54 protein-coding genes (2 of these 54 running past the window's edge) are annotated in these 55,973 nt (G+C 60.9%); 26 read left to right on the top strand and 28 right to left on the bottom strand.

Features of this window, described 5'->3' with window-relative positions:
* From ACUTSC_RS04965 to ACUTSC_RS04950, 4 genes are all read left to right on the top strand, one after another.
* On the top strand, positions 1–208 hold the 3' portion of the coding sequence (locus ACUTSC_RS04965) for an amino acid permease (RefSeq protein ID WP_100396277.1). 1,295 nt of this gene lie to the left of the window's left edge; the window shows 208 of its 1,503 coding nt (coding positions 1,296–1,503); the start codon falls outside the window, past its left edge; it ends in the stop codon at positions 206–208.
* 101 nt (positions 209–309) lie between these two features.
* Positions 310–624, top strand: coding sequence for an ArsR/SmtB family transcription factor (locus ACUTSC_RS04960; protein ID WP_445653120.1), 315 nt, complete (start codon positions 310–312; stop codon positions 622–624).
* Complete coding sequence (locus ACUTSC_RS04955) at positions 621–950, top strand: SRPBCC family protein (RefSeq protein ID WP_100396278.1); 330 nt, start codon at positions 621–623, stop codon at positions 948–950. The genes ACUTSC_RS04960 and ACUTSC_RS04955 overlap by 4 nt, the downstream gene beginning before the upstream one ends.
* Before the next feature lie 45 nt (positions 951–995).
* Complete coding sequence (locus tag ACUTSC_RS04950) at positions 996–1,589, top strand: ATP-dependent Clp protease proteolytic subunit (RefSeq protein ID WP_060440184.1); 594 nt, start codon at positions 996–998, stop codon at positions 1,587–1,589.
* A 6-nt stretch (positions 1,590–1,595) separates the two neighbouring features.
* Here ACUTSC_RS04950 and ACUTSC_RS04945 read toward each other — a convergent pair whose 3' ends face one another.
* The 6 genes from ACUTSC_RS04945 to ACUTSC_RS04920 form a co-directional block, all read right to left on the bottom strand.
* The gene (locus tag ACUTSC_RS04945; protein ID WP_060419394.1) at positions 1,596–2,462 is read right to left on the bottom strand and encodes a hypothetical protein; all 867 of its coding nucleotides are present in this window, start codon (positions 2,460–2,462) and stop codon (positions 1,596–1,598) included.
* Positions 2,463–2,506: 44 nt separating this feature from the next.
* Positions 2,507–3,259, bottom strand: a complete 753-nt coding sequence (locus ACUTSC_RS04940) for a fimbrial biogenesis chaperone (protein ID WP_443003420.1) — start codon at positions 3,257–3,259, stop codon at positions 2,507–2,509.
* The gene (locus ACUTSC_RS04935; RefSeq protein ID WP_060419392.1) at positions 3,259–4,599 is read right to left on the bottom strand and encodes a fimbrial protein; all 1,341 of its coding nucleotides are present in this window, start codon (positions 4,597–4,599) and stop codon (positions 3,259–3,261) included. Before ACUTSC_RS04935 ends, ACUTSC_RS04940 begins: the two co-directional genes overlap by 1 nt.
* A gap of 28 nt (positions 4,600–4,627) precedes the next feature.
* A complete protein-coding gene (locus ACUTSC_RS04930; RefSeq protein WP_445653119.1) occupies positions 4,628–7,162 on the bottom strand; it encodes a fimbria/pilus outer membrane usher protein in 2,535 nt (844 codons plus the stop codon).
* 20 nt (positions 7,163–7,182) lie between these two features.
* The gene (locus ACUTSC_RS04925) at positions 7,183–7,905 is read right to left on the bottom strand and encodes a fimbrial biogenesis chaperone (protein ID WP_180548676.1); all 723 of its coding nucleotides are present in this window, start codon (positions 7,903–7,905) and stop codon (positions 7,183–7,185) included.
* Between the two features lie 89 nt (positions 7,906–7,994).
* On the bottom strand, positions 7,995–8,528 hold the full coding sequence (locus ACUTSC_RS04920; protein ID WP_015377562.1) for a fimbrial protein: 534 nt from the start codon (positions 8,526–8,528) through the stop codon (positions 7,995–7,997).
* A 618-nt stretch (positions 8,529–9,146) separates the two neighbouring features.
* Between ACUTSC_RS04920 and ACUTSC_RS04915 the strand changes: the two genes are divergently transcribed.
* On the top strand, positions 9,147–9,584 hold the full coding sequence (locus tag ACUTSC_RS04915; RefSeq protein WP_443006738.1) for a helix-turn-helix transcriptional regulator: 438 nt from the start codon (positions 9,147–9,149) through the stop codon (positions 9,582–9,584).
* Positions 9,585–9,591: 7 nt separating this feature from the next.
* Here the strand turns inward: ACUTSC_RS04915 and ACUTSC_RS04910 are convergent, their stop codons facing one another.
* The gene (locus tag ACUTSC_RS04910) at positions 9,592–10,086 is read right to left on the bottom strand and encodes a winged helix-turn-helix transcriptional regulator (RefSeq protein ID WP_197767638.1); all 495 of its coding nucleotides are present in this window, start codon (positions 10,084–10,086) and stop codon (positions 9,592–9,594) included.
* A gap of 165 nt (positions 10,087–10,251) precedes the next feature.
* Here ACUTSC_RS04910 and ACUTSC_RS04905 point away from each other — a divergent pair, with 165 nt between their 5' ends.
* Positions 10,252–10,698 carry a tautomerase family protein gene (locus ACUTSC_RS04905; protein WP_197772930.1) on the top strand — a complete coding sequence of 149 codons (447 nt, stop codon included), beginning with the start codon at positions 10,252–10,254 and terminating at the stop codon, positions 10,696–10,698.
* Between the two features lie 441 nt (positions 10,699–11,139).
* On the opposite strand, the gene ACUTSC_RS04900 is transcribed toward ACUTSC_RS04905, so the two are convergent.
* Complete coding sequence (locus ACUTSC_RS04900) at positions 11,140–11,670, bottom strand: hypothetical protein (RefSeq protein ID WP_060419384.1); 531 nt, start codon at positions 11,668–11,670, stop codon at positions 11,140–11,142.
* Between the two features lie 278 nt (positions 11,671–11,948).
* A complete protein-coding gene (gene ychF / locus ACUTSC_RS04895; protein ID WP_004941048.1) occupies positions 11,949–13,040 on the bottom strand; it encodes a redox-regulated ATPase YchF in 1,092 nt (363 codons plus the stop codon).
* A gap of 334 nt (positions 13,041–13,374) precedes the next feature.
* On the opposite strand from ychF, the gene ACUTSC_RS04890 reads away from it, so the two are divergent.
* Positions 13,375–14,904, top strand: a complete 1,530-nt coding sequence (locus ACUTSC_RS04890; RefSeq protein WP_445653118.1) for a SulP family inorganic anion transporter — start codon at positions 13,375–13,377, stop codon at positions 14,902–14,904.
* Positions 14,905–14,941: 37 nt separating this feature from the next.
* On the opposite strand, the gene pth is transcribed toward ACUTSC_RS04890, so the two are convergent.
* Entirely contained in the window at positions 14,942–15,532 is a 591-nt protein-coding gene (gene pth / locus ACUTSC_RS04885; RefSeq protein ID WP_028128042.1) for an aminoacyl-tRNA hydrolase, read from the bottom strand.
* A gap of 301 nt (positions 15,533–15,833) precedes the next feature.
* On the opposite strand from pth, the gene ychH reads away from it, so the two are divergent.
* Positions 15,834–16,112: a stress-induced protein YchH gene (ychH, locus tag ACUTSC_RS04880; protein ID WP_025302491.1), complete on the top strand. Its 279-nt coding sequence runs from the start codon at positions 15,834–15,836 to the stop codon at positions 16,110–16,112.
* A 185-nt stretch (positions 16,113–16,297) separates the two neighbouring features.
* Here ychH and prs read toward each other — a convergent pair whose 3' ends face one another.
* The 3 genes from prs to lolB all read right to left on the bottom strand — a co-directional run bounded on the left by prs (position 16,298) and on the right by lolB (position 18,906).
* Positions 16,298–17,245: a ribose-phosphate diphosphokinase gene (prs, locus tag ACUTSC_RS04875; protein WP_004941061.1), complete on the bottom strand. Its 948-nt coding sequence runs from the start codon at positions 17,243–17,245 to the stop codon at positions 16,298–16,300.
* A gap of 174 nt (positions 17,246–17,419) precedes the next feature.
* A complete protein-coding gene (gene ispE / locus ACUTSC_RS04870; RefSeq protein ID WP_033638162.1) occupies positions 17,420–18,286 on the bottom strand; it encodes a 4-(cytidine 5'-diphospho)-2-C-methyl-D-erythritol kinase in 867 nt (288 codons plus the stop codon).
* Positions 18,283–18,906 (bottom strand): lipoprotein insertase outer membrane protein LolB, encoded by a 624-nt coding sequence (gene lolB / locus ACUTSC_RS04865; protein ID WP_025302493.1) that lies wholly within the window; start codon positions 18,904–18,906, stop codon positions 18,283–18,285. The genes ispE and lolB overlap by 4 nt, the downstream gene beginning before the upstream one ends.
* A 468-nt stretch (positions 18,907–19,374) precedes the next feature.
* Between lolB and hemA the strand changes: the two genes are divergently transcribed.
* The 6 genes from hemA to kdsA are packed head-to-tail and all read left to right on the top strand — an operon-like array spanning position 19,375 to position 24,749.
* Positions 19,375–20,637 carry a glutamyl-tRNA reductase gene (gene hemA / locus ACUTSC_RS04860; protein WP_197767643.1) on the top strand — a complete coding sequence of 421 codons (1,263 nt, stop codon included), beginning with the start codon at positions 19,375–19,377 and terminating at the stop codon, positions 20,635–20,637.
* A gap of 31 nt (positions 20,638–20,668) precedes the next feature.
* A complete protein-coding gene (gene prfA / locus ACUTSC_RS04855) occupies positions 20,669–21,754 on the top strand; it encodes a peptide chain release factor 1 (RefSeq protein WP_063989587.1) in 1,086 nt (361 codons plus the stop codon).
* Positions 21,754–22,587 carry a peptide chain release factor N(5)-glutamine methyltransferase gene (prmC, locus tag ACUTSC_RS04850; RefSeq protein WP_197767644.1) on the top strand — a complete coding sequence of 278 codons (834 nt, stop codon included), beginning with the start codon at positions 21,754–21,756 and terminating at the stop codon, positions 22,585–22,587. Before prfA ends, prmC begins: the two co-directional genes overlap by 1 nt.
* Before the next feature lie 41 nt (positions 22,588–22,628).
* Positions 22,629–23,030, top strand: coding sequence for a SirB2 family protein (locus ACUTSC_RS04845; protein WP_170913124.1), 402 nt, complete (start codon positions 22,629–22,631; stop codon positions 23,028–23,030).
* Positions 23,027–23,836 carry an invasion regulator SirB1 gene (sirB1, locus tag ACUTSC_RS04840; RefSeq protein ID WP_060424985.1) on the top strand — a complete coding sequence of 270 codons (810 nt, stop codon included), beginning with the start codon at positions 23,027–23,029 and terminating at the stop codon, positions 23,834–23,836. The genes ACUTSC_RS04845 and sirB1 overlap by 4 nt, the downstream gene beginning before the upstream one ends.
* Positions 23,837–23,894: 58 nt before the next feature.
* Complete coding sequence (gene kdsA / locus ACUTSC_RS04835; protein WP_038872048.1) at positions 23,895–24,749, top strand: 3-deoxy-8-phosphooctulonate synthase; 855 nt, start codon at positions 23,895–23,897, stop codon at positions 24,747–24,749.
* 46 nt (positions 24,750–24,795) lie between these two features.
* Here the strand turns inward: kdsA and dauA are convergent, their stop codons facing one another.
* Both dauA and ACUTSC_RS04825 read right to left on the bottom strand, forming a co-directional pair.
* A complete protein-coding gene (gene dauA / locus ACUTSC_RS04830; protein ID WP_197767645.1) occupies positions 24,796–26,484 on the bottom strand; it encodes a C4-dicarboxylic acid transporter DauA in 1,689 nt (562 codons plus the stop codon).
* A gap of 232 nt (positions 26,485–26,716) precedes the next feature.
* Positions 26,717–27,202, bottom strand: coding sequence for a heme-degrading domain-containing protein (locus ACUTSC_RS04825; protein WP_197767646.1), 486 nt, complete (start codon positions 27,200–27,202; stop codon positions 26,717–26,719).
* 200 nt (positions 27,203–27,402) lie between these two features.
* On the opposite strand from ACUTSC_RS04825, the gene ACUTSC_RS04820 reads away from it, so the two are divergent.
* Entirely contained in the window at positions 27,403–28,503 is a 1,101-nt protein-coding gene (locus ACUTSC_RS04820; protein ID WP_197767647.1) for a diguanylate cyclase, read from the top strand.
* A 34-nt stretch (positions 28,504–28,537) separates the two neighbouring features.
* Here the strand turns inward: ACUTSC_RS04820 and mfd are convergent, their stop codons facing one another.
* Together mfd and ACUTSC_RS04810 are read right to left on the bottom strand one after the other, a co-directional pair.
* Positions 28,538–32,011 (bottom strand): transcription-repair coupling factor, encoded by a 3,474-nt coding sequence (gene mfd / locus ACUTSC_RS04815; RefSeq protein ID WP_197767648.1) that lies wholly within the window; start codon positions 32,009–32,011, stop codon positions 28,538–28,540.
* A 152-nt stretch (positions 32,012–32,163) separates the two neighbouring features.
* On the bottom strand, positions 32,164–33,147 hold the full coding sequence (locus tag ACUTSC_RS04810) for a threo-3-hydroxy-L-aspartate ammonia-lyase (protein WP_089185858.1): 984 nt from the start codon (positions 33,145–33,147) through the stop codon (positions 32,164–32,166).
* 93 nt (positions 33,148–33,240) lie between these two features.
* Here ACUTSC_RS04810 and ACUTSC_RS04805 point away from each other — a divergent pair, with 93 nt between their 5' ends.
* The 6 genes from ACUTSC_RS04805 (at position 33,241) to cobB (ending at position 39,077) form a co-directional block, all read left to right on the top strand.
* Entirely contained in the window at positions 33,241–33,882 is a 642-nt protein-coding gene (locus tag ACUTSC_RS04805; protein ID WP_038877816.1) for a helix-turn-helix transcriptional regulator, read from the top strand.
* A gap of 105 nt (positions 33,883–33,987) precedes the next feature.
* Complete coding sequence (gene lolC / locus ACUTSC_RS04800) at positions 33,988–35,190, top strand: lipoprotein-releasing ABC transporter permease subunit LolC (RefSeq protein ID WP_197767649.1); 1,203 nt, start codon at positions 33,988–33,990, stop codon at positions 35,188–35,190.
* Complete coding sequence (gene lolD / locus ACUTSC_RS04795; protein WP_004941120.1) at positions 35,183–35,887, top strand: lipoprotein-releasing ABC transporter ATP-binding protein LolD; 705 nt, start codon at positions 35,183–35,185, stop codon at positions 35,885–35,887. The genes lolC and lolD overlap by 8 nt, the downstream gene beginning before the upstream one ends.
* Complete coding sequence (lolE, locus tag ACUTSC_RS04790) at positions 35,887–37,134, top strand: lipoprotein-releasing ABC transporter permease subunit LolE (protein WP_025302503.1); 1,248 nt, start codon at positions 35,887–35,889, stop codon at positions 37,132–37,134. Before lolD ends, lolE begins: the two co-directional genes overlap by 1 nt.
* Positions 37,135–37,187: 53 nt before the next feature.
* Positions 37,188–38,114 (top strand): N-acetylglucosamine kinase, encoded by a 927-nt coding sequence (gene nagK, locus ACUTSC_RS04785; RefSeq protein WP_197767650.1) that lies wholly within the window; start codon positions 37,188–37,190, stop codon positions 38,112–38,114.
* 126 nt (positions 38,115–38,240) lie between these two features.
* Complete coding sequence (gene cobB / locus ACUTSC_RS04780) at positions 38,241–39,077, top strand: Sir2 family NAD+-dependent deacetylase (protein WP_445653117.1); 837 nt, start codon at positions 38,241–38,243, stop codon at positions 39,075–39,077.
* Between the two features lie 48 nt (positions 39,078–39,125).
* Here the strand turns inward: cobB and potD are convergent, their stop codons facing one another.
* Positions 39,126–40,169 (bottom strand): spermidine/putrescine ABC transporter substrate-binding protein PotD, encoded by a 1,044-nt coding sequence (gene potD / locus ACUTSC_RS04775; protein WP_197767651.1) that lies wholly within the window; start codon positions 40,167–40,169, stop codon positions 39,126–39,128.
* A 237-nt stretch (positions 40,170–40,406) separates the two neighbouring features.
* On the opposite strand from potD, the gene ACUTSC_RS04770 reads away from it, so the two are divergent.
* The gene (locus ACUTSC_RS04770; RefSeq protein WP_197767652.1) at positions 40,407–41,117 is read left to right on the top strand and encodes an SIS domain-containing protein; all 711 of its coding nucleotides are present in this window, start codon (positions 40,407–40,409) and stop codon (positions 41,115–41,117) included.
* Positions 41,118–41,134: 17 nt separating this feature from the next.
* On the opposite strand, the gene ACUTSC_RS04765 is transcribed toward ACUTSC_RS04770, so the two are convergent.
* From ACUTSC_RS04765 to ACUTSC_RS04740, 6 genes are all read right to left on the bottom strand, one after another.
* Positions 41,135–42,520: a family 4 glycosyl hydrolase gene (locus tag ACUTSC_RS04765; protein WP_445653116.1), complete on the bottom strand. Its 1,386-nt coding sequence runs from the start codon at positions 42,518–42,520 to the stop codon at positions 41,135–41,137.
* A 24-nt stretch (positions 42,521–42,544) separates the two neighbouring features.
* On the bottom strand, positions 42,545–44,104 hold the full coding sequence (locus tag ACUTSC_RS04760; protein WP_142109741.1) for a PTS transporter subunit EIIC: 1,560 nt from the start codon (positions 44,102–44,104) through the stop codon (positions 42,545–42,547).
* Positions 44,105–44,322: 218 nt separating this feature from the next.
* Entirely contained in the window at positions 44,323–45,105 is a 783-nt protein-coding gene (potC, locus tag ACUTSC_RS04755) for a spermidine/putrescine ABC transporter permease PotC (RefSeq protein ID WP_047727722.1), read from the bottom strand.
* Positions 45,102–45,962: a spermidine/putrescine ABC transporter permease PotB gene (gene potB, locus ACUTSC_RS04750; RefSeq protein ID WP_197767654.1), complete on the bottom strand. Its 861-nt coding sequence runs from the start codon at positions 45,960–45,962 to the stop codon at positions 45,102–45,104. The genes potC and potB overlap by 4 nt, the downstream gene beginning before the upstream one ends.
* Positions 45,946–47,061 carry a spermidine/putrescine ABC transporter ATP-binding protein PotA gene (gene potA, locus ACUTSC_RS04745; RefSeq protein WP_049202554.1) on the bottom strand — a complete coding sequence of 372 codons (1,116 nt, stop codon included), beginning with the start codon at positions 47,059–47,061 and terminating at the stop codon, positions 45,946–45,948. The genes potB and potA overlap by 17 nt, the downstream gene beginning before the upstream one ends.
* Before the next feature lie 25 nt (positions 47,062–47,086).
* A complete protein-coding gene (locus ACUTSC_RS04740) occupies positions 47,087–47,359 on the bottom strand; it encodes a hypothetical protein (protein WP_126179550.1) in 273 nt (90 codons plus the stop codon).
* A gap of 57 nt (positions 47,360–47,416) precedes the next feature.
* On the opposite strand from ACUTSC_RS04740, the gene pepT reads away from it, so the two are divergent.
* The gene (pepT, locus tag ACUTSC_RS04735) at positions 47,417–48,646 is read left to right on the top strand and encodes a peptidase T (RefSeq protein WP_197767655.1); all 1,230 of its coding nucleotides are present in this window, start codon (positions 47,417–47,419) and stop codon (positions 48,644–48,646) included.
* A gap of 90 nt (positions 48,647–48,736) precedes the next feature.
* Entirely contained in the window at positions 48,737–49,825 is a 1,089-nt protein-coding gene (locus tag ACUTSC_RS04730; RefSeq protein ID WP_445653115.1) for a malate/lactate/ureidoglycolate dehydrogenase, read from the top strand.
* Between the two features lie 41 nt (positions 49,826–49,866).
* On the opposite strand, the gene ACUTSC_RS04725 is transcribed toward ACUTSC_RS04730, so the two are convergent.
* The 3 genes from ACUTSC_RS04725 to phoP all read right to left on the bottom strand — a co-directional run bounded on the left by ACUTSC_RS04725 (position 49,867) and on the right by phoP (position 53,207).
* Complete coding sequence (locus ACUTSC_RS04725; RefSeq protein ID WP_004941161.1) at positions 49,867–50,988, bottom strand: ribosomal protein uL16 3-hydroxylase; 1,122 nt, start codon at positions 50,986–50,988, stop codon at positions 49,867–49,869.
* 84 nt (positions 50,989–51,072) lie between these two features.
* Positions 51,073–52,530, bottom strand: coding sequence for a two-component system sensor histidine kinase PhoQ (phoQ, locus tag ACUTSC_RS04720; protein ID WP_197767827.1), 1,458 nt, complete (start codon positions 52,528–52,530; stop codon positions 51,073–51,075).
* A 5-nt stretch (positions 52,531–52,535) separates the two neighbouring features.
* Positions 52,536–53,207 (bottom strand): two-component system response regulator PhoP, encoded by a 672-nt coding sequence (gene phoP / locus ACUTSC_RS04715; protein WP_025302513.1) that lies wholly within the window; start codon positions 53,205–53,207, stop codon positions 52,536–52,538.
* Between the two features lie 378 nt (positions 53,208–53,585).
* Between phoP and ACUTSC_RS04710 the strand changes: the two genes are divergently transcribed.
* Entirely contained in the window at positions 53,586–54,605 is a 1,020-nt protein-coding gene (locus tag ACUTSC_RS04710; RefSeq protein WP_197767656.1) for an ADP-ribosylglycohydrolase family protein, read from the top strand.
* Between the two features lie 21 nt (positions 54,606–54,626).
* On the opposite strand, the gene ACUTSC_RS04705 is transcribed toward ACUTSC_RS04710, so the two are convergent.
* Entirely contained in the window at positions 54,627–55,391 is a 765-nt protein-coding gene (locus tag ACUTSC_RS04705) for a UTRA domain-containing protein (RefSeq protein ID WP_197767657.1), read from the bottom strand.
* A 137-nt stretch (positions 55,392–55,528) separates the two neighbouring features.
* On the opposite strand from ACUTSC_RS04705, the gene pdxR reads away from it, so the two are divergent.
* Positions 55,529–55,973: the 5' end (the start) of a MocR-like pyridoxine biosynthesis transcription factor PdxR gene (gene pdxR / locus ACUTSC_RS04700; RefSeq protein WP_197767658.1), read on the top strand. 1,070 nt of this gene lie beyond the right edge of the window; the window shows 445 of its 1,515 coding nt (coding positions 1–445); the start codon lies at positions 55,529–55,531; the stop codon falls past the right edge of the window.

The following is a 55,973-nucleotide window of genomic DNA, read 5'->3' as shown; positions in this document are numbered from 1 at the left end:
CATGACCATCGTGTTCTATAACGTCGGCGGGTTGGTGGTGTTCTTGGGATACGCCTGGTGGAAGTACAACCGCTACTCGAAGACCCTGAACGCCGAGGCGCGCTACCACGAAGACATGCCGCTGGCGCGCCTCGCGCTGGAAGCGCAGGAAGGGGCGCCGGCCGGGCAACCCGCGCTGACCACGCCCGCTTGCAATAAGCCGCTGTAATCTCTCCTCTATCGGCTCCGCGCTCCGGCGCGGAGTCTCGCTTGTGTAAAAAATCCACGTCTGCGTTTGCATAATACATAAGTGAATACTAATGTGTTTATATGAACGAAAATGACATCTTCAAGGCGTTGGCCGATCCGACCCGCCGCACCATCTTCGACAAACTCGCCGCCGGCAGCATGAACGCCAGCGCGCTGCGCGAAGGGCTGCCCATCAGCCAGTCGGCAATGTCGCAACACCTGGCGGTGCTGCGCAATGCCGGGCTGGTGCGCGAGGCGAAGCAGGGGCGCTGCGTCAATTATCAGGTCGACCCGGACGGGCTGACGCAGATCGCCCTGTGGTTGGCGAAGTACCGCGCCTGGTGGCCGGCGCGCATCGACGCGCTGCAAACCTTACTGAAGGACATGGATCAATGAACAAACGGGCTGAGCCGCCGCCGCACGATCGGCTGGTGTTGGAATATTCGCTCGATGCGCCGCCGGAAAAAGTGTGGCGGGCGCTCAGCATTCCCGAGCTGCGCGAGCAGTGGCTGCCGACGGGCGACCTGGCGCAGGCTGAGCCGCTGGCCACCACGCCGGGCGAGGCGGTGAGCTATCGCCTGCGCGACGACCAACCGCCGTTCCTCGAAAGCGTGGTGACGCTGCAGATTGTGCCGGATGCCGGCGGCGGCAGCCTGCTGCGGATTATTCACCAGCTTGACGCCGCCAACGACGGCCCGACGACGGTGATGCGCGCCGCCTGACGCGTTAAACACACTTCCCTTTGTTGCCAACCCAGGAGTTCACCGATGCGTGAGAAGATGATGCTCGTCCCAATGGTGGTGGAACAGACCAGCCGGGGAGAACGTTCCTTTGATATTTATTCGCGCCTACTGCGCGATCGGATCGTGTTCCTCAACGGCGAAGTCAATGACGACGTGGCCGAAATGCTGTGCGCCCAACTGCTGTTTCTGGAGGCGGAAAACCCGGAAAAACCGATCCATCTGTACATCAACTCGCCGGGCGGGGCGATCACCAGCGGGCTGGCGATTTACGACACCATGCAGTACCTGCGTGCGCCGGTGCATACGCTGTGCATGGGCACCGCGCGTTCGATGGGATCGTTCCTGCTGATGGCCGGCGAGCCGGGGCACCGCATGGCGCTGCCCAACGCCAGCCTGCATGTGCACCAGCCACTGGGCGGCTTTCAGGGGCAGGCCTCCGACATTTTGATCCACGCCGAAGAGATGAAGCGCACCAAAGACCGGGTGATCCGGCTGTACGCCCAACATTGCGGCCTGAGTGATGAAGCGGTAGAGCAGGCGTTGGATCGCGATCGCTTTATGACCGCCGACGAAGCGGCGGCCTGGGGGTTGATCGATAAGGTATTGCGGGAGCGGTAAAACGGCTCAGCGGGGCTCGGCGGCCTGCGGCGTGTGCCAAACCCGTTCAAGCCCGAATTCGACCATCGCGAAATAGAGGCTGAAATAGCGCTCTGCCATGATAAAGAACGAGCTGTTGAGTTCGATCACCACGTTATTGGTGGTGGTCAGCAGGCCCGATTTTTCCGCCGCCTGCAGGATGCGATTTACGTGCGCGCGTGAGACGGAGCACGACTTGGCGATTTTCGCCGAGGAGAGCAGCAGAAAGGGGGAGTCCTGCCGGATGCTTTCGATATGCAGCATCAGCAGCACCATGTGGCCGGCGTCCTTGCTGATAAACAGTCCGGATTGCGGCACCAGATCGATCAGGTAGATCTCCTTGAGCATCAGCTGCCCGTAGGCGGCGAAAAAGGTGGGCAGAAAGTCGGGCGCCGCCAGCAGCGCCGCGATGGGCATCTGTGGCGCCAGCGCCTGATAGGGCCGCGCCATGGAGGCGATCAGCGCCTGGGTTTCCGCCAGCGCGTGCGGCGTAGGCTTATAGCGCAGCTGGCGTTTGTCATGTTCGCAGGGTTTGACCTCCAGCCGGCGGCCGACCCGCAAAAAGAACAGAAAGGAGTCCAGGGAGTTCTCGCTGATCATGTTCTTTCCTTTAAAAAAGGCTTTGATGTCTTTCAGCCCGGCGGCGGGCTGGTGGTAGTAAATGGACAGGATGGTGGAACAAATGATGAACCGACTGTTTCTGAAGATGATTTTGTAAAACAGCGGATGCTTCTTGTAGGTCTCTTTCAACAACTCCCCGTGTTTGACGATGGCGGCGTGAAATCCCGGTGACTGCCTGATGTTGTTGGCCTGTTTCTCCAGGTGAAACTGTAGCTGGAATCTGCTTAGACTCATTTTTCCCTATTTCCTGTACTTAAAAAATGTGCTGCTTTTTATCGTTATGGGTTTGCTGTGTATGACTTGACGATCTGTTGGCCCTGGTCGTTGATGAGGGTGGCCTGAACGGTGATCTGTGAAGGGAGTGTCGGCGCCGCAACGCCGTCGAGGTGATAATCTCGCATGCTGAACGGCGCGGTCATCATGTCGCTTTCTTGCCGCACCGGGTAATCACGTTTTCCTATGTGTATGCTTATGCGGGCGAAGGAGAGATAAAACGCCGACCGGTTGTGGCAGCGCAGCAGATAGCCGCCCGGCGATTTTTGCAGCGAGAACGAGACGGCCTCGGCCGCGTTTTCGGCGTTTCCCTTTAGCGCTTTGGGGCGGTAGAAGATTTTCATCTGCGTGTTCATCGCCAGCGTCACGCGCGACGCCAGCGGCGGCGTGGTCGGCTGGCTGGGCGGGATCTCATACAGGTTAAGCCAGAACACCGACTCCCTGTCGGTGGGTAGGGCCGCGCCGGCAAACAGGATCCGCAGCCCTTTCAGCGCCGAAGGCGGCAGGGCGAATACGCTGGGCAGGGTGACAAACGGCGCGCGCGACAGTTCGGGGGCGGCATTGACGTCGCCGTTATCGACCCAGGTTTGCGCCACGATCGGATAGTCGTTGGTGTTGAGCAACATCAGGGTTTTTTCCGTGTCGCCCTCGCGGAAAATCACCCGGGTGGCGGAGGCGATGATGCCCGCCTGTGCGCCCATGGCCGCCAGCGCCAGCAGCAGGGCGCATCCCATTGTCAGATATTTCTTTCTCATCATTATTGCACCTTAACCCAGACGTAGGCCCTGGCGTCCACTTTGCCGGCGGTGACGGTTTGCCCGGGCAGCCGGGCGAGCGTGGCGGTGAGCTGGGTGGTGTAGTGGGTAAACCCCGCCGCAGTGCTGCCGCCGCCGCTGGCGCCGTTGAGCACCGGGTACCAGCCGGCGTCGTTGCCCTGCGGGCATTGCCCGGCGCTGCAGCGCGCCCAGCCGACGAAGTTCATCGGTGCGCCGTTGCCGGCGTTGGCGAGTGCGATGCCCACGCCGGTGGCGACGCTGCTGTCGGTGCCGTAGCCGCTGGAGAGCAGGTAGCTCACGCCGCCGTTGGCGCTGACCAGTCCGAGCTGCTGCGCCGCGACATAGCTTTCATACGGTACCTGCAGGCCGAGGGCGGTATTGTTACTGCTGACGCCGGACACGGCGGCGTTGTCGCATTCGATATTGATGGTGAACTGCGCCTGTGAGGTTTGCCCGGCGGTCAACTGGCTGACGGAAATGGTCGGCAGGATCACCAGCGGCGTGACGTTGCGCGCCACGCAGGTGGCGGTATAGGTCAAGGAGGAGATGGGTGCGGTGCCCATGCCCATCGCGTTCCAGCGCCCGGTGCCCCAGGTGGCGTAGTTGGTGGCGGAGTCGCTGCCGATAGGATCCGAGGCGATGCCGGGCCCCTGAAAGGTGACATAGCCGTTCGGCTGCGTGCAGGTATAGTTCGAATTGCCGGTGGTCGAGGCCATGCCCACCAGCGGGTTGCCGGCGCTGTAGCCGCAGTAGTTGCTGGCGCCCGCGCCCGGCAGCGAGCTGATGCGGATCAAATCGGCACGGATGGCGCTGAAGTCTTTCACCCGGATCTGAATTTTGCTGCCGACGGTGGCGTAGCGGGTAATCGGCGCCGACTGCCAGTAGCGGGTAAAAACCTTGCCGGAATCCAGATGGGTCAGGCGGATGCCGACGTAGGGGAAGTAGGTGGCGTAGTAGTTGGGGTTGCCATCCTGGGCGCCCAGATCGTAATAGCCGCCGACGCGATCGTCGCCGTTGGTGGCGAAGACTTCATAGATCTGCCCCGCGTCGCCGGCGTCGCATTCATACAGCACCTTATTGGGATCCGGATAGCGTGTGCCGGAGGTGAAGTCGAACACGCTGGTGCCGAGCGGCGTGCCGACGGGCTGCAGGTAAGTACTGGTCAGGTTAACCCGGCCCAGCGCCGTGCCCACCCCGCAGGGATCGCAACCGGAATCGATCCAGGGGGCGACCCGGGTGCATTGCGCCAGCGCGGCGGGCGCGCCGAACAGCGACAGGGCGAGCAGCGCTAGGGCGGCGATCGGGTAAAAAATGCGTTTCATCGTCTCTCCTGAAAATAAGTTTAACGGGCTAGCGGCACGGGGCGCTGAGCCGTTGAATCGGGCCGTTTTCCCCGGCAGACAGGCGGTAATGCAGCGTGCACTGCTGGCCGGGGGCGTCGCCCCAGTTCAGCGTCAGTTCCCCGGCGCGCTTATCGCTGCGCAGATACACCTGATTGGCCTGGCCGACCATGCCTACGCTGTTGCCCGCGTTGTCCAACACGTTGGCGCCCATCGGGATCGGCGCGTTATCGGACCGCTGCGCGGTGATCAGCAGCGCCTGGCCGCGCACGGTGTTGAAGTGCAGACGCACCGTGGCGCCGGCATAAGGAGCGACGCGCCGCTGGCCGTCTTCCAGTTCCGCTTTGTCGTTCATGCCCTCGGGATTCAGCGCGACGGTGTTGTAGTGATAGGGCACCAGCGACGGCGCCAGGGCGTAGCCGAAGCGATCGACGCGCGCGCCCTGGCCGTCCATCACCCGTGCGCCGCTGGCGCCGGGCGCCTCGATCAGGGCGAAGGTATCGCCGACATACGGCCCTAATGTCACGCCGCCGCGGTGCGCCACCACCGCCCCCTGCAACGACAGGGAGCCTTGTCGGTACTGGCGCGCGGTGGAGAACGAGCCGGTGACGTTGGCGTAAGGCAGGCGGGTTTGCAGGTTGCCGCCCCAGATGCTTTGTTGGCGATCGTCATCGGTGGTGAAGTTCAGGCCGTAGCTGACCGGCTGTTCGTCGCCGACGCTGCCCGACAGCGCAGCCTGATAGTTGCCACCCTGGCCCTGGCTGTGGTTGGCCAACAGCGAGACGCTGGGGGCGGATGACGAACGGCCGAGCGGGAAGCTCAGCGACAGGGCGGTGACGGTCTGCGCGCTCTGCGCCAGCGGTGCGCTGTAGACGTTATCCAGCGGCCCGTAGCCGCGGTAGTCGCCGTTGCTGTAGCCCAGGCTGCGGGTACGGGTGACGGAGAGGTTAAGCGCCACGCCGTTGCCGAAGGTTTTTCCCCAGCCCAGCTGGAGCTGATTGTCGCGGCCGCGCTGATCGCGGTAGTCCTGAGTCGAGCCGGACATCGTCAGGCTGCCGAACACCCCCATCCCCTGATTGACGGCGACTTCGAAGCGCGAACGCTGGCGGTAGGAGTCGGACTGCCAGTTTTGGCCGGTGACGGCGGCGCGCCGCACGCCGAGCACGTCGCTGAGATCGCGAAAGCCTTCGGTGGAGTAGCGGTAGCCGGCGATGGATAAGGTGGTGTCCGTCGGGCTGAAGGTTCGGCTGTAAGAGAGGTGCAGCATCCAACCGGAGGCGCCGCCGTCCGGCAGGCTGGCGTGGGAATAGGTGGTATCCATGCCGAAGGCGCCCAGCCAGCTGCTGTACACGCCGCCCAGCATCATCGCCTGATAACCGTCCGCCAGCTGGTTGCCGAGGTTGAAGGTCAGGGCGTTGGTCAGGCCGTGCTGCCAGGTCACTTCGCTGAACAGATCGTTGTCGCCGACGTAGCGGGAACGGCCGACGATCGCGGAGTAGCGCGACTGACCGGGGCGGATGGATTCCGGCACCGCGGCGAACGGCACGGTGAAGGTACTGACGCTGCCGTCGGCTTCCGTCACCACCACGGTGAGATCGCCGGCGTAGTTGGTGGCGTACAGATCGTTGATGGCGAACGGCCCCGGCGCGACGGTGGTTTCATACAGCGTGCTTTTGCCCTGCAGCACCGTCACGCGCGCGTTGCTTTTCGCCACGCCGCGTACCACCGGCGCATAGCCGCGCTGCGAATCCGGCAGCATGCGGTCGTCCGAACTGAGCTGAATACCGCGAAAGCCCAGGCCGGAGAAGAAGTGCCCGTCGGTAAAGCCTTCGCCCAACAGCATTTCGCTGCGCCAGGGCAAAATTGCGCGCTGGACGTAGCGGCGGCTGGTGTCCAGGTGGCCGCCGAACTCCCGATCGTAGCGGTAGCTGGACTGCTGGCGGTAGCGCCATAGCCCGAGGTTGAACCCGCCGTTCAGGTTGGCGTAGGTCGAGTCGAGATCGCGGGTTTGCCCCTGTCGGTAGCTGACGTGGTACTGGTTGAGGTTGTAATTGACGAAGGCCATCGATTCGCCGCTGTCCAGGCTGGCGGGATTGACGCTGCCGCGCGGCTGGCCGTTCAACAGCGCCTGCGGAATGCTCAGATCCAGCCGCAGCCGCGAAATGTCCGCGTTCACCGCGATGTCCTTGAGATCCCGACCGGGCAGCAGGCATTCCGCTTCGGCGGCCGCCGGCGGATTTTTCAGCCCGAAGCGCGTCAGCTGCGGCCGATCGAAACAGGGCAGTACCTGCTTGCCTGCGCGCACGAAGCGAATTTGGTCACGCTCGAGAAACTGGCCGTTGAGGTACAGATCGATCTGATAGCTGCCGGGAGCAACGGCGTCCTGTTGGTTGAACTGGCTCAGCGCGCTGTTGCTCAGTACGCTGCCGCGCAGCAGCGCGGGATCGAAGGTATAGCCGTCGGCGGCGGCGCAGCCCAGCGGCAGCGCCAGCAGTGCGCAACACCAGCGCGCGGGCAACGGCGTCGCTTTGCGGACATCGAACATGAAAACCTCCCTGTCTGGTGTCAGCGCGCGACGTTCAGGGTGCGTGAGATTTCCACCCCATAGTCATTGATTACGCGCAGTGCGACCTGCCGCACCTCCCCGTTCACCGGCCAACTGGCCTGCGAAAACGGCGGGATCAGATCCGCCTGCGGGATGGTGATGCGCTTCGCGCCGCTCAGGATCGCGGCCTGGCTGACGTTGGCGTAGTAGCCGGTCGGGTTGTCGACGCGCAGCGCGTTACCGGCCTGGCGCAGGCTGAGCCGATCGATGACGTGGTTGGCGTCGCCGGCCAACCCGGCGGGGCGATAGAACACCTTCAGCCGATTGGTGACCACCAGCAGCAGTTTGTTCTTGTCGCTGTCCGTCTGGCGCACGGCGGGCACCTGCAGGAAGTTGAGGTAGAACAGCGATTCGCGATCGCGCGGCAGCGGCTGGCCGACGAACGACAGCCGCACCATCTGCCCGCTGTGCGGATTCATGCGGAAGATTTGCGGCGAGGCGACAAAGGGCGCATCGGCGTTTTCCGGCGTGGATTTGGGGTTATTGATGTCGAGCCAGATCTGCATCAGCGCCGGGGTGCCGTCGTCGTTGGTGAACTGCAGCGTTTTTTCCCGCGCCTCGGCGGGGTAAATCACGCGGTTGCCGAGCAGCGTCACGCTGGCCGACGCGTGGGTAGCGGCAAAACTCATCAGGCAAAGCGACAGGGCGGCCCATCGGCGGGCGGAGCGGGTTATCTGCGGCATAAACGTGAACCGATAAAGGGGGCGAGTCATTCAGCGCCGCCCGGCGAAGGGCGGCGCTGGCATCAACAGGTATGGCGCCTGACGCCGGCTTATTTGTAGCTAATGGCGAACTGTGCGGTGGCGATCACCGAACCGGCCGCCACGCCGGTGTCTTCCGCGTAGTAGCGGGCCACCAGGTTCTGCGAGGTGGAGGTGGCGTCTTTGGCCAGCGTCATTGCCGACGTGGTGACGGTCGAACCGCTGGCGAACGACAGCGGCGTGGTGGCGTCGCTGTCCAGCAGTTGAATGGACACTTTGGCCGCATCGCCCGCGTTGCCCAGGTTGCCGTTGGTGGTTGGGTTGTTGCCCGCCAGCACGGTTTTGATCGCCGTATCGCTGGTTGCGGCCGCGCAGCCGGTCACGTTGACGGTGAAGGTGGTGTCGCCGGCGGTGGCGCCTTTGGTGGCGAGTTTGCTGGCGGCGACGGTCGGCAGCAGAACGACCGGGTTGGATTGGTTGCCGTTAATATTCACCGAGCAGGTTTGCGTACTGACTTCGCCTTTAAATTGCACCGTATTGGACGAAGCGGCCGCACAGGCGCCGGAGAGAGCCAGCATGGATAATGCGACTAATTTAACATTCATGTGAAATGCCCTTTAATTTACTTTAGAGAAAAGCTTTCCTGACAGTAATAAATTACTGACGTGCGGTTGTGGGTTAATCATGTTGCGCAATTGTTTTTTAAACGCGTCGGCAAACATGGATTTTCATCCTAACAAACTAAGAATTTTCCCTATAGATGTTTTGAATAAGGCAATAAGACGAGAAGGCCTGCTGTTACATTTTTTTTCATTTGTGCTTATATCATACAAAATAGAAAATAGATCTATATCATTGCGTTGCGATTTTATTGGATTGCCAGTTTTTGAGATTGAAATAATTTGAAACATTCATGCCTTTTTTGCGTATTAATCAACGTGCTGACGGTTGCGTGATTATTTGAAAAACATGTTATCAAGATGTTTTATATCGGTGTGCTTTGCAGGCGAATTACCCCAAAAAAGAGCAGCGACAAGCCGCCTGAGGTGTGGAAGCATGCGTCCATGCTGATAAGGAGAATTAAAGTGAGAGTGATTTATATCGACGGTTCACCGCTGTGCCGGCTGGGCATGAAAACATTATTGGGCGGCGGGGTGATAACCTTATCCTCACCCAATATGAATATCATTAAAAATATAAGCCCGGCGCCTGATTTAATTATTATGGAGTTTCCCCAGGAGATTTACCGGTTCGAGGCGTATTTAAAATTCATTAAATATTCACGCAGTGAATATAAAGACGTCCGGTTACTGTTCTTCATCGATAAGAGTTCACCGCTGATCCTGGCGTTTATCGCTGCGGCGCAGCCGGATGCGATTTTGCACAAACGGGAAGCGCTGCAGGTGGTGCGAGAGACCTGCGCAACGCTGGCCCGCCAGGAGACGAGCGAACGGCACGTGGTGAACCGGCAGCGGGCGGCGGCAATCACGCCTGGCGAGGCAGCGGTGCTGTGTGAAACCGCCCGCACCGAAGATATCCGCCTGACCGCGCGGCGGCTTAACCTGCACCCGAAAACCGTTTATTCGCACCTCAATAACGCCGGCAAAAAGTTCGGCATCCGCAATCGGGTTGAACTGCTGAAGATGATTGCGCTGTTGTAGCGCGCCGTTAGCGGGTTTTGCCGACGGCCAGCCGCCATCGCGTGATCTCATCGGCGCCGGGCCCGGCGGCCAGCGCCAGGTTTTGCGGCGGCAGCGGTTCGCCGGTCACGGCATCGATCACGCGCAGGGTGGCGGGGTGGCCGGTCGCGCGGTCAACCACGCGCAGCGGCGGCCCGGCCAGCTCGGACAGGTTCCATTTGTCGCCAATCTGGATCATCGCCATCACCAGCAGCCCGAGATCTTTTCCCTTCTCCGTCGGCAGATACTCGTAGCGATCGGGGCGGGTCTGGTATTGCCGCTTTTCGATAAGGCCGCTGCCTTCCAGCGCCTTGAGCCGATCGGCCAACGTGTTGTTGGTGATGCCGGTCGATTGGCGCAGATCGTCATAGCGCGAGAGCCCCAGCAACAGATCGCGCATGAGAATCGCGCCCCAGCGATCGCCCAATGCCGACAGCACGTGGGCCACCGAACACGTCATGCCCTCAAAACCTTTTGCTTTCACGTTGCCTTGCCTCCGTTTGCCGCCCTAATGCGGATAATTTTATCGCCTCGGCTTGATCACTTCAATGATTGGAGTTATTACTCTTATTATTGGAGTTTTGTTTGACTCAGGCTGCCGGCCATAACGATTGTCGATACCCCGCAGCTTTACCGAGGAGATAACGCGATGCCACTGTGGCAGATTTACCACCCTGAACCGGCTTTCAGCGCCGCCGATAAACGCGCGCTTGCGCAGAAGGTCACTGCCCTGTACCAGGACTTTTTGCCGCGCTTTTACGTCAACGTGTTCTTCCACGCGCTGCCGCCAGGTTCGGCCTATCTCGGCGGCGAACCGGCCGATGATTTCGTGCGGGTGACCATCGACCATATTGCGCGCGCCATGGACAACGACGCAGAGCAGCAGCAATTCCTGGCGGCCTGCACCCGCATCCTGCAACCCTACTTTGCCGCGCGCGGGTTGCGCTGGGAGCTGCACGTGGACGAAACGCCGTTCTCGCTGTGGACTATCGAAGGCTTGAAGCCCCCGGCGCCGGGAACGACGGCGGGGGAGAAATGGCGCAGCGAGAACCGGCCTTCGGTGTGGGAGGGGGATAACCGCGAGAAATGGACATAATGAGCAACGGTAAACGCTTGTGGACTATGAAATAATGCGTACTGTATCTGCCGAAAGAAATTGAAAGGCAGCCTCCAAGAGGCTGTTTTTCGGAAGTGTTAGAATGGATAAAAATGTCGCTTGCAGGGAGAAGCCATGTCTCATTCATCAGCGAGGAAAAAAGTGTTGAATACGGCAATGCCGCTGGCACAGAGAGCGTCTCACGCGCGCAGTTGTGCTAACCATGTGGCGAACCGATAGGGAATGACTCGCAGTGAGCTTCTAATAAAAGTTGAGAAAGAGTCAGGCTCAAATCTGGAATCACCGTTAACTGAAGAAGAGCTGATGAACGCATTCAACTATATGGAAAGCCTTTAGGATTAGGCCGCTTTAAGCCGCACAAACATCTAATATTGAGCGTTCAGATTGGAAAAGAGGCCAGTACCGTTCTTTAAGCATTGATCATGGGATCGGATACTTTAACTCTATTTCAGGCGCATCAGCTAAATACCTGCCAGAGCGGGCCATTAAATAGCCGGCAATCTCTTCGGTTGTCAGGTCAACATGGAACATATCAGGATCCTGGAACCATTCATCCGGCCAAAAAATGAGGTCTGATGGATTGCCATCAAAATTTTTCTCAAGCAGTGCAAGAGCGAAATTTTGTTCGGATTCCTTACTTTTGGCATCAGACACACAGCGAAGTGTTTGAACCAATTCATCCCAGGTAAAATCCGCATAGAATTTTTCCAGATTGAAAGCCATGCGGGTGAACTCCCTGGCACTGGTCCAGGAGGAGAAATCTCTGAAATCTGAAAACGCATAGGGGCATGCAACCTGGCTGTTCCATTCGACTATCATTGCTTCTAAAACGGAATCTTGTTCGTCAAAACCTTCGTCAATTCTTGAAAGTATCTGCTTAGCTTTGTTTGCCAGCTCATTGATCTTTTTGCTACTGACTTTTGTGGGTCTCATTCGGTCAGGTAGAGGCATCGCTAGAATCCTTATCTAACTCACTAATTAACCAAAGATTGTGAAGTCATCTTAATACAGAAATTCAAGTATTGAATAGCAGAAAATTTAATCATTCTGGATGAGGGGCCTACTGAATAAAACTGTCCGTTGCTCATCGTAACGTTCAGTACGTTGCACTTTTAACATTAGATTCTTATCCAGAGCGCTAACACGCAGAATCGAGAGACAAAAAAATCCACGCCGAAGCGTGGATTTTTCCGTTTCCGGCAGCCGAGAGAAACGCTGCGGGGAAGGGATTAGACGTTGAACAAGAAGTTCATCACGTCGCCGTCTTTGACGATGTAGTCTTTACCTTCTGAGCGCATTTTGCCGGCTTCTTTGGCGCCTTGTTCACCCTTGTAGGTGATGAAGTCGTCGAAGGCGATGGTTTGCGCGCGGATAAAGCCTTTCTCGAAGTCGGTGTGGATCTTGCCGGCCGCCTGCGGGGCGGTGGCGCCGACCGGGATGGTCCAGGCGCGTACTTCTTTCACGCCGGCGGTGAAGTAGGTCTGCAGGTTCAGCAGCTCATAACCGGCGCGGATCACGCGGTTCAGGCCCGGCTCTTCCAGGCCCAGCTCGGCCATGAACTCGTCGCGCTCTTCGTCTTCCAGCTCGGCGATATCGGATTCCACGGCGGCGCACACGGCAACTACCACGGAGCCTTCGGCATCGGCGATTTTACGCACGGTGTCCAGGTACGGGTTGTTCTCGAAGCCGTCTTCGTTAACGTTGGCGATGTACATGGTCGGCTTCAGGGTCAGGAAGCTCAGGTATTTGATCGCCGCTTTGTCTTCTGCAGTCAGATCCAGCGCGCGCAGCATGCCGGCGTTTTCCAGGTGCGGCAGGCATTTCTCCAGCGCCGCCAGCTCGGCCTTGGCGTCTTTGTCGCCGCCTTTGGCTTTCTTCTGCACGCGGTGGATGGCGCGCTCACAGGTGTCCAGGTCAGACAGCGCCAGCTCGGTGTTGATGACGTCGATGTCTTCGGCCGGATCGACCTTGTTGTTGACGTGAATGATGTTGTCGTTTTCGAAGCAGCGCACCACGTGGCCGATGGCTTCGGTTTCGCGGATGTTGGTCAGGAACTGGTTGCCCAGGCCTTCACCCTTGGACGCGCCTTTCACCAGGCCGGCGATGTCGACGAATTCCATGGTGGTTGGCAGAATGCGCTGCGGCTTGACGATCTCGGCCAGCTTATCCAGACGCGGATCGGGCATCGGCACCACACCGGTGTTCGGTTCAATGGTGCAGAACGGGAAGTTGGCTGCTTCAATGCCCGCTTTGGTCAACGCGTTGAACAGGGTGGATTTGCCTACGTTAGGCAGGCCGACGATACCGCATTTGAATCCCATGTTGTAATCACCTTAAATATCTTAACTATCAGCCGGTTAGGTTTAATCGACTGCATAAAGGGCAAAATAATGCCGCCATTATACACGTAATGGGCGTTTATCTCGATCAGACTTGTTTGGCCGGGGCGAGCCCAGCGCCCGCGACCGGTTTTTATTTGAGATTTGGATCACATTTACCCATACTGGCCGTTACGATTAACCGACAGGAAACGCGCCGGATGTATTTCTTGCCTACGCCACCCTGAGTTGTGCCCGCCTGCAGTCTGCCGCGCCTTGCGGTACCCCATACCCGCTACGCGGGGAGATGATGTCATCTGTCATAAGTGAATAATGCATGTTTAACCTGAGTAACGTCAGGATCGCGGACGTTAAAAATGAAGCCCTGGCGGGCTTTGTGGTGGCGGTTTCGATGATCCCCGAGGCGGTCGGCTTTTCGCTGGTCGCCGGTCTTTCGCCGATCGTCGGTTTACATACCGCGTTTATCATCGGCCTGGTCACGGCGCTGTTTGGCGGCAAGCCGGGCATGGTTTCCGGCGCCGCCGGCTCCATTGTGGTGGTGCTGATGAGCCTGGCGGCGCAGTACGGCATGGGCTACGTGCTGTGGGCCACGCTGTTCGCTGGGGCGATTCAAATCCTGATTGGCGCCTTCCGGCTGGGCAAGTTCATTCGTCTGGTGCCGCTGCCGGCGATCCACGGCTTCGTTAACGGTCTGGCGATCGTCATTATGCTGGCGCAGCTGAAGATGATTGCCGGGCAGGGGCCGCTGATGTACGGCCTGGTGGCGTTGGCGATTGCGGTGGTGGTGCTGTTCCCGCGCCTGACCAAGGCCATTCCGTCTTCGCTGGCGGCGCTGCTGGTGGTTTCGGCGTTGGCGATCGGCCTCAATCTGCACACGCTGCGGGTGGGCGATCTGGCAGACATTTCCGGCGCGCTGCCGCACTTCAGCCTGCCGACGGCGCCGTTCACCCTGGAGATGGTGCGGGTAGTGCTACCCTATGCGGTGGTGATCGCCCTGGTCGGTTTGATTGAATCGCTGCTGACCATGACGGTGCTGGATGAAATGGGCGGCAAGAAGGGGAACGGCAACCGCGAGAGCATCGCGCAGGGCGCTGGTAATGCGGTATGCGGCCTGTTCGGCTGCTTCGCCGGCTGCGCGATGATCGGCCAGTCGATCATCAACTTCACCTCGGGCGGGCGCGGGCGCATTTCCGGCACGGTGGGCGCCATTCTGTTGATTCTGTTCGTGGTCAGCCTGTCGCGCTATATCGGCCTGCTGCCGGTGGCGGCGCTGGCCGGGGTGATGCTGGTGGTGTGTTACAACACCTTCGAGTGGAGCTCGCTGCGCCGTTTGCGCCGCATGCCGAAGGCGGACGCGCTGGTGATGATCGCCGTCACGCTGATCACCATTTTTACCGATCTGGCAGTGGCGGTGATCAGCGGGGTGATTATCTCGGCGCTGGTGTTCGCCTGGCAGCAGGCGCGCATCCGCGTGCGCCAGCGGCAGGTGACGGGCGACGTGGCGGTGTATCAGCTCGATGGCCCACTGTTCTTCGGCTCTACCGCTGCTTTCGCCGAACTGTTCGATCCGCAGAGCGATGCGCAGAATGTGGTGCTGGATTTTGCCGGTACCCGGGTGATGGATTCCAGCGGCGTAGAGGCGATCGATAAGCTGACGGCACGTTACCTGGCGGCGGGAAAAAGCATTCGGCTGCGCCACCTGAGTGGTGACTGCGTGCGCTTGCTCAAACGCGCCGGGCCGTTCTGCAGCCATGAGCTGGACGATCCGCAGTATTACGTGGCGGAAGAGGGCTTCGCCGCCGATGACCGCCGCGTGAGCGAGGAGACCTTTAACCCGCGCGGCTAGAAGCCGGCAGCGGGCAGGACGCCCGCTGCGGCAAGGTTCAGGCCTGCGCCTTGAAGCTGTGCAGGCGCTGAACGGTTTTTTCCAGCCCGTCCTTCATCAGCATCTCGGTGCAGCGCAGCGACTCGTCGATCGCTTCGTCAATCATCTTCTGCTCGCCGGCCGGCGGCTTGCCGAGCACGAAGCCCACCACCTTGTTCTTGTCGCCCGGATGGCCGATGCCGATGCGCAGGCGGTAGAAGTTGGGGTTGTTGCCGAACTTGTTCTGGATGTCCTTCAGGCCGTTGTGGCCGCCGTTGCCGCCGCCGAGCTTGATTTTGGCCACGCCGGGTGGCAGATCCAGCTCGTCGTGCGCCACCAGGATCTCGTTCGGTTCGATGCGGTAGAAGTTGGCCATCGCCAGCACCGCTTTGCCGCTCAGGTTCATGAAGGTGGTCGGCACCAGCAGGCGCACGTCGTTGCCCGCCAGGTTCAAGCGGGCGGTGTAGCCGAAGAACTTGCTCTCTTCTTTCAGCTGCTGATTGTGGCGCTGGGCCAGCAGATCGACGTACCAGGCGCCGGCGTTGTGGCGCGTCTGGGCGTATTCCGCGCCCGGGTTGGCCAGGCCGACTATCAATTTAATACTGCTCACTGGGAGATTCGCTATGATCAGGGTAATGGAAAGGGCGTTAGTTTACCTGCCGGGGCGGCGAATGACAAAATCCGATCTCCGCCGTCGCTCTCGGTAAGAAAGACGAATGATTCATTAGCTGAATAATTCAATTTGTCCGCTAATTTTCAGCGGCGTGTTAAGAAGTGTCAATAATTCTTTACCATTTGTGATCGCCTCCGCAATCCCCTTGCCGCCACAAGGACTATACTTAACTTATCAAAGTGGGTTAACAAGTTGCAGCGTTATCCCGGTTGGCACATGGCAATCATGGAGGTGGCATATGAAACGTAGAAGCGCGGACAGAATGGGCAACTTTTTTATGGGGCTGGGGCTGGTCGTGATGATCGGCGGCGTCGGATACTCCATTATTGCTGAAGTATCCCAGTTCAATTTACCGCAATTTTTCGCCCACGGCGCCATCATGAGTATCTTCGTCGGCGCGCTGTTGTGGCTGGTGGGCGCGCGTATCGGCGGCCGCGAGCAGGTAGCGGATCGCTACTGGTGGGTAAAACACTTTGATAAACGGTGCCGCAACGACCAACATCGTTCGTCGCATTGATTAAAAAATCAGAAGGGAAGCGAGAGCAGGGCAAGGGAATATCTGCCGTGCATTAAGGTTTGAGGTCATGTTGGACTACGAGTAGAAAACCCGTTGTTGCTCACGCACCAACGGGTTTTTCTTTTTCTGCTGTCGGGCTCGCTATCTTTCCGGCACGGTGGGCGCCGCACCGGAAAGACGACGAATCAATGCTCGAACATCGCAGAGATCGACTCTTCGTTGCTGATACGGCGGATGGCTTCAGCCAGCATGCCGGACAGGGTCAGAGTGCGAACGTTTTTCAGTGCCTTGATTTCCGGCGACAGCGGAATGGTGTCGCAGACGATCACTTCATCAATCACCGAGTTCTTGATGTTGTCCACGGCGTTGCCGGAGAAGATCGGGTGCGTCGCGTAGGCGAATACGCGCTTGGCACCGCGTTCTTTCAACGCTTCAGCCGCTTTACACAAGGTACCGCCGGTGTCGATCATGTCGTCGACCAGCACGCAGTCGCGGCCTGCCACGTCACCGATGATGTGCATCACCTGAGACACGTTCGCGCGCGGGCGGCGTTTGTCGATGATGGCCATGTCGGTGTCGTTCAGCAGTTTGGCGATGGCGCGGGCACGCACTACGCCGCCGATGTCCGGGGAAACCACGATCGGGTTTTCCAGGTTCTGCTGCAGCATGTCTTCCAGCAGGATCGGGCTGCCGAACACGTTGTCTACCGGTACGTCGAAGAAGCCTTGAATCTGCTCAGCATGCAGATCCACCGTCAGAACGCGGTCAACCCCTACGCTGGAGAGGAAATCGGCAACCACCTTGGCGGTGATTGGCACACGCGCGGAACGCACGCGGCGATCCTGGCGGGCATAGCCGAAGTAAGGGATAACGGCGGTAATACGACCTGCGGAGGCGCGACGCAGGGCGTCGACCATCACAACCAGTTCCATCAGGTTGTCGTTGGTCGGGGCACAGGTGGACTGGATGATGAAAATATCACCGCCGCGTACATTTTCGTTGATTTGCACGCTCACTTCGCCGTCGCTAAAACGACCTACAGCGGCGTCACCAAGGCTGGTGTACAAACGGTTGGCAATACGTTGTGCTAGTTCCGGGGTGGCGTTACCAGCAAAAAGCTTCATATCAGGCACGAGAAGAACCTCAGGCTTGCGTCCAGAGAAGATATTGTCATACGACATCGCCAAGGGGCAGTCGGCGACGCCGGCGCAATATACATACGGGTATGTAAAACTAAAATTGAGACCGCAGGCAGCGCAGGGATAACAGGGCCAGGTGTGCATGACCCTGCGCAGCGAAACGTTGAGCTACGACTCAAACCGCCCGGAACGAATGCGATGTAGTGGGGAGACGTTAACGCCGCGCGCTACAAAACCACACAACCACTCCGGGGCTTGATTTAACACCTGACGGGCGGCGATTTCTGTGTCGAATTCAGCAAACACACAAGCACCTGTGCCAGTCAGGCGTGACGGGGCGTATTCTAACAGCCATGAAAGAAGCTGTTCAACCTCGCGAAAACGTTTTCTTGCGATCGGTTCGCAATCATTTGCGTACGGTGCCTGCAACAGCTCACTTAAGGAGCGAACCGGGGTGTCTCTTTTCAATTCGGGGTCGCCGAAGATAACCGGCGTCGGGATGCCGACGCCGGGATGCGCCACCAGATACCACTTTTCCTGCGGCTCGGCCGGTTGCAGGCGCTCGCCGATGCCTTCGGCGAAAGCGGCGTGGCCGCGCACGAACACCGGCACATCGGCGCCGAGGCTGAGCCCCAGCTCGGCCAGTTGGTCGTCGCCAAGACCGCAGCGCCACAGTTCGTTGAGCGCCACCAGCACGGTGGCGGCGTTGGAGGACCCGCCGCCCAAGCCGCCGCCCATCGGCAGGCGCTTGTCGATGCTGATGTCGGCGCCGCGTGGTGCGGTCTGCAGGCCGCGTTCATCGCAATAGCGCTGCAGCAAGCGGGCGGCGCGCACGATCAGGTTCTGCTCGTCCGGCACGCCGTCGACCGGCGTCAGCAGATGAATGCGGTCGTCCTGGCGCGGGTCAATGGTCAGGGTGTCGCCGTAGTCCAAAAACTGGAACAGCGTCTGCAGCAGGTGATAGCCGTCTTCACGACGGCCGGTGATGTACAGAAACAGATTGAGTTTCGCGGGGGAGGGCCACTGGCGGATCATTTGAGCGTCCAGTTGTCCATTTTCAGCTTGATGCGCTGGTCGCCCTGCTGCAGCTCCAGGCGGTTCGGCAGCGTCGGCTGCACCTCGTTGCTGTAGCCCTGGTAATCCACTTTCCAGGTCTGGCCACCTTGCTGGTAGGTCAGCTTGCTCAGGCGATATTGGTCATCCAGCGCAAAATCGCTGGCTTCGCCCGGCAGGCCGAGCATCCACTGGCGCAGGTTGTTCAGCGGGATCGCCATGCCGGTCAGCTTGCGGATCATCTCTTCCGGGTTGTCGCTGACGTAGCGTTTGCCCTGGTTGTCGGTCAACTGCACCACGTTTTTCTGCACGTTGAGATCCATTTCCGTGCTGCCCAGCGGGTTGGTCAACAGCAGACGGTAGCGCTCCGGCGAGAACTGCTGCCAGAAGAAGCGGGCGTAGACTTTTTTCTGATCAGACAAGTAGGCGAAGGAGCCGCGGGTCTGATAGGTGCTGAGCTGCTGTACCGCCTGCTCATGGGCGCGCCACTGCGGTGAGGTCGGGCTGGTGGCCGGGCCGGTTGGCTTGGTGGTGGTACAGGCGGCCAGCACCAGGCTGGCCAGCGGGATCAGACGGAGCAAACTAACTTTGCGTATTGGCATAACTTTCTCTTGTCCTTTTGTCCTTGCGGGCATGCGCGACGAAACCCGGATTCAGCGCTCACGCTAACGGGGCGGCGGCGGCGCGTCAATTTTTTGCTGCATCGCGTTGAATCTTGCCGCTTTTACAGGCGCAATGCCAACCCGGCACGCGCGTCGGGGTCGCCATTAAGCGTAACACAATCGCCTGAAGGCGGGGGAGGCGCGCCCGATAAGCGGTGCCGGAGTTGCGCAAACACCGCCGTTGTGTCCGCCGAATAGCGTGCGCGTTATCGCAAACTGCGCTAAAATTTAAGCAATCGACCTACCCCATGACTATTTATCCTGCTGTATTTATTGCTTATTCATTAATTGATGTCATCTATGACAGCGATTGAACGGAAGATGCGGTTGTTACTTTTATTGATCCCGCGCATCAAGTAGAATGCCGTTCAACGAGAACCCGTACCAAGATAAGTATTACTCGAAGCAATGACCCTGCTGGCGTTAGGTATAAATCACAAAACCGCTCCGGTTTCTCTGCGTGAAAGGGTGACCTTCTCGCCAGAGTCCATCGATGAGGCGCTGACCAGCTTGCTCCAACAACCGTTGGTGCAGGGCGGCGTCGTGTTGTCCACCTGCAACCGCACCGAGCTGTACCTCAGCGTAGAGCAGCAGGAACACATGCACGAACAGCTGGTCGCCTGGCTGTGCGCCTACCACAACCTGCGCCCGGAAGAGGTGAGGAAAAGCCTTTACTGGCATCAGGGCAACGACGCGGTCAGCCATCTGATGCGGGTGGCCAGCGGGTTGGACTCATTGGTGCTGGGCGAACCGCAGATCCTCGGTCAGGTGAAAAAGGCCTTCGCCGAGTCGCAACGCGGCCAGTCGCTGTCCGGCGAGCTGGAGCGGCTGTTCCAGAAATCCTTCTCCGTCGCCAAGCGCGTGCGTACCGAAACCGACATCGGCGCCAGCGCGGTCTCCGTGGCCTTCGCCGCCTGTACCCTGGCGCGCCAGATCTTCGAATCGCTGGCCGATCTCAACGTCTTGCTGGTGGGCGCCGGTGAAACCATCGAGCTGGTGGCGCGTCACCTGCGCGAACACAAAGTGCGGCACATGATCATCGCCAACCGCACCCGCGAGCGCGCACAGCTGCTGGCGGACGAGGTCGGCGCGGAAGTGATCACCCTGCCGGAGATCGACGAACGCCTGGCGGACGCCGACATCATCATCAGTTCCACCGCCAGCCCGCTGCCGATCATCGGCAAGGGGATGGTGGAGCGCGCGCTGAAGGCGCGCCGCAACCAGCCGATGCTGCTGGTGGATATCGCCGTACCGCGCGACATCGAGCCGGAGGTCGGCAAACTGGCCAACGCCTATCTGTACAGCGTGGACGATCTGCACGCCATCATTCAAAGCAATCTGGCGCAGCGCAAAGCGGCGGCGGTGCAGGCGGAGTCGATCGTGCAGCAGGAAAGTACCAACTTCATGGCCTGGCTGCGCTCGCAGGGCGCGGTGGAAACCATCCGCGACTACCGTTCGCAGGCCGACCAAATTCGCGCAGAGATGGAGGCCAAAGCGCTGGCCGCCATCGCGCAGGGCGCCAACGTGGAGCAGGTTATTCACGAGCTGGCCCATAAACTGACCAACCGTCTTATTCATGCCCCCACCAAATCCCTCCAGCAGGCCGCCGGCGACGGCGACGTGGAGCGGTTGCAGTTATTACGCGACAGCCTCGGGCTGGATCAGCATTAGTTTTCTCTATTAACAGGGTTTATTACCACGCATGAAGCCTTCTATTGTTGCCAAACTGGAAGCGTTACAAGAGCGCCATGAAGAAGTGCAGGCGCTGCTCGGCGATGCCGGCGTTATCGCCGACCAAGACCGGTTCCGCGCGCTGTCGCGAGAATACGCGCAGCTGACCGACGTCAGCCGCTGCTTCCTGGAATGGCGTCAGGTGCAGGAGGATCTGGAGACGGCGGAAATGATGCTGGACGATCCGGAAATGCGCGAGATGGCGCAGGACGAGCTGAAACAGGCGCGGGCGGCCAGCGAAGAGCTGGAGCAGCAGCTGCAGGTGTTGCTGCTGCCGAAAGATCCGGACGATGAGCGCAGCTGCTTCCTCGAAGTGCGCGCCGGCACCGGCGGCGATGAGGCGGCGATCTTCGCCGGCGATCTGTTCCGCATGTACAGCCGCTATGCGGAAAGCCGCCGCTGGCGCGTCGAGGTGATGAGCGCCAACGAAGGCGAGCACGGCGGCTTTAAAGAAGTGATCGCCAAAGTCTCCGGCGACGGCGTGTACGGTCAGCTGAAGTTTGAATCCGGCGGCCACCGCGTGCAGCGCGTGCCGGAAACCGAATCCCAGGGGCGCATCCACACCTCCGCTTGTACCGTGGCGGTGATGCCGGAAGTGCCGGAAGCCGAGCTGCCGGACATCAACCCGGGCGATCTGAAAATCGACACTTTCCGCTCCTCCGGCGCCGGCGGCCAGCACGTTAACACCACCGACTCGGCGATCCGCATCACCCACCTGCCGACCGGCATCGTGGTGGAGTGCCAGGACGAACGTTCACAGCACAAAAACAAAGCCAAGGCGATGTCGGTGCTGGGCGCGCGCATTCGCGCCGCCGAGATGGCCAAACGCCAGCAGGCCGAGGCGTCCACTCGCCGTAACCTGCTGGGCAGCGGCGACCGTTCCGACCGTAACCGCACCTACAACTTCCCGCAGGGGCGGGTGACCGACCACCGCATCAACCTGACGCTCTACCGTTTGGACGAGGTGATGGAAGGAAAACTGGACATGCTGATCCAGCCGATCGTGCAGGAGTATCAGGCCGATCAGCTGGCTGCGCTGTCCGCCGAGCAAGAGTGATGGACTATCAACACTGGCTGAAAGCCGCCGCCGCGCGTTTGACCCACAGCGACAGCGCCCGGCGCGACGCGGAAATCCTGTTGGGTTTCGTGACCGGCAAGGCCAGAACTTTCCTGATGGCGTTCGGGGAAACCCTGCTGACGCCACCGCAGCAACAGCAGTTGGAGACGCTGCTGGCGCGCCGCGAACGCGGTGAGCCGGTGGCCTATCTGGTAGGCGAGCGCGAGTTTTGGTCGCTGCCGCTGTCGGTCTCGCCCGCAACGCTGATCCCACGTCCTGATACCGAATGCCTGGTGGAACTGGCGCTGGCGCGTCTGCCGGCGCAACCCTGCCACTTCCTCGATCTCGGCACCGGCACCGGCGCCATCGCGCTGGCGCTGGCCAGCGAGCGCCCGGATTGTTCGGCGATCGGCGTCGATGTGCAGCCGGAGGCGGTCGCGCTGGCGCAGCACAATGCGCACAAGCTGAATATCGACAACGTCCGATTTTTACAGGGCAGCTGGTTTGCGCCGGTGGCGGGGCAACGCTTCGCGCTGATCGCCAGCAATCCGCCCTATATCGACGCCGCCGATCCGCATTTGTCGCAGGGTGACGTGCGCTTCGAGCCGGGCAGCGCGCTGGTCGCCGCCGATCATGGGTTGGCGGATCTGGCCGCCATCGTGCGCCAGGCGCCGCATCATTTGCAGCCCCAGGGCTGGCTGCTGTTGGAACATGGCTGGCAGCAGGGCGAGAGCGTGCGCGCGCTGCTGCAGGCCGCCGGATTTTCCGCTGTCGCCACCCACCGCGATTACGGCGACAACGACCGCGTGACGCTCGGCCAATGGCCGGGATAAGCGCCTCTCATAATAACGACGCCCGAGCCATTTAAGGGAGCATCATGACTGCATACACCGCGTTGAAACATTTCCATTTGCTGACGGTCGCCATCAGTATTACCTTGTTTGTGCTGCGTTTCTACTGGCAGTGGCGCCGCTCGCCGATCATGGGCCGCCGCTGGGTCAAGGTAGCGCCGCACCTGAACGACACGCTGCTGTTCGTCAGCGGCATCGCGCTGGTGGTGACGTTCGGGTTTTATCCGCTGCTGGGTATGGACTCATGGCTGACCGAGAAGCTGTTTGGCGTTATTATCTATATCCTGCTTGGCTACGTCGCATTGGGCAAGAAGACCAAAAGTCAGCGGCTGCGAACCGTGGCGTTCGTGCTGGCGTTGGGCTGTCTGTATCTGATAATTAAACTTGCCACGACGAAAATACCGTTTCTGATGGGATACCTATGAGTAGCATTGCTGATTTTGAATTTAACGCCTCGCCGCTGAGCGAAGGGGTGATCCTGGTGTCGCAGTCGGTGCGGCGCGATTTTCCCGCTGCCGATGTGGAGCGCAAGCTGCAACAACTGGTAGACGAAGCGCGCGCGGCGGTGCCGGTCGATATCACTCAGGAGCAGCAACTGGATGCGCTCATCGAGCTGTTCTACAAGACCTGGGGATTCGGCGGCGCCAGCGGCGTTTACCGCCTGTCGGACGCCATCTGGCTGGACAAGGTGCTGGAAGGGCGGCAGGGCACGCCGGTCTCGCTGGGCACCATTTTCCTGCACATCGCCAACGCGCTGGATCTGCCGCTGTTGCCGGTGATTTTCCCCACTCAGCTGATCCTGCGCGCCGACTGGCTGGACGAAGAGCTGTGGTTGATCAACCCGCTGAACGGCGAAACTCTGAGCGAACACCAGCTGGAAGTGTGGATTAAGGGCAATCTGGGGCTGGGCGCCGAGCTGGAAGACGACGACCTCGATGAGTCGGAGAACATCATGGTGGTGCGTAAGATGCTCGATACGCTGAAGGCCGCCCTGATGGAAGAAAAACAGCTGGAAATGGCGCTGCGCACCAGCGAAACGGTGCTGTGCTTCGATCCGGAAGACCCGTACGAGATCCGCGACCGCGGGCTGATTTACGCCCAGCTGGAGTGCAACCATATCGCGATTTCCGACCTCAACTATTTTGTCGAGCAGTGTCCTGAAGACCCGGTCAGCGAAGTGATCAAAGTACAGATCCACTCGATTGAGCCGAAACAGGTGACGCTGCATTAATTCAATGACTCCGTGCAGTTTGCAAGGCGACGGTTACAACCTTAACAAAGGCGAAAGCATGAAACAGAAAGTGGTTAGCATTGGCGATATCGACGTAGCAAACGATCTGCCGTTTGTGCTGTTTGGCGGTATGAACGTGCTGGAATCGCGCGATCTGGCGATGAGCATCTGCGAGCACTACGTCACCGTGACGCAAAAACTGGGCATTCCTTACGTATTCAAAGCCTCTTTCGACAAAGCCAACCGTTCTTCCATCCACTCGTACCGCGGTCCGGGCCTGGAAGAAGGGATGAAGATCTTTGAAGAGCTGAAAAAAACCTTCGGCGTGAAAATCATCACCGACGTGCATGAAGCGGCGCAGGCGCAGCCGGTTTCCGAAGTGGTTGACGTGATCCAGCTGCCGGCCTTCCTGGCGCGTCAGACCGATCTGGTGGAAGCGATGGCGAAAACCGGCGCGGTGATCAACGTCAAGAAGCCGCAGTTCGTCAGCCCGGGGCAGATGGGCAACATCGTCGACAAGTTCAAAGAGGGCGGCAACGACCAGGTGATCCTGTGCGATCGCGGCAGCAACTTTGGCTATGACAACCTGGTGGTCGACATGCTGGGCATCAACGTGATGAAGAACGTGACCGGCGGCCATCCGGTGATCTTCGACGTGACCCACGCGCTGCAGACCCGCGACCCGTTCGGCGCCGCGTCCGGCGGCCGCCGCGCTCAGGTGGCCGAGCTGGCGCGCGCCGGCATGGCGGTCGGCCTGGCCGGCCTGTTCCTCGAAGCGCACCCGGATCCGAAGAACGCCAAGTGCGACGGCCCGTCCGCGCTGCCGTTGGACAAGCTGGAGCCGTTCCTGGCGCAGATGAAAGCCATCGACGACCTGGTGAAGAGCTTCCCGGAGCTGGATACCAGCAACTAAGCGATCATCGCCATAAAAAAGCCCGATTCGTCGGGCTTTTTTACGTTTAGGCGTCGGTGGCCGCCAGCGCTTCCGGCAGCGTCGGGTAGAACTGCAGGCGGCCCTCGATCGGCTGCACCCGCGCGCGCGCCAGGGTTTTCAGCGGCTGGAATGGCACGTCGGTGATCATCAGCTTTTTGTCCGCCGGCAGCACCTCGATAAAGCGCCGCAGGGCGCTCAGGCCGCCGGCGTCGAGCACCGGCACCGCATCCCATTGCAGCACGATCGTGCGGTAGCCTTCGCTGCGCGCCAGCAGTTCGGTAAAGATGCGCTCGGCGGCGGCGAAGAACAGCGGGCCGTTCACCCGCAGCACCAGGCGGCCGCCGTCGGCGCTCAGTTCACTCAGCTTTGTCATACGGGCGATACGGCGCATAAACAGCAGCGATGCCAGCACGATACCCACGGTAATGGCGATCACCATATCGAACAGCACCGTCAGCGACATGCACAGCAGCAGCACCAGAATGTCGTCCTTCGGCGCCCGGCGCAGCAGGTAAATCACCTTGTGCGCCTCGCTCATGTTCCAGGCGACCATCAGCAGCAGCGCTGCCATCGCCGCCAGCGGCAGGTAAGAGAGCCACGGCGCCAATACCAGCAGCGCCAGCAGCACCAGCAGCGCGTGGATAATGGCGGACACCGGCGAGGTGGCGCCGGCGCGCACGTTGGCCGCCGAACGGGCAATCGCGGCGGTGGCGGTAATGCCGCCGAAGAAGGGCGCGATGATGTTGCCCGCGCCCTGGCCGATCAGTTCGCTGTTCGAGTTGTGCTTCTTGCCGGTCATGCCGTCGAGCACCACGGCGCACAGCAGCGATTCGATCGCGCCGAGCATTGCCATCGAAAACGCCGCCGGTAACAGGGCGGAGACGGTTTGCCAACTCAGTGTGAACGGCTGCCCACCGCCGCCCGGCAGATCCCAGGGCAGCAGCAGCTGCGGCAGGATCGGCGGAATGCCCTGGCCGCTGCTGCCGTCGGCCAGCAGGTAGCTGAAGCGCGAGCCGATGGTTGCCACCGGGTGGTCAAACAGCGCCAGCAGCCCCATCAGCGCGGTACCCGCCAGCAGCGCCGGCAGGTGGCCAGGCACCCGCAGGCCGAGCTTGGGCCAGAAGATCAGGATCAGGAGTGTCACCGTGCCGATCAGGGTATCGCCGAAATCCAGCGTTGGCAGCGCCTGCAGCAGGGCGTACAGCTTGCCGACGTAATTTTCCGGCGTGTGCGCCAGCTGCAGGCCGAAGAAGTCCTTGATCTGCATGGTGGCGATGGTGATGGCGATACCGGAGGTAAAGCCGAGCGTCACCGGCAGCGGAATGTACTCGATCAGCCGGCCAAAGCGCGCTAGCCCCATCAGCAGCAGAAACACCCCGGAAATCAGCGTGGCGACCAGCAGGCCGGCCAGGCCGAACTGCTGCGAAACCGGATAGAGGATCACCACGAAGGCGGCGGTGGGGCCGGAGACGCTGTAGCGCGAGCCGCCGCTGACGGCGATGACGATGCCGGCGATGGCGGCGGTGTACAGGCCATACTGCGGCGGCACGCCGCTGGCGATCGCCAGCGCCATCGCCAGCGGGATGGCGATAATACCAACCGTCACCCCGGCGATAGCGTCTTTCAGCAACCGCGCAAGGCTATAAGGTTCCCGCCAGCAGGCGTCTATCAGCGCGCTGAAGGGGCGAATTCTGTTTATTTCATGCGTTTTCATCTACGGTGCATACCAAATCTTCAAAAGTGAAAGGAATGGCGGGCCCGATGAGGTCCGTCTTGTCACGTGACAGATACCATACGCCTTTTGTTCGGCGGATTACCAGACCTGTGTCAATTTGGCGCAGGAAATCAGAGAGTCGCCCTTTTGTTTGGCGCTAAATACCGATAATAGATAAGTCAGCCGCAGATTCTGCGGCTGAAAAGGAAAGGAATAACCGAGGTTTTAACGGCTAGTGGAGTTCGGGCAGAGATAAGCCGAGAAAGTTCGCTAAAGTACTCACCAGCAGCTGGTGATCGTCCTTCTGCGGCGCGCCGGAAATGCTGATGCTGCCGACACAGCCGAGGCCGCTCAGGGTGAGCGGGAAGGCGCCGCCGTGCACCGAATAGTCGCGCACGCTCAGCCCGTAGCGTTCCTCCAGCGACGTTTGCCGCTGCTGCAGACGCAGGCCGATGGCGTAAGAACTTTTGTGAAAATGGTTCACCAAATTGCGCTTGCGCCGCACCCAGTCGGCAATGTCCGGCGTGGCGCCCGGCATGGCGTAATAAAACAGCGTTTGCCCGGCCAGTTGGATCTCGATGGCGATACTCAGGCCGCGCCGCTCGGCGGCGGTTTTCAGCGCCGCGCCCAGCTCCCAGGCGGTGGCAGCGTCAAAATGGGTAAAGGCCAGCGTCGCTTCCTGTTCGCTGAGCGCCTGCAGTTCATCGTCGATATTCATGCGGTTCTCCCCCGATAACACAAAGCACAGAGTAGCCTGAAGCGCGCATCGTGAGATAGACGGCTTGGCGATAAGATAGAACTGCTACTCTATTAATAGACTGTGTAAAATAGCCGCCGCCTAAGCGGAGACGACAGGGATGCGTTATTCAACGTCTGCACATCAACCCCTGGCGATCCCGAGGAGCGCGCTGACTATTTATGACTTACATTGCGTCCATTTCCACCCTTTACAGCGACGCCTGCATCACCTATGCCACGCTGTCGATAAGCTATTTCGTTCTCAGCAAGAATGCCCCTTTTTCTTACCAATCCGCACGGTGGAAGCGCGTTGTTTTTGGCCTGCTGGCCGGGGTGGCGGTGCTCTATCTAAGCCAGGACCGACTGGAGCTGACCGATAAGGTGCACTACAGCTTTGCGATGATCCCGATGATACTGGTGACGTTCTTCGGCGGCGGCGTCAGCGGGCTGGTGAGCTTTCTGTTCGCCATGGCGCTGACCGGCGGCTTCACCGTCGATAACCTGTTTATCGCCTCGATTGTCGCGCCGCTGCTGCTGTCGCGCGTGTGGCTGAAGAAATCCCATCAGGTGTTTTATCTGACGATCGGCGCTATCGCGCTGTATCGCATCGTTGTGGTGTGGCTGCTGGTGGACATGAGCGGGCTGTGGCTGGACGTGTTGCTGTACCAGGCGGCTTCCGCACTCTGCCTGGCGATTTGCTACCATGCGCTGAATTTCAAAGAGCACCATATCTACGCTTATTTCGCGATGCGCGCCCGCGCCACCACCGACAGCCTGACCCATATCAACAACCGCGCCAGCGTCGATTATCACCTGATGCTGCAGCGCGCCGAACGCCGCCCGTGCGGGCTGATGATCCTCGATTTGGATGACTTCAAAAAGATCAACGACACCTACGGCCATCCGGCCGGCGACGTGCTGCTGGCCAGCGTCGGCCGGCTGTTGCAAAACAGCGTGCGCAACGAGGACTTTGTCGGGCGTTACGGCGGCGAGGAATTTATGGTGATCACCGCCAGCTACGATCCGCAGGTCATCGGCGGGGTGGCGGAACGCATTCGCAGCGCGGTGGCGAGTTCGACGTTCTTGCTGAACGCCCACGATGAAGCGCACATCACGCTGTCCATCGGCGTGTCGCTGTATCTGCCCGGCATGACGCTGGACAAGGCGATCGCCATGACCGACGAAGCGTTGTATGAGGCGAAGCGCAGCGGCAAAAATCGGGTGGTGACCAGCCGCGTGATGCAGCTGGCGCCGCTGGGCGCCGGTTTCCCGCGCGAATAAGCCGCCTCCCACCGTGCCGGCGGGAGGCGTTGGCTCAGGCCGCCAGCGTGTGTTCGCGGAAGGCGTCCAGCAACTCTTCGGTGAACGTCAGGCGTTTCTGGCGATCGGCCAAATCGAGCGTGAACTTCAGCTTGCTCGGGCCGTCCAGGCGGTAAACCTGCGGATTGCCCTGCAACAGCCCGATCAGATAACCGGGATCGACGCGGTTGTTGTCGCCGAACTCGATAAAGCCGCCGCGCTCGTTGCTCTCGATGCGTTTGATGCCCAGCTTCTGTGCATGCAGGCGCAGCGCCGCGCACTGCAACAGGTTGCGCGCCGCGTCCGGCAACTGGCCGAAGCGGTCGATCAGCTCGACTTTCAGCTCGTCCAGCTCGCCGTCGCTCTTCGCGCTGGCGATACGCTTGTACAGCGACAGACGGGTATTGACGTCGGGAATGAAATCTTCCGGCAGCAGCGCCGGCATGCGCAGTTCCACCTCGGTCTGGCTGCTGGTGAGATCTTCCAGCGACGGTTCGCGGCCGTTTTTCAACGCATCGACGGCGCTTTCCAACAGCTCCATGTAGAGCGAGAAACCGACGGTGGTCATCTGGCCGCTCTGGTCTTCGCCCAGCAGTTCGCCGGCGCCGCGGATCTCGAGATCGTGGGTCGCCAGCGCGAAACCGGCGCCGAGATCTTCCAGCGATGCGATGGCTTCGAGCCGTTTATGAGCGTCGGTGCCCATGGCTTTCGGGTTCGGCGTCAGCAGATAGGCGTAAGCCTGGTGGTGCGAACGCCCGACGCGGCCGCGCAACTGGTGCAGCTGCGCCAGGCCGAAGCGATCGGCGCGCTCGATGATGATGGTGTTGGCGCTGGGGATATCGATGCCGGTCTCGATGATGGTGGTGCACACCAGCACGTTGAAGCGCTGGTGGTGGAAATCGTTCATCACCCGTTCCAGATCGCGTTCGCGCATCTGGCCGTGGCCGATGGCGATGCGCGCTTCCGGCACCAACTCAGCCAGGCGCTGCGCCGCTTTCTCGATGTTTTCCACGTCGTTATAGAGGTAGTAAACCTGGCCGCCGCGCAACACTTCGCGCAGGATCGCTTCGCGCACCACCAGGCTGTCGTATTCGCGCACGAAGGTTTTCACCGCCAGGCGGCGTGCCGGCGGGGTGGCGATGATCGACAGATCGCGCATGCCGCTCATCGCCATGTTCAGGGTCCGCGGGATAGGCGTGGCGGTCAGCGTCAGGATATCGACGTCGGCGCGCATCGCCTTGATGCGCTCCTTGTGGCGCACGCCGAAGCGGTGTTCTTCATCGACGATCAGCAGCCCCAGGTCTTTCCAGCGCAGATCGCTCTGCAACAGCTTGTGGGTACCGATGATGATGTCTACCTTGCCTTCGGCCGCGTCGTCCAGCACCTGCTGCTGCTCTTTGGCGCTGCGGAAGCGCGACATCATCTCGATGCGGATAGGCCAGGTGGCGAAGCGGTCGCGGAAATTGTCGAAGTGCTGCTGCGCCAGCAGGGTAGTCGGCACCAGCACCGCCACCTGCTTGCCGTTTTCCACCGCCAGGAAGGCGGCGCGCATCGCCACTTCGGTTTTGCCGAAGCCGACGTCGCCGCACACCAGGCGGTCCATCGCCAGCGGCTGGCACATGTCGCTCAGCACCGCGTTGATCGCCTGTTCCTGATCCGGCGTGGTTTCGAACGGGAAGCTCTGGCAGAACAGCTGATACTGTTCGCGATTGTGTTTGAAGGCGAAACCGGCCTTGGCGGCGCGCTGGGCGTAGATATCCAGCAGCTCCGCCGCCACGTCGCGCACGCGCTCGGCCGCTTTCTGCCGCGCGCGCGTCCAGGCGTCGCCGCCCAGCTTGTGCAGCGGGGCGTTTTCGTCCGCGCCGCCGGCGTAGCGGCTGATCAGATGCAGCGAAGAAACCGGCACGTACAGCTTGTCTTCACCGGCGTAGGAGAGGATCAGGTACTCGGCCTTGATACCGCCGGCCTCCAGCGTGGTCAGGCCGACGTAGCGGCCGACGCCGTGCTCCAGATGCACCACCGGCTGGCCGGGATGCAGCTCCGCCAGGTTGCGGATCAGGGTATCGGTATTGATGGTGCGCCGGTTGTCCTGCCGGCGGCGGCTGACGCGCTCGCCGAGCAGATCGCTTTCGCAGATCAGCGCCCGCTGGCGCAGGCCGTCGAGGAAGCCGTGTTCGGCGGCGCCGACCATCATGTAACGGCCCGCCGTTTCCGCCTGATCGAGGCGCTGAATCAGCGCCGGCGCCAGCTTGATGCGGCCGAGCAGATCCTGCAGCGTTTCACGCCGCCCCTCGCTCTCGACGGAGAAAATCACGCTGCCGTCGAAGCCTTCGATAAAGCGCCGTAGGTTATCCAGCGGGGATTTATGCTGCGCTTGCACCGCCAGATCGGGCAGGGCATGGTAGTCCAGATTGGTATTGCCGGCCTTGGCCGGCAGCTCATCGGTTTTCAGCGCGATGCGCGGCCAGGCCTTCAGCTCGCCGAACAGCGCGTCGACGCGCAGCCACAGCGTATCCGGCGCCAGCAGCGGGCGCATCGGATCGACGCGGCGGCTTTCGTAACGCTGGTTGACGTCCTGCCAGAAGCGCTCGGCGGCGCCCTCCAGATCGCCGGTGTTGACGATCAGCGTATTGGCCGGCAGGTAGCTGAACAGCGGCGGCAGCGGCTGGCTGAAGAACAGCGGCTGCCAGTATTCGATGCCGGCTGGCCAGGCGCTTTTGCTGACCTGCTGATAGATGTGCTCGGCGTCGCGGCGCACCTCAAACTGCTCGCGCCACTGGCTGCGAAACAGCTCGATGGCGTTTTTGTCGGTGGGGAACTCGTGGGCCGGCAACAGATTGATGGCCTCGACTTCGCTCAGCGTGCGCTGGGTATCGACGTCGAAGATGCGCAGGCTGTCGATTTCGTCATCGAAGAAGTCGATGCGGTAAGGCTCATCGCTGCCCATCGGGTAAAGATCGAGCAACGCGCCGCGGGTGGCGAATTCGCCGTGCTCCATCACCTGATCGACGCTGCGGTAACCGGCCTGTTCCAGCTGCGCGCGCAGCTTGTCGCGCGACAGGCGCTGGCCTTTCTTCATCACCAGCGCGTGGCCGTGCAGGAACTCGTGCGGGCAGACGCGCTGCATCAGGGTGTTGACCGGCAGAATAATCACGCCGCGCGCCATGGTCGGCAGGTGATACAGGCTCGACAAGCGATCCGAGATGATTTCCTGATGCGGCGAGAAGCTGTCGTACGGCAGGGTTTCCCAGTCGGACAGCGTGGTCACCATCTGGTCGGTGAACTGCTGGATCTCGTCGCGCAGCCGCAGGGCGTTTTGCATGTCCGGCGCGATCAGCATCACCGGGCCAGGATGGCGTTCGACGATCTCGGCGCACTCCACGGCGCAGGCCGCGCCGGTCAGCTGCCCCAGCTGGCGCAGATCGCCCGCGCGATCGGGCAGAGAATAACGGGGGGATGAGGAACGGTTACGGCTATCGGAAGTGCTCATTCAGGTATCTTTAATCAATGTGTTAGAGGGCGTTCCGGCACGGATAACCCAGCGCCTTTATGCTGTTTATAGTAGCCCAGCGGCCGCCAAACTGACACAGCAAAAAGCGCTATACCCTGATGTTCCGCCTGTTATTTAACCGATGCGCCGCGTTAATTTTCGCCGGCCAGGGCGAGATAGTGCGCAATCTTGTCGACGTCAAGGTTGCCGCCGCTGACGATAACGCCGACCTTTTTACCGTGCAGATCGAGCAGGCCGTTCATCGCCGCCGCGGCCGCCAGGCAGCCGGTCGGCTCAACCACCATTTTCATCCGCTCCATAAAGAAGCGCATTTGCCGACACAGCTGGGCGTCGCTGACCGTCAGAATGCCTTCGACATAGGCCTGAATGATCGGGAAGGTCAGCTGCCCGACCTGTTGGGTCTGCGCGCCGTCGGCAATGGTTTTCGGCACCGGGATGTGCACCGGTTCACCGCGCTGAAAGGCTTGCTGAACGTCGTTGCCGGCTTCGGGCTCGACGCCGAACACGCGGCAGCCCGGCGACCAGTGATGCGCCGCTACCGCGCTGCCGGCCAGCAGGCCGCCGCCGCCGGTGCACACCAACAGCAGATCCAATGGCCCGGTCTCTTCAAACAGCTCCTTGGCGGCGGTGCCCTGGCCGGCGATCACCTGCGGATAATCGTACGGTGGCACCAGCGTCAGGCCCCGCTCTGCGGCCAGGCGTCGGGTGATTTCTTCACGATCTTCGCTGTGGCGCTGATAGATGACCACGTTGGCGCCGTAGCCGCGCGTCGCCGCCAGCTTGGCCGCAGGGGCGTCATGGGGCATTACGATGGTGGCGCTAACGCCCAATTCGCGCGCCGCCAGCGCCATCGCCTGTGCGTGGTTGCCGGATGAAAAGGCGATTACCCCGGCCCGACGCTGCTCTGCGCTGAGTTGTGCGATGGCGTTATAGGCGCCGCGAAATTTGAAGGCGCCGATGCGCTGAAAATTCTCGCACTTGAAGAACAGCTGCGCGCCGGCGATCTGGTCGGCCTGGCGCGAAGTCATGACCGGCGTGCGCAGGGCATGCCCGGCGATAACGTCGGCGGCGGTGGCAATATCGGTGGCGGTGATGCAGCGTGGGACTGAACTCATGGCGACCTCGCACAGGTAAGTGATGGACGATACATTGCTTGGTGTGGATTTTTAATTTACTCTTTGTAAAGTTATTGTCAAATGGTTAACTTAATGAGCGATCTCAGGCAGGAAAATGCGCTGTTGCTGCGCGAAGCGGAAAAAATTGTTCAGGCGTTGGGCGTGATGTTCGCGCCCGGTTGCGAAGTGGTGCTGCACGATCTGACCCAGCCCGATCGCGCCATTGTCGCCATCGCCAACAATCTATCCAACCGCCGCATCGGCGACGCCGCGACGGAAATGGGGCTGGAGCGCATCGCGTCGCCGGAGTTTCCAGACGTGGTGCAGAACTACGCCAGCGTGTTTCCGGACGGGCGCCCGGCCAAGAGCACCTCGATCGGCCTGCGCAATAGCCAGGGCCGCTTTGTGGCGGCAATTTGCCTCAATCTGGATGTGTCTATCTTCAACAGCGTCACCGCTATCCTGCAGCAGCTGACGGCGGTGGTGCAAAGCGCCGCGCCGCAGGCGGCGGAGAGTGCACGCTCGCTGTCGGACATCGCCGCGGCGATCAACGCGTTCGCCGCGTCGCATGCCACCCAGCCGCGCGCTTTGTCTTCCGAACAGCGGTTTCAGGTGGTGCAACAGCTGAAGCAGCAAGGGTATTTGCAACTGCGCGGCGCGGCCACCATGGTGGCCGAAGCGCTCGGCATCTCGCGGGTGTCGGTCTATAACCTGCTCAAGCGAGACGCCGGATGAGGGGCCGCCCGGCGCAATAAAAGGCCGCCGGGTGTTCCCTAAACGAGGGAGAGCCTTTATTATCCATGATCACTTTGCTTAAGCCACGGCTATCAAACGGATTTCATGTATCAACCTGTCGCGTTATTCATTGGCCTGCGCTACATGCGCGGGCGAGCCTCAGACCGCTTCGGGCGGTTTGTTTCCTGGCTTTCCACCATCGGCATTACGCTGGGGGTGATGGCGTTGGTCACCGTACTGTCGGTGATGAACGGATTCGAGAAGGATCTGGAGAACAACATCCTCGGCCTGATGCCGCAGGCGTTGGTCACCAGTCCGCAAGGATCGGTCAACCCGCAGCAACTGCCGGCCTCCGAGGTGCAGAAGCTGCAGGGCGTCACGCGCGTCGCACCGCTGACCACCGGTGACGTGGTGCTGCAAAGCGCCCGCAGCGTGGCGGTCGGGGTGATGCTCGGCGTCAATCCCGACGAAGCCGATCCGCTGACCCCGTATCTGGTCAACGTCAAGCAGCAACAACTGCAGCCGGGCCAATACAACATCATTATCGGCGAACAGCTGGCGGGGCAACTCGGCGTCAAGCGCGGCGATTCGCTGCGCGTGATGGTGCCGAGCGCCAGCCAGTTCACGCCGATGGGCCGCATCCCCAGCCAGCGCCTGTTCACCCTCATCGGCACCTTCCACGCCAACAGCGAGGTGGATGGCTATCAGCTGCTGGTCAACCAACAGGACGCTTCGCGCCTGATGCGCTACCCGGCCGGCAACATCACCGGCTGGCGCCTGTTCCTGCAACAGCCTCTGACGGTCGATACCCTCAGCCAACGGCCGTTGCCGGCGGGCACTGTCTGGAAAGACTGGCGCGATCGCAAGGGCGAGCTGTTCCAGGCGGTGCGCATGGAGAAGAACATGATGGGGCTGCTGCTCAGCCTGATCGTGGCGGTGGCGGCGTTTAACATCATTACCTCGCTCGGCCTGCTGGTGATGGAGAAGCAGGGCGAGGTCGCCATTCTGCAGACCCAGGGGCTGACTCGCCGCCAGATCATGTCAGTGTTTATGGTGCAGGGCGCCAGCGCCGGCATCATCGGTTCGCTGCTCGGCACGCTGCTCGGCGTGCTGCTGGCCACCAACCTGAATAACCTGATGCCGATCCTCGGCGCCTTGATCGACGGCGCTTCGCTGCCGGTGGCGGTCGATCCGCTGCAGGTGACGATCATCGCCGTGGTGGCGATGGCGGTTTCCCTGTTGTCCACGCTTTATCCTTCATGGCGCGCTGCCGCCGTACAACCCGCTGAGGCTTTACGTTATGAGTAACCATCTTTTGCTGCAGTGTGACAACCTGTGCAAGACCTATCAGGAAGGCAATCTGCACACCGACGTGCTGCGCAATGTCAGCTTTGCCATGCAGCAGGGCGAGATGATGGCGATCGTCGGCAGCTCGGGTTCCGGCAAGAGCACCCTGTTGCACCTGCTGGGCGGACTGGACTCACCGACCTCCGGCGAGGTGATCTTCAAGGGCGAATCGCTGAACGCCATGTCTTCGGCGGCCAAGGCCGAGCTGCGCAACCGCCAGCTGGGCTTCATCTATCAGTTCCACCATCTGCTGCCGGACTTCACCGCGCTGGAAAACGCCGCCATGCCGCTGCTGATCGGCGGCGCCAAACCGGCGCAGGCGCAGGAGAAGGCGCGGGAGATGCTGGCGGCGGTCGGGCTGGAAAAACGCAGCAAGCACCGCCCGTCCGAGCTCTCCGGCGGCGAGCGTCAGCGCGTGGCGATCGCGCGTGCGCTGGTCAACAATCCGGCGCTGGTGCTGGCGGACGAACCGACCGGTAACCTGGACAAACGCACCGCGGACAGCATCTTCGATCTGCTGGGCGAGCTGAACGTGCGTCAGGGCACCGCGTTCCTGGTGGTGACGCACGATCTGCAGTTGGCCAAGCGCCTGAGCCGCCAGTTGGAAATGGCCGACGGCCACCTGCAGGCGCAGCTGACCCTGATGGGGGCCGAGTAATGGCGGGAGCCTCACTGTCCTTCCTGACGGCCCTGCGTTTCAGCCGCGGCCGTAAACGCGGCGGCATGGTGTCGCTGATCTCGGTCATCTCCACCATCGGCATCGCGCTGGGGGTGGCGGTGCTGATCGTCGGCCTGAGCGCGATGAACGGCTTTGAGCGCGAGCTGAAGAACCGCATTCTGGCGGTGGTGCCGCACGGCGAACTCGAACCGGTCAATCAGCCGTTCAGCGGCTGGCCGTCGATTCTGCAGCGGGTGGAAAAGGTGCCGGGCATTGTGGCCGCCGCGCCGTACATCAACTTTACCGGCCTGATGGAGAACGGCGCGCAGCTGCGCGCGGTGGAAGTCAAAGGCGTTGATCCGCAGCAGGAAAGTCGGCTGAGCGCGCTGCCGCAGTATGTGCAGGGCGACGCCTGGGCTAACTTCAAGCCCGGCGAGCAGCAGGTGATCCTCGGCAAGGGCGTGGCCGACGCGCTGGGCGTCAAGCAGGGCGCCTACGTGACGGTGATGATCCCCAACAGCGACCCGGAAATGAAGCTGTTGCAGCCGAAGCGCATCCGTCTGCACGTGACCGGCATTTTGCAGCTCAGCGGCCAACTCGATCACAGCCTGGCGCTGGTGCCGCTGGCCGACGCGCAGCAGTATCTCGACATGGGTGACAGCGTCACGGGCATCGCGCTCAAGATGAACGATGTGTTCGCCGCCAACAAGCTGGTGCGTGACGCCGGCGAAGTGACCAATTCTTATATCTACATCAAAAGCTGGATTGGCAAGTACGGCTATATGTACCGCGACATCCAGATGATCCGCGCCATCATGTACCTGGCTATGGTGCTGGTGATCGGCGTAGCCTGCTTCAACATTGTCTCCACGCTGGTGATGGCGGTGAAAGACAAAAGCGCCGACATCGCGGTGCTGCGCACCCTGGGCGCCAAAGACGGCTTTATTCGCGCCATCTTCATCTGGTATGGGCTGCTGGCCGGGCTGCTGGGCAGCCTGAGCGGCGTGGTGATCGGGGTGATCGCCTCGCTGCAGCTGACCAACATCATCCGGGGTATCGAAAAACTGGTCGGCCACTCCTTCCTGTCGGGCGATATCTACTTTATCGATTTCCTGCCTTCCGAGCTGCACTGGCTGGATGTGCTGATCGTGTTGGCGACCGCCATCGTGCTGAGCCTGTTGGCCAGTTGGTATCCGGCCAGGCGCGCCAGCCGCATCGATCCGGCGCGGGTGCTGAGCGGACAATAAAACCCACGGGGAGGCAGCGATGCCGCCCCGTTTTTTTAGCCTGGGGATGGGTTATGTACTACGGTTTCGATATGGGCGGCACCAAGATTGAGCTGGGGGTATTCGACGATAACCTGCAGCGCATTTGGCAAAAGCGGGTGCCGACGCCGCGTGAAGACTACCGGCAGCTGCTGGCCACGCTGTGCGATCTGACCCTTGAGGCGGATGCGTTTTGCGGCCGGCGCGGCAGCGTCGGCATCGGCATCCCGGGCCTGCCCAACGACGATGACGGCACGCTGTTTACCGCCAACGTGCCGGCGGCGATGGGGCGACCGCTGCCGCGCGATCTGGCGGCGCTGATCGGGCGCGAGGTGCGGGTCGATAACGACGCCAACTGCTTTGCGCTGTCGGAGGCCTGGGACGACGAGTTTCGCCGCTACCCGACGGTGCTGGGCATCATCCTCGGCACCGGCGTTGGCGGCGGGCTGATCGTCGACGGCAAGACGGTGCCTGGGCGCAACTATATCGCCGGCGAGTTCGGCCATTTGCGCCTGCCGGTGGACGCGCTCGAGGTGCTGGGGCGTGATGTGCCTCGCGTTGCCTGCGGGTGCGGCCATCAGGGTTGCATTGAAAATTACATATCGGGCCGCGGTTTCGAATGGATGTACGCCCATTTCTATGGCCGGCACTTGCCTGCCACTGAGATCATTGCGCATTATCAGGCGGGTGAGCCGCAGGCGGTGGCTCACGTCGACCGCTTTATGGACGTGCTGGCGATCTGCCTTGGCAACCTGCTGACGGTGCTGGATCCTCACCTGGTGGTGATCGGCGGCGGGCTGTCGAACTTCGACGCCATTTACCAGGCGTTGCCGCAGCGGCTGCCGGCGCACCTGCTGCGGGTGGCCCGGCTGCCGCGCATCGAGAAGGCGCGCTATGGCGACGCCGGCGGCGTGCGCGGCGCAGCGTTCCTCAATTTGGTCGCCCAAAGTAATGGGCGTTGAGGCTAGGCGGCAATGGCATTCACGCCAGGAGCTTACTCGAGTAAGTGACTGGGGGAAATGTATGCAGCCAACAACGCCGCAACGTCCAGTAAGAAGGGTAAACAGGGAAAAGTAAGGAGAGAGTTAATGCACACTCGCCATCGGCTGTGTCAGTTTCGCAAGAGTAAGCATGTGCTGCATCAGCGCTTTCGTTCACGCATTTTTCACCGTGACACCATGGCGGCGGCCGAGCTGAAAAAGCCGTTTGTGGTGGTGTTGACCGGGGCCGGCATTTCGGCCGAGTCGGGCATTCGCACCTTCCGCGCCGCGGATGGGCTATGGGAAGAGCACCGGGTGGAGGACGTCGCCACGCCGGAAGGTTTTCAGCGCGATCCGGCGCTGGTGCAGGCGTTTTACAACGAACGCCGCCGCCAACTGCAGACGGAAGAGATCGCCCCGAACGCCGCGCACCGTGCGCTGGCGGACCTGGAAGAGTGGCTGGGGGACAACTTCCTGCTGGTCACGCAAAACATCGATAACCTGCATGAGCGCGCCGGCAGCAAGCGGGTGCTGCATATGCACGGCGAATTGCTGAAGGTGCGCTGCACCCAGTCGGGCCAGGTGTTCGAATGGCCCGGCGATCTCAGCGTTGACGACCGTTGCCACTGCTGCCAGTTCCCGGCGCCGCTGCGGCCGCACGTGGTGTGGTTCGGCGAGATGCCGCTGGGCATTGACGATATTTATCAGGCGCTGAGCAAGGCCGATTTCTTCGTCGCCATCGGCACCTCCGGCCACGTCTATCCGGCGGCCGGCTTCGTGCATGAGGCGCGGCTGGGCGGCGCCTATGCCATGGAGCTGAACCTGGAGCCGAGCCAGGTGGAGAGCCAGTTCGACGAGAAACACTACGGCCTGGCCAGCGAAGTGGTGCCGCGTTTTGTGCACAAGTTCCTGGTGGGCAAGGTGGCGCGGGCCGACAGGCCCTGAGAAAGGCATCAGGGCGCACTGCACGCCCTGATCGGATGGCGGGGCGTGTTAGCGCCCGGCTTTCAGCTTTTGGAAGTAGCTTTCGTACAGCGTGCTGGCGTCGCCGACGTCGTTTTGCCACTCGCCGTGCTCAATCACCGCCTTATCCGGGTAGAGTGACTTATCGTTGGCGATCTCCGGCGACAGCAGCTTCTTCGCCGCCAGGTTCGGCGTCGGGTAACCGATGGTTTCCGCCACCTGCACCGCGATTTCCGGCCGCAGCAGGAAGTCTATCAGCTTCAGCGCCCCCTCGACGTTACGTGCGTTGGCCGGAATGGCCAGGCTGTCCATCCAGAAGATCCCGCCTTCCTTCGGCCAGACGATCTCCAGCGGCGTGCCGGCCTGGCGCGCCACGAAGGCCGAACCGTTCCACACCATACCGACGTTGACTTCCCCTTCCATAAACGGGTTGCCCGGGTTGTCGGAGTTGAAGGCCAGCACGTTCGGCATCAATTTCTGCAGTTCGTGATAGGCGGCTTCGATCTCTTTCGGGTCGGTGGTGTTGCCGGAGTAGCCCAGCTTGAGCAACGCCATCTGGAACACTTCGCGCGCGTCGTCGGTCAGCAGCAGGCGGCCTTTGTACTGCGGCTGCCACAGATCGGCCCAGGCGGTAACGGTAGAGGGATCCTGCGCGTCGCTGTTGACGCCGATGGCGGTAGCGCCCCAGATGTAAGGAATGGAATAGTCGTTGTCAGGATCGAACGGCTTGTTCAGCAGGGTAGGATCGAGATCCTTGAAGTGGCTGAGCTTGCTCTTGTCGATTTTTTGCAGCATGCCTTCCTTGCTCATCTTGGCGATGAAGTAAGTGGAAGGCACCACCAGATCGTACGCGCCGTCTTTGTAGGTCTTCAGCTTGGCGTACATGCTTTCGTTGGATTCATAGGTGGAATAGATCACCTTGATGCCGGTTTCCTTGGTGAACTGCTCCAGCAGCCCCGGCGGGACGTATTCAGTCCAGTTATAGAAGTACAGCGTTTTGCCGTCAGAGGCGTTTGCAGAGCAAAAACTCAGCGCCATCATCCCGGCTGCGAGCAGATGTGACCACTTTTTCATGCAGCGTATCCTTCAGCAGTAGTGAGCCGAATCCGTATGGGCAAGCCGTTTGGCGGCCGCGCCATACCCCAGAAAGGGGCCATTATAGGGGCCGGGGCGGGGTGGGTAAAGGCGGTTATCCCGCTGGCAAATCAAGGGATTTGGCGGCTTAAAGCGCATCACAATTTGATTGTCTCGCGCTGGACAGGCGGTGAAGCGCGTGCGAAACAATAATTTTGGCGAATAACGAGGGCGGCGATGAATTTCAAACAGGTCTTCAGCCAGGCGGAGCTCAGCAAGACGGATCTGACGATTTTGCACTGTATTCTCGACAATCCGGACGCCTGCATCGACGACGGCATCCGCGCGGTGTCCGCACGCTGCTACAGTTCCCCCTCAACGCTGGTGCGGCTGGCCAAAAAGCTGGGCTTTCGCGGCTATCTCGAACTGGTCTACTTCATCAAGTTCAACCTGACGATGGCGCCGGCCTACCAGGCGGAACGCGCTACGTCGGCGGCACCGCCGGCCCAGCAGGCGCAGTTTCTCGATCTGCTCGACAGCGGCAAGATCCTGATCCACGGCAGCGGTTTTTCGCAGCTGGTGGCGCAGTATATGTACAACAAGTTTATGACGCTGGGCGTAGACAGTTACCTGTCGCTGTGGCCGGATTTCGACATTCTTGACCGTGAGACGCGCTTTCGCTTCGATATGGTGATCGTGATTTCAAAGTCGGGCAACAGCGGCTCTGCGCTGAGCTGGGGCGAGGCGGTGAAGCGTAACCACATTCTGCTGGCGGCCTTCTGCGGCGACGGCGACAGCCCGCTGGCGCAGCAGGCCGACATGACCTTTCTGTTTGAGGACCGGCAAAAATACGATCACGATATCTACTACCCCAACCCGTTTTTCGGCCACTGTCTGTTGGGATTCGAGAATGTGATCACCGCCTGGTTTGAACGACGCGGCCGCTGACGGCCGCGCCGCATCGCTTAGCGCCAGTGCCCGGCATACTGACGGTGGGCCTGCAGGTACTCCTCCACCAGCGTTTTCGCCAGCGAGTAGGAGTTGACCAGCGGGTGCACCATCAGCGCCTTGATGGCCAGTTGGCGGTTGCCGGTCAGGATCGCCGCCACTGCCAGGCGTTCGTACTCTTTCACCTGCGAAATCAGGTTTTTCTGGGTGTCGGGAATATCGCGCATTTTGACCGGCTGAATGCCGGCGCTGCTCAATTCGCAGCTGATTTCGATCACGTCTTCCGGGTGCAGAAAATCGAGCGTGTCGCGGTTTTGCATCGATACCACCACGCGTTTTTGCCGGCCGCTGTTGACCGCCTCCAGAATGTCGATCGCCACCCCGGCATAGCCGCCGCTGTCCGGCTGTTCGATAAACTGTTGCAGCGTCAGCATCTCACGCGTTTTCACCTTGCCCTGGTTGGACTCACGCTGCATGTAGGAGTTTTCGCGCTGCAGGTAATGGCTGAAGTAGACCGAGAAGGCGTGTTCCAGCTGACGGGGGATGTCCAGCTCGCCCAACGCCGACAGCATTTGGCGATTGATTGCCGCGATTTGTTCGCCGCGGGTCTCGCCGCCTTCGACGATGGCGGCGATCGCCTGCTCACGGTAGTAGTAATAGTAGAGATACTCGTTGGGCATCAGGTTGTCCGACAGCGCCACCAGCTCCGGCGAGAAGTATTTCATGCAGGTTTCGCGATACAGGCGCGGATCCGCCAGCAACCGTTCCGTGACCGGCTCGCCGTTGACGCGCGCATTGCGGAACCAGGAAAGATGGTTGAGGCCGAAGCAGTCGACGCTCAGTTGGTCTTCGCGGCAGTCCAGCAGCTCGGCCAGTTCGCAGATGAACTCGCTGAGGGCGTCGCAGATGCCGTAGACCCGGCGCTGGAAGCCGGATTTGATGATCGCCTCGGTCACCATGCCGGAAGGATTGGTGAAGTTGAACAGGACCGCGTCCGGCGATGAAAGCTGCTCGATCAGGCGGCAATAGTCGAGGATTGCCGGGATCGAACGCATCGCCATGGCGAAGCCGCCGGCGCCGGTGGTTTCTTGCCCGAGCAGCTGATGATTGAGCGCGATGCGCTCGTCATGGATGCGGCCTTCCTCGCCGCCGATGCGCAGGGTGGTGATGATATAGTCGGCGCCTTGCAGCGCCTGGCGCGGATCGCTGCTGAGGCTGAAAGCAATGTCGCCGCGAATGCGCTGGAACACGCCCTGCGCCAGGGCGCCGTAGACCGCCAGATGGCGCTCATCGGTATCCATAAACACCACTTCGGTAATGCCGATGCGATGGGCGTTATAGGCGATGGATTTGGCGAGGAACGGGGAACGCACGCCGCCGCCGCCGAGAACGGTTAATTTCATTCGATATCTCCCATTAATAAAGCGTTAGAGTGCCGCCAAATATTTTTCTACCTGATTTTTGACCTTGCCGACCGTGACGCCGTAAATCACCTGCACCTCACGGCGATTCTTGACCACGCCTTTGGCGCCGGTGCTTTTCAACGCGGCTTCATCCACCCGCGCCATATCCTTTAATTCCACCCGCAGCCGGGTAAAGCAGTTATCGACGGAAATAATGTTTTCCTTGCCGCCCAGCGCGCGAATAATGATGCCGCTCGGCTCGTCCGGGGTATTTTTGCGGTTTCGGTAATCCTGTTTGGAATAGAGTTTGACGTCCTGGTCATCTTCACGGCCCGGCGTTTTCAGATTGAGCTTCAGCACCAGCGTTTTGAACACCAGGTAATACACCGCAAACTGCACCAGGCCGATGACCACATACAGCGGCCAGCGGGTGAGGGAAACCGGCAGCGGCAGGTTGTAGGCCAGGAACTCGACCAGCCCGCTGGCGCCCCAGGGGCGCACCTGGAACAGGTTGCAGGCCACCTGCGACAGCGCGGTCAACACGGCGTGGATCACCCACAGCAGCGGAGAGATAAACAGGAAGGTGAACTCTATCGGTTCGGTGATGCCGACCAGGATCGAGGTGGTGATGGCCGGGATCAGAATCGCCTTGGCCAGCATTTTCTTTTCCGGTTTGGCGGTGTGATAGAAAGCCAATGCCGCACCCGACAGGCCGAAGATGGTTACCATCCCTTGCTGCGAGAAGCGCAGCGCCTCGTTCATCAGCGGCGAGATGCTCGGGTCGCGCATATAGGCCAGGAAAATCGCCTGCGAGCCGGAGACGGTCTGGCCGTCCTGCACGATTGAACCACCGATGCTGGTGAGCTGGAACGGCGACCAGATAAAGTGGTGTAGCCCGGTGGGGATGAGGAATTTCTCGAAGAAACCGTAGACGAATACCCCAAGCGAGCCGGAGCTTTTCATAAAGCCGGTCAGCGCGATCAGGCCCTGCGAGATGGCCGGCCACAGGTAGCTGAAGGCGACGGCGTACAGCATGATGATCGGCGTCATGGCGATCAGCACCAGCTTGGCGCCGCCATAGACCGAGAACACGCCGTTGAGTTCGACGTTGCACAGGCGGTTGTGCACCCAGGCGAGGGTGACGCCGAGGATAAGACCGAGGAAAATGCCCATATCCACCACGGTAAAGCCCAGCAGTTCCGTCTGCCCGGTGCCGTAATATTCGCCGTTGATCTTGGCCGCGACGTGGCCGCTGAGCTGCAGATAAGACGAATTGGCGCCGAGGAACATGATAAAGCACATCACCGCGACCAGCGCCGCTTCGCTTTTTTTGTCTTTGGCCAGGCCGTAGGTAATGCCGATGCAGAAAATCAGCCCGAGATTGCCGAATAACGGCCAGAAGGTATCGCCGATCATTTTACCGATAGTGAAGATGGCAGAATGTTCATTGATTAATGTGGCATTGGTGAGAATAGAACTGAGCGCCAGAATCAGACCGATTACCGGCAGGAAAAATATCGGCCCCATCATGGCTTTGGAGAAAAGCTGCAGCTTGCTTAAGATATTATCGATAATACCTTTCATGGCAGTTCCTTTTTATATTTTAATGGATGACGACGTTGCTGAATAAACTCCCTGGAAGCGAGAAAAAATAAGGCACCTTGCCTGGATTCAGTTATAGGGGGAAGTTTTCGCCGCTGCAATCGGCGGGGCGGAAATAGGCACCGATGGTCAGCAGATGACAACCGGTGCCGGTTGTGAAGGGGATCACAACCGGGCGCCGCAGCGCCCGGCGGGAAGGGTTATTCGGCCTTGGGCGAGCGATCGCGCATCACCCACTGGCTGGCGATCACCAGCACCAGCGACAGCAGCAGCAAAATGGTGGCCAGCGCGTTGACCTCCGGCGAGACGCCGACTTTCACCATCGAATAGATCTTCAGCGGCAAAATCTCGTAGCTCGGCCCGGTGACGAAGGAGGAGACGACCACGTCGTCCATCGACAGGGTGAAGCTCAACAGCCAGCCGGCCGCCACCGCCGGCATCGCTAGCGGCAAAATGATCTTGCGCAGAATGGTGAACTCGCTTGCGCCGAGATCGCGTGCGGCTTCCAGCATCTTCACGTCGAACCCTTTCAGGCGCGCGTAGACGGTCACTACCACGAACGGCAGGCAGAAGGTGATGTGCGAGAACAGCAGCGACCAGAAGCCGAGCGAAATGCCCAGCAACATGAACAGCACCAGCAGCGAGATGGCCATCACGATATCCGGCGACATCATCACCACGAACAGCATGCCGCCGACGAACGGCTTGCCGCGGAAGCGGTAGCGGTACAGCGCCACCGCGGTCAGCGAGCCGATCAGCGTGGCGAAGGTGGCGGAGAGCACCGCCATGGTCAGCGAATGGCCGGCGGCCTGCAGCAGGCTGTCGTTGTTGAGCAGCGTGCTGTACCACTTGGTGGTGGCTCCTTGCCAACTGATGCCGAAGCGCGAGGCGTTGAAGGAGTTGACGATCAGGATGACGATCGGGATATACAGATAGGCGTATACCAGCGTCATAAAGCCGCCGCGCAGCAGACGTCCGATCATGCCAGATCCTCCTTCTTGTTCAGCAGGCGGGCGGCCCGGTAATAGACCAGCAGCAACAGCCCCATCACCAGCGTCAGGCAGATGCTGGTGGCCGCGCCGAACGGCCAGTCGCGGATATTGAGGAACTGGCTTTTAATCACGTTGCCGATCAGCAGATTCTTGGCGCCGCCCATCAGATCGGCGACGAAGAACAGCCCCATCGCCGGCAGCACCACCAGCAGGCAGCCGGCGATAATGCCCGGCATGGTCAGCGGCACGATGATGCGGATAAAGGTCTGCAGCTTGCTGGCGCCGAGATCGCGCGCCGCCTCCAGGCAGGACTTATCGAGCTTTTCGATGCTGGAGTAGAGCGGCATTACCATAAACGGCAGCAGGATATACACCAGGCCGAGGATCACCGCTTCCGAGGTGTACATGATGCGCACCGGCTTGTCGATGACGCCGATCCACAGCAGCGCGTCGTTGAGATAGCCGCGGGTGCTGAGAAACAGCTTCAGGCCGTAGATGCGGATCAGCGAGTTGGTCCAGAAGGGCACGATCAGCAGAAACAGCAGCAGTGGCCGCATCTTCTGCGGCAAGCGCGCCAGGATAAAGGCGAACGGATAGCCGATCGCCAGGCAGCACAGGGTGGCGATCAGCGCCATGTTCAGCGAGTGCAGCAGCACCTGGGCGTACAAGGGGTCGAACAAGCGCCGGTAGTTGTCCAGCGTGAACACCATCTGCACCAGGTTGGCGTCGTCGCGGGTCAGGAAGCTGGTGGCGATGATCATCAGGTTCGGCATGAACACGAACAGCAGCAGCCAGGCGACGACGCCGACGATCACCACATTCTGGAAGACTTTACGCGATTTCTTCATCGGCCAGCACCACCTCCCAGCTTTCAACCCAGGTCACCGCCATCTTCTGGTTGAGCGAGTGGTCGACGTCCGGATCGTCTTCATTGAAGAACTCGCTGACCATCACCGTTTTACCGCTCTCCAGCTCAACCACCGACTCCAGCGTCATGCCTTTGTAGTTGCGCTCGCGCACGTAGCCGATCAGCCCGTCGTGCTGCGCGCTGTCGTTCACTTCTTCTACCCGCAGATCCTCCGGACGCAGCAGCACCTTCAGTTTTTGGCCCGGCTCAACCGGCAGATCGGCATAGATGTCGCACTCGCGGCCTTCGACGTTGGCGCGCACCCGCTGCGGATCGAGGCGCTGCAAGACCACCGCGTCGAAGATGTTGATCTCACCGATAAAGCTGGCGACGAACAGGTTCTTCGGCTCTTCGTAGATTTCACGCGGCGTGCCGTCCTGCTCGATGCGGCCTTCGCGCATCACCACGATGCGATCCGACATGGTCAGCGCTTCTTCCTGATCGTGGGTGACGAACACGAAGGTGATGCCCAGCTTGCGCTGCAGCGCCTTCAGCTCGTTCTGCATCTGTTTGCGCAGCTTGTAGTCCAGCGCCGACAGCGATTCGTCCAGCAGCAACACCTTCGGCTTGTTGACCACTGCGCGGGCGATGGCCACGCGCTGCTGTTGGCCGCCGGAGAGCTGTCCCGGCCGCCGCTGGGCGAACGCATCCAGCTGCACCATGCGCAGCGCCTCTTCGACGCGCGGCGTCAGTTCTGCCGCCGGCACCTTTTGCATGCGCAGGCCAAAGGCGACGTTGTCGAACACCGACATGTGCGGAAACAGGGCATAGCTCTGAAACACGGTGTTGACGTGGCGATGTTCGGCCGGAATGGCGGTGATGTCCTGGCCGTCGAGCACGATGCGGCCCCGATCGGCATCTTCAAGACCGGCAATCAGGCGCAGCACCGTGGTTTTGCCACAGCCGGAGGGGCCGAGAATGGTGAGGAATTCGCCATGGTTAATCGCCAGTTCGAGATCGGCAATGATGGTTTTGCCATCGAACGCTTTGCTCAGGGCATGCAGTTCAACAAGGGGAGTCAGAGAGGATGTCTCAGTCATTTATCGTATTACTCTATCCCGTGGGCTAATGCAGATAGAACCGCAACTGGAAAAGACTGCCGGAGCTTGCGGAATGCCCGCTGATCAAATGAAGCTCAAACCAGTTGCGCCAATGGAAATTTTTCGAGCGCGCATGATAGACGCTGAATGCCGGAATTGAAAGCCGATCCGGCCCAGATGCCGCGTTTTTCATCATGATAGCGACAAATGACCCTGTGATGACAGTGTTATTTCCCTCAGAAATCATCACAAAGATTAATGATATTGGCGAATTCTGGTTAAAAATGACCTGACGCAATATTTGATCCTGATCGGTTCCGCATAATGAAACGCGATATTCTGAGGGGCCGCTACCATGGACAAATTACTTGACCGCTTTTTCAACTACGTCTCTTTCGACACCCAGTCCAAAGCGAACGTAAAGCATGTGCCGAGCACCGACGGGCAGTTGAAGCTGGCGCGCGCGTTGCAGCAGGAAATGATCGCGCTCGGCTTCGAGCGGGTGTCGCTCAGCGAACACGGCTGCGTGATGGGCACCTGGCCGGGCAACGTCGCCTGGCCGGTGCCGGCGGTCGGTTTCATCGCCCATCTGGATACCTCGCCGGATTTCAGCGGCAAAAACGTCAATCCGCAGATCGTCGAGAACTATCGCGGCGGCGACATCGCTCTGGGCATCGGCGATGAGGTGCTGTCGCCGGTGATGTTCCCGATCCTGCACCAGATGTTGGGGCAGACCCTGATCACCACCGACGGCAAAACGCTGCTGGGCGCCGACGACAAGGCCGGCATCGCCGAGATCCTCACCGCCATGGTGCGCCTGCGCGCGCGCAAAATCCCGCACGGTGACATCCGCGTGGCCTTCACCCCGGACGAGGAGGTGGGCAAGGGGGCACAGCTATTCGACGTGGCGGCCTTCAATGCCGAATGGGCTTACACCGTGGACGGCGGCGGCGTCGGTGAGCTGGAGTGCGAGAACTTCAACGCCGCCTCGGTGACGATCAAAATCCTCGGCAACAGCGTGCACCCCGGCAGCGCCAAGGGCGTGATGGTCAACGCGCTGTCGCTGGCCACCCGCATTCATCAGGCGCTGCCGGCGGACGAAGCGCCGGAGACCACCGAAGGCTACCAGGGCTTTTATCACCTCAGCAGCATCAAGGGCAGCGTAGAGCGCGCCGAAATGCACTATATCCTGCGCGACTTCGAGCGCGAGGGGTTTGAAGCGCGTAAGCGCAAGATGGTGGACATCGCCCGCGAGGTCGGCAAAGGCTTGCCGCGCGATTGCTATATCGAAGTGAGCATCGAAGACAGCTATTACAACATGCGCGAACAGGTGGCGGAGCACCCGCATGTGATCGCGCTGGCGCAGCAGGCGATGCGCGACTGCGATATCGAACCGGTGATGAAACCGATCCGCGGCGGCACCGACGGCGCGCAGCTGTCGTTCCGCGGCCTGCCGTGCCCGAACCTGTTCACCGGCGGCTACAACTACCACGGCAAGCACGAATTCGTGACCTTGGAAGGCATGGAGCAAGCGGTGGCGGTGATCATGCGCATCGCGGCGCTGGCCGCCGAGCGGGCGCGGTAAACGGGACGCTTGCGATCGGCATAATCGCTTGCCGTAACAAGGCGTTGCTCATAGTGTGGAAGCCTATTCCCCACGCATAAGGACCGCATGATGAGCACCGAATACCGTATCGCCAGCCCGCATTTGGCGCAGTTCGTTCAGGCGATTTGGCGCCAGGCCGGCAGCACGGCGCGTGAAGCCGAGCTGGTGGCCGATCATCTGGTGCAGGCCAATCTGGCCGGGCACGACTCGCACGGCGTCGGCATGATCCCCAGCTACATGGCGTCGTTGGCGCAGGGGCAATTGCAGCTCAATCAGCATGCTGAGGTGGTGCGCGACGCCGGCGCGGTGCTGACGCTCGACGGTGCGCGCGGTTTCGGTCAGGTGGTGGCCAGCGAAGCAATGGCGCTGGGCATTGAACGCGCCGGCAAGCTGGGCCTGGCGGCGGTGGCGCTGCACAACGCGCACCATATCGGCCGTATCGGCCATTGGGCGGAGCAGTGCGCTCGCGCCGGTTTCATTTCGATTCACTTCGTCAACGTGGTGGGCGATCCGATGGTGGCGCCGTTCGGCGGCAGCGATCGCCGCTTCGGCACCAACCCGTTCTGCGCCATTTTCCCGCGGCCGGGCCGCACGCCGCTGCTGTTGGATTTTGCCACCAGCGGCATCGCCTTCGGCAAGACCCGGGTGGCCTATAACAAAGGGCTGTCGGTGGCGCCGGGCTATCTGATCGACGAACACGGGCAGCCGACCACCGAACCGAAGGTGATGCATGAAGCGCCGTTCGGTTCGCTGCTGCCGTTCGGCTTGCACAAAGGCTATGCGCTGGCGGCGATGTGCGAAATCCTCGGCGGCGCGCTCTCCGGCGGCCGCACCACCCACGACGCCACGCTGAAAGCCGACAGCGACGCCATCTTCAACTGTATGACGACCCTGATCCTCGATCCTCAGGCCTTCGACGCCCCGCAAATGCAGGCCGAAGCCGAAGCCTTTATCGGCTGGGTGAAAGCTTCGCCGCCGAGCGGCGAACAGCCGATCGTCGTCCCGGGAGAGTGGGAAGAGGCCAACCGCGCGGCGCGGCTGGAGCAGGGCATCCCGATCGATGCCAATATCTGGCGGCAGATTGGCGCGGCGGCGGAGCAGGCGGGCATGGCGGCGGGGGAACTGGCGGATCATCGCGCGCAGGCGCGGCAGGCATAAAAAAAGCCACCCGGCAGGGTGGCTTTTTCGTGTGACGGCAATCAGTCGTTAAAGTACCAATACCCGCTGTTGACCAGCGCGGTCAGCAGCGCCAGGAACGACGGATCGTCCACCGCGTCGCCGAGCAGGGCGGCGTCGACGCTGAAGTGCTGGCACAGGGCGTCTGCGGCCTGCAGCTGGTCGGTGTCGATCAGCTCGCCGTTGACGAAGCAGCGATCGCCGACGCGCAGCACCCGCAACCCGCCCAGGCGCTGCAGCGCTTCGCCCTGTTGCAGCAGCTCGTAGATTTCCCCGGCCTGATACGGTGGCTCCGGCGGCGCCAGATCCAGCTCGTGGCGCGACTGGGAGATGAACTCGCCGAACCAGTGCTGGAAGTGTTCCGGCTGTTGCACCAGATCCAGCATCATCTGCCGTAAGGCGTCCACTTCCTGCGGCAGGATCTCCGCCGGGTGTTCGCGCAGTTTAACGTCCGGATCGCCGTAGCGCTTGCTGCCCAGCTCGCGCGCCAGCACGTAATCGGCGAAGCCGCTCACCAGCTCGCGGCCGTTCGGCGCGCGGAAGCCCACCGAGTAGTTGAGCGCGTTTTCCAGCGCGTAGCCTTCGTGCGGGAAGCCCGGCGGAATGTAGAGAATGTCGCCCGGTTCCATCTCTTCGTCGATGATGGCGTCGAACGGCTCCACCTGCAGCAGATCCGGATGCGGGCAGTGCTGTTTCAGCGGCGTTTTTTCCCCGACGCGCCAGCGGCGGCGGCCGGTGCCCTGAATGATGAACACGTCGTACTGATCGAGATGCGGGCCGACGCCACCGCCCGGTACCGAGAAGGAGATCATCAGGTCATCCATCCGCCAGTCCGGCAGCTGGCGGAATGGGCGCATCAGCGCCGCGGAAGGCTCATGCCAGTGGTCCACCGCCTGCACCAGCAGCGACCAGTTGTTTTCGCTCAGGTGGTCGAAGCTCTCGAAGGGGCCGTGCGCAACCTGCCAACGGCCGTCCTGGTGGCTGACCAGGCGGCTGTCCACTTCATTTTCCATCGCCAGCCCGGCCAGCTCATCCGGGGAGATCGGATCGATAAAGTTTTTGAAGCCGCGCTTGAGAATCACCGGACGCTTTTGCCAATAACGTTGCAAAAAATCGTTCCAGTCCAGGTCTAATTGATAATCCATGTTCTATTCCAGGAGAGAGGAGTGAGCCTGTGTGCGATTATAACGGAAGTTTGGCCCCGTGGATCGGGGCCGAAGAGGCATAATTTACTCGTTGTGGTGGGTGTCGTGCTGGCGGGCGAAGGTGACCTGCATGCGCGCGCCGCCGAGCGGGCTGTCGCTGATGACGATTTCGCCGTCGTACTGCTCGATGATCTCCGCCGCCACCGACAGGCCGAGGCCCTGGCCGGGGCGCAGGGTATCCACCCGCTGGCCGCGCTGGAAAATCAGCTGGCGCTTGCTTTCCGGGATCCCCGGGCCGTCGTCGTCGATGACGATGGTGAGGTTTTTCTCGGAGTGCAGCGAGGTGATTTCCACGAACTCCAGGCAGTATTTGCAGGCGTTTTCCAACACGTTGCCCATCACTTCCATAAAGTCGTTCTTCTCGCCCATAAAGGTCACCTCCGGTGAGATGTCCAGCGTGATCGCCACCCCTTTACGCTGGTAAACCTTGTTCAGCGCCACCACCAGGCTGTCGAGCAGCGCCGGCACCGAGTGGATCTCGCGCGTCAACACCGTCTGGCCGGAGTTGATGCTGGCCCGGTGCAGGTAGTAACCGATCTGCTGCGAGATGCGGCCGATCTGATCCAGCATGATTGGCTCGGCTTCTTCGATGGTGGTCTGTTTGCCGCTGCGCAGCGAGCGCAGGGTGCTTTGCAGCACGGCCAGCGGCGTTTTCAGGCTGTGGGTCAGATCCGACAGGGTGGTGCGATACTTGGTGTAACGCTGGCGCTCGTTGCGCACCAGAATGTTCAGATTGCGCACCAGCCCGCGCAGCTCGCTGGGCGGATTTTCGTCGAGCTGATCGCGCTCGCCGTTCTCCAGCTCGCCCACCTGAGTGACCAGCGCCTTGATCGGCCGCAGGCTCCAGTAGGCCGCCAGCCACAGCAGCGGCACCACCAGCAGCAGGTTGGCCAACAGCACGTAGCTGAACCACTCCCACACTACGTCGGATCGCTGCAGCTCCTGTGGAATGCTGTCAACCACCACGATGGTCAGCGCCGGCAGCCGAGGCGTGGCGGCATAGGTGTTGACCGCCACCGAGTGGGTCAGCGCGTTCTGATCGGTATCGTCGTAATCTTTCAGCTGGTTTTGCGCTTTGGGGTTGTCCCCCAGCACTTCACTACTGATGCGGGTGTCGGTGTCGATTTCGTAAAAGCCGGCCTCTTCCAGCCATTCCTTGTTGATCAACTTCTCCAGCTCCGGCACTTTGCGCTGGCTCCACAGCAGGTTGCCTTTATCGTCATAGATAAACACCAGCGTGGGGAAGTTGAGATCGATATCGGGGGGAATGGCGATGGTGAGCTTGTTGTCTTTCCACTGCGCCAGGCTGAAGAACAGGTTGCTCTCGCCTCGCAGCAGGCGGAAGGCGGTCTTGTCGAAGCTGACGATGTAGCCGACGACCGCCACCAAACCGTAAGAGAGCGACAGCGCCAGGATCACCCCGGCGGTCGCCATCAGGAAGCGGGCGCGCAGCGAAAACGGTTTTTTATTCTTGTTGAACATCATGTTCACTTCGCGTCAAAACGATAGCCCTGGCCACGTACCGTGGTGATCACTTCATGTGGGTATTCCGCCTGCACTTTTTTACGCAAGCGGCCCATCAGCACGTCGATGGTGTGGCTTTCACGCAGTTCGGCGTCCGGGTAGAGCTGCAGCATCAACGAATCCTTGCTCACCACCTTGCCGGCGTTGCGGATCAGGGTTTCGATGATGGTGTATTCAAAAGCGGTCAGCTTGATTTGCCGATCGTTAACGCTCAGTTCGCGGCGCGACAGATCGATCTGGAACGGCGGCAGCACGATCACCTGCGAAGCCAGGCCGCTATTGCGGCGCATCAGCGCCTGCATACGGGCGATCACTTCTTCCAGGTGGAACGGCTTGGTGACATAGTCGTCGGCGCCGGCTTCCAGCACCGCCACTTTGTCCTGCCAGCTTTCGCGGGCGGTCAGCACCAGGATCGGCAGCTTGGTCTGGTGCGCGCGCCAGCGGCGGATCAGGCTCAGGCCGTCTTCACCCGGCAGGCCGAGATCGACGATGGCGATATCCGGCGCGTGTTCCTGCAGGAAGTAATCGGCTTCCTTGGCGTCTTCAGCCGCGTCGACCTGATGGCCCATCTCGCGCATCTGAACGGAAAGGTGGTGGCGCAGCAAACCATTATCTTCAACAACCAGTACTCGCATGGCGAACTCCTGTGACTGTGCGGGTGAACGTCCTGTCACCCACGCGATAAAAGGGAACACGCTCTGCGGCGTGTCAGGGGATAACGCGGCCACCTGAACCATTTTGACAAAAAGTGCTGAGGCTATGGTAGGTATAACCCGCTCGGCCCGCAAGAGAGCCGAAGCAATGTATTAAAATAAGCGTTATCAATTTGTTCGCCGACATTATCGACAAGTTCTGATAAACGTCGGATAAACAGCGACGGGGCAACGTTAAACGCAACTTAAACGCGCCGGGCATTGCCGTGAAAGGAAAGTGTGAACCGGGGCACTTGATAAGCTTTAAAGGTACTAATAAGGTATTATTGAGGCATCGGCATATTTTCTCAGGAGTGACGGATGAAGCAGTTAACCCAGGCAGAACGCATAGCGGGCGCACTTTACGGACAGATGCTGGGCGACGCGCTCGGCATGCCTTCCGAGCTGTGGCCGCGCGAGCGGGTTAAGCGCCACTTCGGCTGGATAGACGGCTTTCTCGATGGGCCGGCGGAGAACACCGCCGCCTGCTACTTCAAGGCCGGGCAATATACCGACGATACCGCGATGGCATTGGCACTGGCCGATGCGCTGTTGGAAGCGGAAGGCGAGGTGGTGCCGGAACTGATTGCCCGCAACGTGATCCGCTGGGTGGACGGTTTTGATGCCTTCAACAAGAACATTCTCGGCCCCAGTTCCAAACTGGCGCTGAGCGAGCAGAAAGCGGGCACGCCGATTGCCGAGTTGGAAAACAACGGCATCACCAACGGTGCGGCGATGCGCATTTCGCCTTTGGGCTGCGTACTGCCTTCCGCGCCGCTGGAGGATTTCTGCCAGCAGGTGTGGCTGGCTTCCAGCCCGACGCACAAATCCGACATCGCCGTCGCCGGTGCCGTGGCGATCGCCTGGGCCGTCGCGCGGGCGGTGGAAGGGGCGGACTGGGCCTCGATTCGCCTGGCGTTGCCGGAGGTGGCGGAGTATGCCCAGCGCCGGCAGGAGACGACGTTCAGCCCTTCGCTGGCGGCGCGCATCGAACTGGCGTTTCAGGTGGTGGATGAAGCCACCGACACCGAGCAGGCCTCCGAACGGGTGTATCAGCTGATCGGCGCTGGGGTGAGCACCATCGAGTCGGTACCTGCGGCGCTGGCGATGGTGCAGCTGGCGCAAACCGACCCTACCCGGTGCGCCGTGCTGTGCGCCAACCTGGGCGGCGACACCGACACCATCGGCGCGATGGCCACCGCGATTTGCGGCGCGCTGCACGGCGCAGAAGCGATCGAACCCGGATTGCTGGCGGAGTTAAAACGGGTGAATCCGCTGGATATCGAGGCTTACGTTCAGGCGTTCGCGCGTTTTCGCCGCCGCCGACAGGGCGAGGCGTAAGCGACCGCGTGACGCAACGGATCAGCTTTCGCTGGTAAATTCGTACATGTCGCTGCGGCAGAAGCTTTCGCTGTATTCGATCGGCTTTTTATGGTGGTCGAACAGCGTCTGGCGCACGATCAACAGCGGCATCGGCTCCGAGAGCCGCAGCGCCTGGCGGATATCGTCGTCGGCCATCGCCGCGCTGACCTGGCTGCGCAGCGATCCCATCTCGACCTTATTGCGGCGGAAGTAGTCGTACAGCGAAATGCCGATCTCGTCGACGTTGGCAATTGCCGTCACCACCACGTAGGACACCGCCACCGACATTGGCCGCCGATCGATCAAGTGAATGCGTTTGAATTGGTAGATCGGCGTTCCGGCCGCCAGCTGGAGCTTTTCAGCCAGTTCAGCGCCGGCGGGTATCCGTTCGCGGCTGATCCACTGCGTGTCCGGTCGGCGCCCTTGCTGTATCACCTCGCGCGAGAATCCTTTGACGTCCGCCAATGAATAGAACAGCTTCGGCTCGGGCCGTTGCGGTTGAATAAAGGTGCCGTAGCCGCGCGAACGGCCGATGATGCCGTCCTGCTCGAGGCAGGCCAGCGCTTTGCGCACCGTGATGCGTGAGATGCCGAGGCGTTCGGTGAACAGGCGCTCGCTGGGCAAAAAATCCCCCGCATTCAGCAATCCTTGATCGATAGCCTGGCGCACCGAGGCGTTGAAGCGCAAATACAGCGGCATCGCGCCCGCGCTGGCCAGATCCTGCTGCAGTTTGACCAGCAGACGCTGGTTGGTCTCCTTGCTCATAGCCGACGGAAGTCCTGTAGCCGCATTGCGATGGCTTATTTAAGGGGATTTCGCCGGGCAGCGCAACTGCCACCGCCGCTGGGAGGAAATGAGGTAGAGTAGTGCGTCGGCCCCCAGAGCCAGGAGAAATATCCCCCATGAGCGACACCCCACGACACGCGGACGACGCGGCGATCCTGGCCGCCTTCGCGCAGCAGCGCCGGCAAGGCCTGACACGGCGTTCGGCGCTGCATCAGGCCCTGTTGCAGCTGATTGCCGCCGGAGAACTGCCCTGGCGGACGAAGCTGCCGCCAAGCCGTGCGTTGGCGGCCCGGCTGGCGGTGGCGCGCGACACGGTGGAACAGACCTACGCTCGGCTGGAGGCGGAAGGGTTCATCAGCCGAACGGTGGGGCGCGGCAGCTTTGTGCGCTATCGCTGCGACACGCTGCTCGGCCGCGAACTGCTGGCGACGGCGACGGGGCAAGAGGCGCGGCTGGCGGAGCGCGAGCTGAGCGACCGCGGCCGGGCGCTGCTGGCGGTCAGCCATACGCCGCACACCAGCCGCCAGGCTTCGCTGACGCCTTCGCTGGCGGATCTGCGGG

Source organism: Serratia sp. TSA_105.2 (assembly GCF_052692115.1).
Note: the sequence above shows the minus strand (reverse complement) of the source record. Positions and strands in the feature narration are given on the sequence as shown.

What these genes read in the sequence shown, in the direction of transcription:
- ACUTSC_RS04950 (WP_060440184.1), top strand. Translation starts at nt 996, where the DNA reads ATGCGTGAGAAGATGATGCTCGTCCCAATGGTGGTGGAACAGACCAGC.
- ACUTSC_RS04705 (WP_197767657.1), bottom strand. Translation starts at nt 55,391, where the DNA reads ATGAGCAAGGAGACCAACCAGCGTCTGCTGGTCAAACTGCAGCAGGAT.
- ACUTSC_RS04945 (WP_060419394.1), bottom strand. Translation starts at nt 2,462, where the DNA reads ATGAGTCTAAGCAGATTCCAGCTACAGTTTCACCTGGAGAAACAGGCC.
- ACUTSC_RS04820 (WP_197767647.1), top strand. Translation starts at nt 27,403, where the DNA reads ATGACTTACATTGCGTCCATTTCCACCCTTTACAGCGACGCCTGCATC.
- ACUTSC_RS04905 (WP_197772930.1), top strand. Translation starts at nt 10,252, where the DNA reads ATGCCACTGTGGCAGATTTACCACCCTGAACCGGCTTTCAGCGCCGCC.
- prmC (WP_197767644.1), top strand. Translation starts at nt 21,754, where the DNA reads ATGGACTATCAACACTGGCTGAAAGCCGCCGCCGCGCGTTTGACCCAC.
- potC (WP_047727722.1), bottom strand. Translation starts at nt 45,105, where the DNA reads ATGATCGGACGTCTGCTGCGCGGCGGCTTTATGACGCTGGTATACGCC.
- ACUTSC_RS04900 (WP_060419384.1), bottom strand. Translation starts at nt 11,670, where the DNA reads ATGCCTCTACCTGACCGAATGAGACCCACAAAAGTCAGTAGCAAAAAG.
- lolE (WP_025302503.1), top strand. Translation starts at nt 35,887, where the DNA reads ATGGCGGGAGCCTCACTGTCCTTCCTGACGGCCCTGCGTTTCAGCCGC.
- lolD (WP_004941120.1), top strand. Translation starts at nt 35,183, where the DNA reads ATGAGTAACCATCTTTTGCTGCAGTGTGACAACCTGTGCAAGACCTAT.
- ACUTSC_RS04805 (WP_038877816.1), top strand. Translation starts at nt 33,241, where the DNA reads ATGAGCGATCTCAGGCAGGAAAATGCGCTGTTGCTGCGCGAAGCGGAA.
- kdsA (WP_038872048.1), top strand. Translation starts at nt 23,895, where the DNA reads ATGAAACAGAAAGTGGTTAGCATTGGCGATATCGACGTAGCAAACGAT.
- dauA (WP_197767645.1), bottom strand. Translation starts at nt 26,484, where the DNA reads ATGAAAACGCATGAAATAAACAGAATTCGCCCCTTCAGCGCGCTGATA.
- ACUTSC_RS04760 (WP_142109741.1), bottom strand. Translation starts at nt 44,104, where the DNA reads ATGAAAGGTATTATCGATAATATCTTAAGCAAGCTGCAGCTTTTCTCC.
- mfd (WP_197767648.1), bottom strand. Translation starts at nt 32,011, where the DNA reads ATGAGCACTTCCGATAGCCGTAACCGTTCCTCATCCCCCCGTTATTCT.
- pepT (WP_197767655.1), top strand. Translation starts at nt 47,417, where the DNA reads ATGGACAAATTACTTGACCGCTTTTTCAACTACGTCTCTTTCGACACC.
- ACUTSC_RS04960 (WP_445653120.1), top strand. Translation starts at nt 310, where the DNA reads ATGAACGAAAATGACATCTTCAAGGCGTTGGCCGATCCGACCCGCCGC.
- ACUTSC_RS04730 (WP_445653115.1), top strand. Translation starts at nt 48,737, where the DNA reads ATGAGCACCGAATACCGTATCGCCAGCCCGCATTTGGCGCAGTTCGTT.
- ACUTSC_RS04725 (WP_004941161.1), bottom strand. Translation starts at nt 50,988, where the DNA reads ATGGATTATCAATTAGACCTGGACTGGAACGATTTTTTGCAACGTTAT.
- ychF (WP_004941048.1), bottom strand. Translation starts at nt 13,040, where the DNA reads ATGGGATTCAAATGCGGTATCGTCGGCCTGCCTAACGTAGGCAAATCC.
- ACUTSC_RS04915 (WP_443006738.1), top strand. Translation starts at nt 9,147, where the DNA reads ATGGAGTTTCCCCAGGAGATTTACCGGTTCGAGGCGTATTTAAAATTC.
- ACUTSC_RS04925 (WP_180548676.1), bottom strand. Translation starts at nt 7,905, where the DNA reads ATGCCGCAGATAACCCGCTCCGCCCGCCGATGGGCCGCCCTGTCGCTT.
- ACUTSC_RS04770 (WP_197767652.1), top strand. Translation starts at nt 40,407, where the DNA reads ATGAATTTCAAACAGGTCTTCAGCCAGGCGGAGCTCAGCAAGACGGAT.
- ACUTSC_RS04920 (WP_015377562.1), bottom strand. Translation starts at nt 8,528, where the DNA reads ATGAATGTTAAATTAGTCGCATTATCCATGCTGGCTCTCTCCGGCGCC.
- phoP (WP_025302513.1), bottom strand. Translation starts at nt 53,207, where the DNA reads ATGCGAGTACTGGTTGTTGAAGATAATGGTTTGCTGCGCCACCACCTT.
- nagK (WP_197767650.1), top strand. Translation starts at nt 37,188, where the DNA reads ATGTACTACGGTTTCGATATGGGCGGCACCAAGATTGAGCTGGGGGTA.
- sirB1 (WP_060424985.1), top strand. Translation starts at nt 23,027, where the DNA reads ATGAGTAGCATTGCTGATTTTGAATTTAACGCCTCGCCGCTGAGCGAA.
- lolC (WP_197767649.1), top strand. Translation starts at nt 33,988, where the DNA reads ATGTATCAACCTGTCGCGTTATTCATTGGCCTGCGCTACATGCGCGGG.
- potA (WP_049202554.1), bottom strand. Translation starts at nt 47,061, where the DNA reads ATGACTGAGACATCCTCTCTGACTCCCCTTGTTGAACTGCATGCCCTG.
- potB (WP_197767654.1), bottom strand. Translation starts at nt 45,962, where the DNA reads ATGAAGAAATCGCGTAAAGTCTTCCAGAATGTGGTGATCGTCGGCGTC.
- ACUTSC_RS04940 (WP_443003420.1), bottom strand. Translation starts at nt 3,259, where the DNA reads ATGATGAGAAAGAAATATCTGACAATGGGATGCGCCCTGCTGCTGGCG.
- phoQ (WP_197767827.1), bottom strand. Translation starts at nt 52,530, where the DNA reads ATGTTCAACAAGAATAAAAAACCGTTTTCGCTGCGCGCCCGCTTCCTG.
- lolB (WP_025302493.1), bottom strand. Translation starts at nt 18,906, where the DNA reads ATGCCAATACGCAAAGTTAGTTTGCTCCGTCTGATCCCGCTGGCCAGC.
- ACUTSC_RS04890 (WP_445653118.1), top strand. Translation starts at nt 13,375, where the DNA reads ATGTTTAACCTGAGTAACGTCAGGATCGCGGACGTTAAAAATGAAGCC.
- cobB (WP_445653117.1), top strand. Translation starts at nt 38,241, where the DNA reads ATGCACACTCGCCATCGGCTGTGTCAGTTTCGCAAGAGTAAGCATGTG.
- ACUTSC_RS04935 (WP_060419392.1), bottom strand. Translation starts at nt 4,599, where the DNA reads ATGAAACGCATTTTTTACCCGATCGCCGCCCTAGCGCTGCTCGCCCTG.
- potD (WP_197767651.1), bottom strand. Translation starts at nt 40,169, where the DNA reads ATGAAAAAGTGGTCACATCTGCTCGCAGCCGGGATGATGGCGCTGAGT.
- prfA (WP_063989587.1), top strand. Translation starts at nt 20,669, where the DNA reads ATGAAGCCTTCTATTGTTGCCAAACTGGAAGCGTTACAAGAGCGCCAT.
- ACUTSC_RS04765 (WP_445653116.1), bottom strand. Translation starts at nt 42,520, where the DNA reads ATGAAATTAACCGTTCTCGGCGGCGGCGGCGTGCGTTCCCCGTTCCTC.
- ACUTSC_RS04825 (WP_197767646.1), bottom strand. Translation starts at nt 27,202, where the DNA reads ATGAATATCGACGATGAACTGCAGGCGCTCAGCGAACAGGAAGCGACG.
- ACUTSC_RS04710 (WP_197767656.1), top strand. Translation starts at nt 53,586, where the DNA reads ATGAAGCAGTTAACCCAGGCAGAACGCATAGCGGGCGCACTTTACGGA.
- ACUTSC_RS04930 (WP_445653119.1), bottom strand. Translation starts at nt 7,162, where the DNA reads ATGTTCGATGTCCGCAAAGCGACGCCGTTGCCCGCGCGCTGGTGTTGC.
- ychH (WP_025302491.1), top strand. Translation starts at nt 15,834, where the DNA reads ATGAAACGTAGAAGCGCGGACAGAATGGGCAACTTTTTTATGGGGCTG.
- hemA (WP_197767643.1), top strand. Translation starts at nt 19,375, where the DNA reads ATGACCCTGCTGGCGTTAGGTATAAATCACAAAACCGCTCCGGTTTCT.
- ACUTSC_RS04955 (WP_100396278.1), top strand. Translation starts at nt 621, where the DNA reads ATGAACAAACGGGCTGAGCCGCCGCCGCACGATCGGCTGGTGTTGGAA.
- ACUTSC_RS04810 (WP_089185858.1), bottom strand. Translation starts at nt 33,147, where the DNA reads ATGAGTTCAGTCCCACGCTGCATCACCGCCACCGATATTGCCACCGCC.
- ispE (WP_033638162.1), bottom strand. Translation starts at nt 18,286, where the DNA reads ATGATCCGCCAGTGGCCCTCCCCCGCGAAACTCAATCTGTTTCTGTAC.